This is a genomic window from Streptomyces corallincola, assembly GCF_019104725.1.
Lineage (GTDB): Bacteria > Actinomycetota > Actinomycetes > Streptomycetales > Streptomycetaceae > Streptomyces > Streptomyces corallincola.
In genome coordinates this window covers 1-57368 of the sequence record NZ_JAHRXF010000028.1, presented here as the reverse complement: position 1 = coordinate 57368, position 57368 = coordinate 1, and the positions used below count along the sequence as shown (strand labels likewise).

49 protein-coding genes (1 of these 49 running past the window's edge) are annotated in these 57368 nt (G+C 73.1%); 32 read left to right on the top strand and 17 right to left on the bottom strand.

Annotation, left to right across the window (positions count from 1 at the left end):
- On the top strand, positions 1-644 hold the 3' portion of the coding sequence (locus KUM39_RS18405; protein ID WP_217786785.1) for an RNA polymerase sigma factor SigF. 199 nt of this gene lie to the left of the window's left edge; 644 of the gene's 843 nt are visible here — the last part of the coding sequence; its start codon lies beyond the left edge, outside the window; its stop codon occupies positions 642-644.
- 108 nt (positions 645-752) lie between these two features.
- On the opposite strand, the gene KUM39_RS18400 is transcribed toward KUM39_RS18405, so the two are convergent.
- Together KUM39_RS18400 and KUM39_RS18395 are read right to left on the bottom strand one after the other, a co-directional pair.
- Entirely contained in the window at positions 753-1181 is a 429-nt protein-coding gene (locus KUM39_RS18400) for a response regulator (protein WP_217786784.1), read from the bottom strand.
- 3 nt (positions 1182-1184) lie between these two features.
- Entirely contained in the window at positions 1185-1565 is a 381-nt protein-coding gene (locus KUM39_RS18395; RefSeq protein ID WP_217786783.1) for a hypothetical protein, read from the bottom strand.
- Positions 1566-1685: 120 nt separating this feature from the next.
- Between KUM39_RS18395 and KUM39_RS18390 the strand changes: the two genes are divergently transcribed.
- The 8 genes from KUM39_RS18390 (at position 1686) to KUM39_RS18355 (ending at position 10923) form a co-directional block, all read left to right on the top strand.
- Complete coding sequence (locus tag KUM39_RS18390; protein ID WP_217786782.1) at positions 1686-3356, top strand: sensor histidine kinase; 1671 nt, start codon at positions 1686-1688, stop codon at positions 3354-3356.
- A complete protein-coding gene (locus KUM39_RS18385) occupies positions 3353-4564 on the top strand; it encodes a PP2C family protein-serine/threonine phosphatase (RefSeq protein ID WP_217786781.1) in 1212 nt (403 codons plus the stop codon). The genes KUM39_RS18390 and KUM39_RS18385 overlap by 4 nt, the downstream gene beginning before the upstream one ends.
- A 291-nt stretch (positions 4565-4855) precedes the next feature.
- Positions 4856-5926 carry a glycoside hydrolase family 43 protein gene (locus KUM39_RS18380; RefSeq protein ID WP_217786780.1) on the top strand — a complete coding sequence of 357 codons (1071 nt, stop codon included), beginning with the start codon at positions 4856-4858 and terminating at the stop codon, positions 5924-5926.
- 470 nt (positions 5927-6396) lie between these two features.
- Positions 6397-8175 (top strand): sensor histidine kinase, encoded by a 1779-nt coding sequence (locus KUM39_RS18375; RefSeq protein ID WP_217786779.1) that lies wholly within the window; start codon positions 6397-6399, stop codon positions 8173-8175.
- A gap of 121 nt (positions 8176-8296) precedes the next feature.
- A complete protein-coding gene (locus KUM39_RS18370; protein WP_217786778.1) occupies positions 8297-8716 on the top strand; it encodes a roadblock/LC7 domain-containing protein in 420 nt (139 codons plus the stop codon).
- Positions 8713-9069, top strand: a complete 357-nt coding sequence (locus tag KUM39_RS18365; RefSeq protein ID WP_217786777.1) for a DUF742 domain-containing protein — start codon at positions 8713-8715, stop codon at positions 9067-9069. The genes KUM39_RS18370 and KUM39_RS18365 overlap by 4 nt, the downstream gene beginning before the upstream one ends.
- Positions 9050-9667, top strand: coding sequence for a GTP-binding protein (locus KUM39_RS18360; protein ID WP_217786776.1), 618 nt, complete (start codon positions 9050-9052; stop codon positions 9665-9667). Before KUM39_RS18365 ends, KUM39_RS18360 begins: the two co-directional genes overlap by 20 nt.
- A complete protein-coding gene (locus KUM39_RS18355) occupies positions 9664-10923 on the top strand; it encodes a cytochrome P450 (RefSeq protein ID WP_217786775.1) in 1260 nt (419 codons plus the stop codon). Before KUM39_RS18360 ends, KUM39_RS18355 begins: the two co-directional genes overlap by 4 nt.
- A 102-nt stretch (positions 10924-11025) precedes the next feature.
- Here the strand turns inward: KUM39_RS18355 and KUM39_RS18350 are convergent, their stop codons facing one another.
- Positions 11026-12249, bottom strand: a complete 1224-nt coding sequence (locus KUM39_RS18350; RefSeq protein WP_217786774.1) for a cytochrome P450 — start codon at positions 12247-12249, stop codon at positions 11026-11028.
- Positions 12250-12562: 313 nt separating this feature from the next.
- Between KUM39_RS18350 and KUM39_RS18345 the strand changes: the two genes are divergently transcribed.
- Entirely contained in the window at positions 12563-12805 is a 243-nt protein-coding gene (locus KUM39_RS18345; protein WP_217786773.1) for a hypothetical protein, read from the top strand.
- Between the two features lie 64 nt (positions 12806-12869).
- Here the strand turns inward: KUM39_RS18345 and KUM39_RS18340 are convergent, their stop codons facing one another.
- A complete protein-coding gene (locus KUM39_RS18340) occupies positions 12870-14555 on the bottom strand; it encodes a purine-cytosine permease family protein (protein ID WP_372455781.1) in 1686 nt (561 codons plus the stop codon).
- Between the two features lie 251 nt (positions 14556-14806).
- Here KUM39_RS18340 and panD point away from each other — a divergent pair, with 251 nt between their 5' ends.
- Together panD and KUM39_RS18330 are read left to right on the top strand one after the other, a co-directional pair.
- Positions 14807-15220 carry an aspartate 1-decarboxylase gene (gene panD, locus KUM39_RS18335; protein ID WP_217786799.1) on the top strand — a complete coding sequence of 138 codons (414 nt, stop codon included), beginning with the start codon at positions 14807-14809 and terminating at the stop codon, positions 15218-15220.
- 20 nt (positions 15221-15240) lie between these two features.
- The gene (locus KUM39_RS18330; protein WP_217786771.1) at positions 15241-15585 is read left to right on the top strand and encodes a GNAT family N-acetyltransferase; all 345 of its coding nucleotides are present in this window, start codon (positions 15241-15243) and stop codon (positions 15583-15585) included.
- A gap of 486 nt (positions 15586-16071) precedes the next feature.
- Here KUM39_RS18330 and gnd read toward each other — a convergent pair whose 3' ends face one another.
- Positions 16072-17511, bottom strand: a complete 1440-nt coding sequence (gene gnd / locus KUM39_RS18325; RefSeq protein ID WP_217786770.1) for an NADP-dependent phosphogluconate dehydrogenase — start codon at positions 17509-17511, stop codon at positions 16072-16074.
- 359 nt (positions 17512-17870) lie between these two features.
- On the opposite strand from gnd, the gene KUM39_RS18320 reads away from it, so the two are divergent.
- On the top strand, positions 17871-19205 hold the full coding sequence (locus tag KUM39_RS18320; RefSeq protein ID WP_217786769.1) for a transglycosylase family protein: 1335 nt from the start codon (positions 17871-17873) through the stop codon (positions 19203-19205).
- Between the two features lie 49 nt (positions 19206-19254).
- On the opposite strand, the gene KUM39_RS18315 is transcribed toward KUM39_RS18320, so the two are convergent.
- On the bottom strand, positions 19255-20301 hold the full coding sequence (locus tag KUM39_RS18315; protein WP_217786768.1) for a DMT family transporter: 1047 nt from the start codon (positions 20299-20301) through the stop codon (positions 19255-19257).
- 239 nt (positions 20302-20540) lie between these two features.
- Here KUM39_RS18315 and KUM39_RS18310 point away from each other — a divergent pair, with 239 nt between their 5' ends.
- The 7 genes from KUM39_RS18310 (at position 20541) to KUM39_RS18280 (ending at position 30141) form a co-directional block, all read left to right on the top strand.
- On the top strand, positions 20541-21281 hold the full coding sequence (locus KUM39_RS18310) for a (2Fe-2S)-binding protein (protein WP_217786798.1): 741 nt from the start codon (positions 20541-20543) through the stop codon (positions 21279-21281).
- Positions 21282-21327: 46 nt separating this feature from the next.
- On the top strand, positions 21328-22488 hold the full coding sequence (gene glgA, locus KUM39_RS18305) for a glycogen synthase (RefSeq protein ID WP_217786767.1): 1161 nt from the start codon (positions 21328-21330) through the stop codon (positions 22486-22488).
- 113 nt (positions 22489-22601) lie between these two features.
- Complete coding sequence (glgC, locus tag KUM39_RS18300; RefSeq protein ID WP_217786766.1) at positions 22602-23822, top strand: glucose-1-phosphate adenylyltransferase; 1221 nt, start codon at positions 22602-22604, stop codon at positions 23820-23822.
- 204 nt (positions 23823-24026) lie between these two features.
- Entirely contained in the window at positions 24027-26348 is a 2322-nt protein-coding gene (locus tag KUM39_RS18295) for a GH92 family glycosyl hydrolase (RefSeq protein ID WP_217786765.1), read from the top strand.
- Between the two features lie 153 nt (positions 26349-26501).
- Positions 26502-27833, top strand: a complete 1332-nt coding sequence (locus KUM39_RS18290) for a wax ester/triacylglycerol synthase family O-acyltransferase (RefSeq protein ID WP_217786764.1) — start codon at positions 26502-26504, stop codon at positions 27831-27833.
- 135 nt (positions 27834-27968) lie between these two features.
- Positions 27969-29480, top strand: coding sequence for an SDR family NAD(P)-dependent oxidoreductase (locus tag KUM39_RS18285; protein ID WP_372455780.1), 1512 nt, complete (start codon positions 27969-27971; stop codon positions 29478-29480).
- 487 nt (positions 29481-29967) lie between these two features.
- A complete protein-coding gene (locus tag KUM39_RS18280) occupies positions 29968-30141 on the top strand; it encodes a hypothetical protein (protein ID WP_217786763.1) in 174 nt (57 codons plus the stop codon).
- Between the two features lie 140 nt (positions 30142-30281).
- On the opposite strand, the gene KUM39_RS18275 is transcribed toward KUM39_RS18280, so the two are convergent.
- Positions 30282-31664 (bottom strand): amidase, encoded by a 1383-nt coding sequence (locus tag KUM39_RS18275; protein ID WP_217786762.1) that lies wholly within the window; start codon positions 31662-31664, stop codon positions 30282-30284.
- Positions 31665-31887: 223 nt separating this feature from the next.
- Between KUM39_RS18275 and nadE the strand changes: the two genes are divergently transcribed.
- Positions 31888-32724 carry an NAD(+) synthase gene (nadE, locus tag KUM39_RS18270; RefSeq protein ID WP_217786761.1) on the top strand — a complete coding sequence of 279 codons (837 nt, stop codon included), beginning with the start codon at positions 31888-31890 and terminating at the stop codon, positions 32722-32724.
- A 50-nt stretch (positions 32725-32774) separates the two neighbouring features.
- Here the strand turns inward: nadE and KUM39_RS18265 are convergent, their stop codons facing one another.
- Positions 32775-33785 carry a LacI family DNA-binding transcriptional regulator gene (locus tag KUM39_RS18265; protein WP_372455779.1) on the bottom strand — a complete coding sequence of 337 codons (1011 nt, stop codon included), beginning with the start codon at positions 33783-33785 and terminating at the stop codon, positions 32775-32777.
- Between the two features lie 275 nt (positions 33786-34060).
- Here KUM39_RS18265 and KUM39_RS18260 point away from each other — a divergent pair, with 275 nt between their 5' ends.
- From KUM39_RS18260 to KUM39_RS18235, 6 genes are all read left to right on the top strand, one after another.
- A complete protein-coding gene (locus tag KUM39_RS18260) occupies positions 34061-35356 on the top strand; it encodes an ABC transporter substrate-binding protein (protein WP_217786759.1) in 1296 nt (431 codons plus the stop codon).
- Positions 35357-35362: 6 nt separating this feature from the next.
- Positions 35363-36325 carry a carbohydrate ABC transporter permease gene (locus KUM39_RS18255; RefSeq protein ID WP_217786758.1) on the top strand — a complete coding sequence of 321 codons (963 nt, stop codon included), beginning with the start codon at positions 35363-35365 and terminating at the stop codon, positions 36323-36325.
- Positions 36322-37245 carry a carbohydrate ABC transporter permease gene (locus KUM39_RS18250; RefSeq protein ID WP_217786757.1) on the top strand — a complete coding sequence of 308 codons (924 nt, stop codon included), beginning with the start codon at positions 36322-36324 and terminating at the stop codon, positions 37243-37245. Before KUM39_RS18255 ends, KUM39_RS18250 begins: the two co-directional genes overlap by 4 nt.
- Before the next feature lie 49 nt (positions 37246-37294).
- A complete protein-coding gene (locus KUM39_RS18245) occupies positions 37295-38554 on the top strand; it encodes a glycoside hydrolase 5 family protein (protein WP_217786756.1) in 1260 nt (419 codons plus the stop codon).
- A complete protein-coding gene (locus KUM39_RS18240) occupies positions 38551-40584 on the top strand; it encodes an endo-beta-N-acetylglucosaminidase (protein ID WP_217786755.1) in 2034 nt (677 codons plus the stop codon). Before KUM39_RS18245 ends, KUM39_RS18240 begins: the two co-directional genes overlap by 4 nt.
- An 88-nt stretch (positions 40585-40672) precedes the next feature.
- Complete coding sequence (locus tag KUM39_RS18235) at positions 40673-43699, top strand: alpha-mannosidase (RefSeq protein WP_217786754.1); 3027 nt, start codon at positions 40673-40675, stop codon at positions 43697-43699.
- Between the two features lie 76 nt (positions 43700-43775).
- On the opposite strand, the gene KUM39_RS18230 is transcribed toward KUM39_RS18235, so the two are convergent.
- A complete protein-coding gene (locus KUM39_RS18230) occupies positions 43776-45185 on the bottom strand; it encodes a lipase maturation factor family protein (protein WP_217786753.1) in 1410 nt (469 codons plus the stop codon).
- Between the two features lie 164 nt (positions 45186-45349).
- Here KUM39_RS18230 and KUM39_RS18225 point away from each other — a divergent pair, with 164 nt between their 5' ends.
- Both KUM39_RS18225 and KUM39_RS18220 read left to right on the top strand, forming a co-directional pair.
- Positions 45350-47437, top strand: a complete 2088-nt coding sequence (locus KUM39_RS18225) for a SpoIIE family protein phosphatase (protein ID WP_217786752.1) — start codon at positions 45350-45352, stop codon at positions 47435-47437.
- Positions 47438-47539: 102 nt separating this feature from the next.
- On the top strand, positions 47540-48403 hold the full coding sequence (locus KUM39_RS18220; RefSeq protein WP_217786751.1) for an Fpg/Nei family DNA glycosylase: 864 nt from the start codon (positions 47540-47542) through the stop codon (positions 48401-48403).
- Between the two features lie 25 nt (positions 48404-48428).
- Here the strand turns inward: KUM39_RS18220 and KUM39_RS18215 are convergent, their stop codons facing one another.
- The 3 genes from KUM39_RS18215 to KUM39_RS18205 form a co-directional block, all read right to left on the bottom strand.
- The gene (locus KUM39_RS18215; protein ID WP_217786750.1) at positions 48429-49082 is read right to left on the bottom strand and encodes a zf-HC2 domain-containing protein; all 654 of its coding nucleotides are present in this window, start codon (positions 49080-49082) and stop codon (positions 48429-48431) included.
- Positions 49083-49307: 225 nt separating this feature from the next.
- Positions 49308-49817 carry a hypothetical protein gene (locus KUM39_RS18210; RefSeq protein WP_217786749.1) on the bottom strand — a complete coding sequence of 170 codons (510 nt, stop codon included), beginning with the start codon at positions 49815-49817 and terminating at the stop codon, positions 49308-49310.
- A 148-nt stretch (positions 49818-49965) separates the two neighbouring features.
- Positions 49966-50514, bottom strand: a complete 549-nt coding sequence (locus KUM39_RS18205; RefSeq protein ID WP_217786748.1) for a sigma-70 family RNA polymerase sigma factor — start codon at positions 50512-50514, stop codon at positions 49966-49968.
- A 277-nt stretch (positions 50515-50791) separates the two neighbouring features.
- On the opposite strand from KUM39_RS18205, the gene KUM39_RS18200 reads away from it, so the two are divergent.
- On the top strand, positions 50792-51943 hold the full coding sequence (locus tag KUM39_RS18200) for a CapA family protein (RefSeq protein ID WP_217786747.1): 1152 nt from the start codon (positions 50792-50794) through the stop codon (positions 51941-51943).
- A 106-nt stretch (positions 51944-52049) separates the two neighbouring features.
- Here KUM39_RS18200 and KUM39_RS18195 read toward each other — a convergent pair whose 3' ends face one another.
- Positions 52050-52526, bottom strand: a complete 477-nt coding sequence (locus tag KUM39_RS18195) for a universal stress protein (RefSeq protein ID WP_217786746.1) — start codon at positions 52524-52526, stop codon at positions 52050-52052.
- Positions 52527-52748: 222 nt separating this feature from the next.
- On the opposite strand from KUM39_RS18195, the gene KUM39_RS18190 reads away from it, so the two are divergent.
- Entirely contained in the window at positions 52749-53585 is an 837-nt protein-coding gene (locus tag KUM39_RS18190; RefSeq protein ID WP_217786745.1) for a polysaccharide deacetylase family protein, read from the top strand.
- Between the two features lie 31 nt (positions 53586-53616).
- Here the strand turns inward: KUM39_RS18190 and KUM39_RS18185 are convergent, their stop codons facing one another.
- The gene (locus tag KUM39_RS18185; RefSeq protein WP_217786744.1) at positions 53617-54288 is read right to left on the bottom strand and encodes a class F sortase; all 672 of its coding nucleotides are present in this window, start codon (positions 54286-54288) and stop codon (positions 53617-53619) included.
- A 333-nt stretch (positions 54289-54621) separates the two neighbouring features.
- Between KUM39_RS18185 and KUM39_RS18180 the strand changes: the two genes are divergently transcribed.
- A complete protein-coding gene (locus KUM39_RS18180; RefSeq protein WP_217786743.1) occupies positions 54622-55344 on the top strand; it encodes a hypothetical protein in 723 nt (240 codons plus the stop codon).
- Positions 55345-55452: 108 nt separating this feature from the next.
- Here KUM39_RS18180 and KUM39_RS18175 read toward each other — a convergent pair whose 3' ends face one another.
- The 3 genes from KUM39_RS18175 to KUM39_RS18165 all read right to left on the bottom strand — a co-directional run bounded on the left by KUM39_RS18175 (position 55453) and on the right by KUM39_RS18165 (position 57276).
- Entirely contained in the window at positions 55453-56100 is a 648-nt protein-coding gene (locus KUM39_RS18175) for a hypothetical protein (protein WP_217786742.1), read from the bottom strand.
- Positions 56101-56343: 243 nt separating this feature from the next.
- The gene (locus tag KUM39_RS18170) at positions 56344-57105 is read right to left on the bottom strand and encodes a bestrophin-like domain (protein ID WP_217786741.1); all 762 of its coding nucleotides are present in this window, start codon (positions 57103-57105) and stop codon (positions 56344-56346) included.
- A 30-nt stretch (positions 57106-57135) separates the two neighbouring features.
- A complete protein-coding gene (locus tag KUM39_RS18165; protein WP_217786801.1) occupies positions 57136-57276 on the bottom strand; it encodes a hypothetical protein in 141 nt (46 codons plus the stop codon).
- Positions 57277-57368: the final 92 nt, after the last annotated feature.

Here is a 57368-nt window from a genome sequence, read left to right as displayed (position 1 = left end):
TCGCGGCCGGCCGGTTCCGCAGCCGCGGACCGGAGGAGATGGAGGACATCGTCCAGGTCGGCATGATCGGCCTGATCAAGGCCATCGACCGGTTCGAGCTGTCCCGCGAGGTCGAGTTCACCTCCTTCGCGGTGCCGTACATCGTCGGTGAGATCAAGCGGTTCTTCCGGGACACCTCGTGGGCCGTGCACGTGCCGCGCCGCCTCCAGGAGGCCCGCGTCCAGCTGGCCCGCGCCACCGAGGAACTCCGCAGTCGGCTCGGCCGCACCCCGACCACCCGTGAACTGTCCGAGCTGATGAGCCTCTCCGAGGACGAGATCGTCGAGGCCCGGCTCGCCTCCAACGGCTACAAGTCGGCCTCCCTGGACGCCGCGATCAGCGGCAGTGACGACGGCGAGGCCGCGCTCGCGGACTTCATCGGCGGCGAGGACACCGCCCTCGGCCTGGTCGAGGACTTCCACGCGCTCGCCCCGATGATCGGTGAACTCGACGAGCGGGACCGGAAGATCATCCACTGGCGGTTCGTGGAGGAGCTGACCCAGAAGGAGATCGGCGACAGGCTCGGCGTCTCCCAGATGCACGTCTCCCGGCTGATCACCCGTCTGCTGGCCCGGCTGCGCGCGGGCATGCTCGACGCGGCCTGACGGCCGCGCGGCGGGTTCGGCACGGCCCGAACACCCGCCCCCGTCACAGCACTTCGGCGCGCCTCCCCCCTCACGGGCGGGCGGCGCGCCGAGGCATGTCCGGGCCGGTTACCGCTTCGGCGGCTTCACCGCGATGTCCAGGTAGAACGCGTCGATGCTGCGCACCGCCGCCTCGAACTCCTCCAGGTTCACCGGCTTGGTGACGTACGCGTTGGCGTGGTGCCGGTAGGCGCCGGTCACGTCGTCGGGCGCGGCGGAGGTGGTGAGCACCACGACCGGGATGGTGCGCAGTTCGGGGTCCTCCTTGACCACGGCGAGGAACTCCCGGCCGTTCATGCGCGGCATGTTGAGGTCCAGCACGATCAGGTCGGGCCGCTCGGTGGCCGGGTCGCGGAGATAGTCCAGGGCGGCGATGCCGTCCGAGACCTGGGTGAGATTACGGGTCCCGCGTTCGGCGAGGGCGTCCTGGATGAGCATCGCGTCGGCGACGTCGTCCTCGACCAGCAGCACGTCGTAGGGGCGGGTAGCGGCAGCCATGATTCACGAGCTCCGGGGTGTGGGACGGGCGGGTGCGGGGTGTGCGCCGGTGGTGATGAGTCCCGGCCAGCGGCGTCTGGCCCCCTGGCGGCTGATGCCGACGGCCTCCCCGATCTCGGGGTAACCGGCGCCGCTCACCGCGGCCGCGTGCGCGGCCTGGTCCTCCAGGCTGCGCACCGCCTGCTTGACACGGGCCAGGACGCGCAGCCGTACCAGGGCGTGCCCTCGGGCGTCGCCGCCGTCCGGCCACTCGGCCCACGGCAGCGGACCGGTTCCGCAGTCCCCGGGGTCCTCGGCGAGCCGCCGGGCGAGTTCGTCCACCACCTGGGTGACGAGCGCGTCCGCCGGGCCGTGCGGGCGGGGAAGGTGGGACGGACCGGGCATGCCCTCACCCTAGGCGTTCGATCGCGGCCGGGACAACATGCGTTGTCGGTCCCTGGGTACAGTGTGCTTGCCGCCCGGCCTTCCGTGGCCACCGGTGCCGAAGGGGAGAATCGAACCACGATGAACAGCAAGCCGTCCGACAGCGAGGGCGTGTTCGCCGACTGGACCACCCGCCGCTGGCTGCAGGCGGGGGTGGCGACCACACTCGTCGTGCTCGCGGTCCTCGGATCGCTCGGCGGCTGGGCGACCTGGCGCACCACCGGCATCACCGACGAACTCGTCTACCGGCGCTCACCCGCCCTCATCGACGCGATGCGGCTCGAAGAGGCCCTGGTCAACCAGGAGACGGGGATCAGGGGCTACGGCCTGTCGGGCCGCGCCGACTTCCTCCAGCCCTACCGGGACGGCGTGACCGACGAGCGGACCGCGATCCGCGGCCTGCGCCCCCTGGTACGGCAGGACGACCGGGCCCGTACCGACCTGGCCGACGTGGAGCGGCTGGCCACCGCCTGGCAGCGCGCGTTCGCCGACCCCGTCGCCGCCGCGTCCCCCGGGGACACCGTCCGGGTGGCCGCCCAGCGCGCCGAGGCGGGCAAGACCTCCTTCGACGCGGTACGGCAGGCCCTGGCCCGGCAGCAGGACCACCTCCGCAGCGAGTCCGCCGACGCCATCCGGGACCGGCGCGCGGCCACCACCGTGCGCAACTGGACCTTCGCCGTCGTCGCCCTCGTCATCGTGCTGGTCGCCGCCCTCGTCTTCGAGGGGCTGCGCCGGGGCGTCACCGGCCCGCTGGCCCGGCTCGGCACGGCCGCCCGCGACGTCGCCCGAGGGCGCTTCGAACAGCCGCTGCCCGGCACCGGACCGGCCGACCTGCGCCGACTCGCCGCCGACGTCGATTCCATGCGGCTCCGGCTCCTCGCGGAACTCCAGTCCGCCGAGGACTCCCGCCGGATGCTGGACGAGCAGGCCGACGACCTGAAACGCTCCAACACCGAACTGGAGCAGTTCGCCTACGTCGCCTCGCACGACCTCCAGGAACCGCTGCGCAAGGTCTCCAGCTTCACCCAGCTCCTGCAACGGCGCTACGGCGGACAGCTCGACGAACGCGCCGACCAGTACATCGCGTTCGCGGTGGACGGCGCCAACCGCATGCAGACGCTCATCAACGACCTGCTCGCCTTCTCCCGCGTCGGCCGCGTCCACAACGACCACCAGAGCGTGGACATGGACGCCGTGTTCACCCGCGCCCTGGAGAACGTCAGCGTGGCCGTCGAGGAGACCGGCGCCGAGATCACCCACGACACGCTGCCCCCGGTCGTCGGGGACGCCACCCAGCTCGGCATGCTCTGGCAGAACCTGCTCTCCAACGCGCTCAAGTTCCGCGCCCCCGGCCGCCCGCCGCACATCCACGTCGGACTCACCGCGACCGAGGACGGCGCCTGGGAGTTCGCCGTCAGCGACAACGGCATCGGTATCGCACCGGAGTTCCAGGAGAAGGTCTTCGTCATCTTCCAGCGGCTGCACACCAAGGACGCCTATCCGGGCACCGGGATCGGGCTGGCCATGTGCAAGAAGGTCGTGGAGTTCCACGGCGGGCACATCGGCATCGACCCCGGTTACCGACTGGGCACCCGTGTGCTGTTCACCCTGCCCGCCGTCCCCGCCCTCCCGGCACAGGAGACCCCCGGCTCCCGGGACGCCCGCGACTCCGCCGATGTCCACGCCTCCCAGGACGCCCACGCCGGTCGCCGCGCGGCCCTCGCGGACTCCGCGGAAGGCGGCCGTCCGTGACCGAACAGCTCACGGCCCGCTCGGAGTTGTACCGCATCCTGCTGGTCGAGGACGACGACGGCGACGCCCTGCTGGTCGAGGAACTCCTCCTCGACACCGACCTCACCCACACCCTGGTCCGCTGCCGCACCGCGGCCGAGGCACGCCGCGCGCTCACCGCCGCCCCGGTGGACTGCGTCCTGCTCGACCTGCATCTGCCCGACGCCTCCGGCATGGAGACCGTCCAGGCCGTCCAGCGCGACACCCACGCCGCGATCATCGTCCTCACCGGCCTGGACGAACCCCGCGCGGGTGTGGACGCCCTCGCGGCCGGTGCCCAGGACTATCTGATCAAGGGCAAGGTCGAACCCGACCTGATGCAGCGCGCCGTCCGCTACGCCGCCCAGCGCAAGCAGGCCGAACGCGCCAACGCCGACCTCCAGCTGGGACGGCTGCGCGCCGAGGAGAACGCCCGCCTCGAACGCGGGCTGCTCCCGGAACCCCTGCTGTCCTCCGCCACCGTCACCGCCTCCAGCCGCTACTACCCCGGCCGCGCGCAGGCCCTGCTCGGCGGTGACTTCCTGGACGTCGTCCAGACCGACGACGGCCAGGTGCACGCCATCATCGGGGACGTCAGCGGCCACGGCCCCGACGCGGCGGCGCTCGGCGTCTGCCTGCGCATAGCCTGGCGCGCGCTGACCCTCGGCGGTCACCGCGACCGGCGCCTGCTGCACCTGCTGGAGCAGATACACATCGCGGAACGGACCGGCAGCGACCTCTTCACCACCTGCACGCTCATCACCCTCGACCCGGACGCGGGCACCCTCACCCTCTATCTCGCCGGTCACCACGAGCCGCTGCTCGTCACCCCCGAGGGCGCCCAGGAGGTCGCCGCCGCGCACGGGGTCGCGCTCGGCATCGCCCCCGGCCTCGGCACCTGGCACGCCACCGTCCTGCGCCTGCCCGCGCGCGGCGCCCTCGTCGCCTACACCGACGGGCTCATCGAGGGCTTCGCGGACGGCACCGGCGCCCGGCTCGGCGTGGAGGGGCTGCTGCGGATCATCGACACCATCGACGCTCCGGACCCCGGCACCCATCTCGACCAGCTCATCGCCCGCACCCGCACCCTCAACGCCGACCGCCACACCGACGACCTCGCCGTCCTCCGCCTGGACTGGAACACCGGCCCGGTGGCCCCGGTCCGCAACGCCTGGCTGACCGTGCCGTAGCGCCGCTCCCTGCGTCACCCCACGCCTCCGGAGCCGCGCACCCGCGCCCGGGCCGGGCGGCCCGCGGAACGACATGGCGGTTGACATGTCCATCACCTCCCGAGATGCTGTGAGAGCGCTCTTCCATCGATGTAAAAGCGGCAGCGGAACGTCGGTGGAGGACCGGGAACGACGGCCTGGATCGCCCAGCAGCCCTCCTCCGACGTGATCCCGGCCGGACGTCCGTGCCGCCGTCCCTCGCGCCGGTCCGGCCCGTACGTCGAAGCGGAGGCCGACCACGGAAACGGGACCATGAAGCTTTCCCGCGCACTCACCGGCGCCGCGGCTCTGGCGCTGACCTGTCTCCTCACCCTCGTCACGGGCCTCACGTCCGCCACCCCCGCCCGGGCGGCCCAGACCGGCCTGCGGGCCGCCGACCCCAGCGTGCTGCGGGTCGGCGGCACCTACATCTCCGTCCAGTCCACCGGCGCGGGCATCGCCGTGCGCCAGGCGTCCTCCACCGGCACCCTCGACGCGGCCCCCGCCCGGCAGATCTGGTCGGACACCCGCGACCTGGGAGAGGTCTGGGCCCCGGAGATCGTCCGCGACGGCGGCCGGTACTACGTCTACTTCTCGGCGGGACGCGGCAGTGCCCACCGCATGTACGTCATCAGCTCCGCCAACCCCGACAGCGGGTATACCGGCGAGACCAGGCTCGCCCTGCCGGACGACAAATGGGCCATCGACGGCACGATGTTCACCTTCAACGGGCAGCGCTGGTTCGTCTGGTCGGGCTGGGCCGGTGACACCAACGTCGAGCAGAACCTCTACATCGCCCGCATGAGCAGCCCCACCGCTCCCACCGGTGCGCGCTCGGTCATCTCCCAGCCCCGCGAGAGCTGGGAGCGCGTGGTCGGCAACCCGTTCATCAACGAGGCGCCGGAGGCCATCAAGGACCCGAGCGGCCAACTCCACATCGTCTACTCCGCCAACGGCAGCTGGAGCGACCAGTACTGCCTGGCCGACCTGCGGCTGCGCGCGGGCGGCGACCCCACCTACGTCTGGGACTGGTACAAGTCCAACGGCTGCCTCTTCGGCTCCCACCGCGACACCATGATGTCCGGCTGGGACCCCACCCTCAACGTCAACGGCCCCGGCCACCACACCTTCGTCCTCCTCGACGGCGACATCGCCACCAGCCCCCCGGCCGGTCCCACCTTCCCGCTCATGTTCCACGCCGTCCCCAAGGGCACCCCCTACTCCTGGGCCAACCGCTCCTGGTACACCGGCTCCTTCTGCTGGTGGGGCAACACCACGTACTCCCGCGCCAACGTGCCGGGAGCGAACACCAATACGGGGTGGAGCCTGAAGTTCTTCGAGTGAGCGCACCCGCGCCGGGCGAAGACGCACCCGGCGAGGACGCACCCGCGCCCGGCGAATCCGCCGGGCGCCGTGCCCGGTTCGCCGGATGCACGGTGGTTGGGGGCCGATGGGGTGTCAGCCGGGTCGGCGGACTTGGCCTAAAGTGTTCGACGTCCGTTCGGGGAACGGGCAGTTGGGCGCCGCGATGTGAGGTGCGCGGGCCCGAGACAACGGGTTCCGGCCACGTGTGGAACGGCCGTGAACGCGGGCGCGCGCTGTACCACACGGGCGCACCGCGTTGGCGGTTTCACGACGAAGTCAGCCCGTGCGGATGCCGGACCCACCGCCTGGCCTCCACCATCCCACCGGATGGCTAGCATGAACGGCGGCCATGAACCGGAAGATCGCCCTCCTGCTGGTCGGCTTCCGGACCGCGGCCGATGTTCAGCCGTCCACCCGACCCCTGCTCTCACGGACCGAGGGACCGCGCAATGTCAGTGCCAGCCCGCCCCCGCCAGCGCCGGAGCGCGAAAGGGGCGCGCTCCTCACCGGCCGCGTTCCTCGTCATCCTGCTCGTGACCGCCGCAGGCGCCGCCTCGGCGGCCCTCCTCGCCCCGCGGCCCGCCCGAGGCTGGGTCGCGGGCACGGCCGCCGTCGCCTGGTGCTGCCTCGCCCTCGTCACGGCCGTCGCGCTGCGCCGCGTCGGCAGAGCCCGCAGGCAGGGCGCCGCACAGTACGACGAACTGGAGGCGGGCCGGAGCGACTGGCGTCGGCAGAGCGCCGAGACGGCCCGCCTGGTCACCGTCACCCTGCCCGGTCTCGCCGGCCAGGTCCGCGAGGGAGTCCCCGCCGAGGAGGCCCTCGCCCGCGCCGCCGGTCCCGCCGACCCGCACCTGCGCCAGCTCGCCCAGCTCTTCGCCGGTGAACTCGCCGACGCCGTACGCCGCGCCACCGAGGCCGAGGCCGAACTGCACGCCGTACGCGGCGAACTGATGCGGGAGACCGGACAGCTCACCCGGCTCACCGAGGAGACCCTGCCCGCCGCCATCACCCTGCTGCGCGGCGGCAGTTCCGCCGACACCACGCTCGGCCGCTTCGACTGGCCGCAGAACACCCTGCTCCGGGACACCGCGGAACGCGTGATCCGCGAACTCGCCCACAGCGAACGCCGGTCCGCCGCCGCGCAGGCCGCGTCCGCCAAGGCGCTCAGCCGCGTCCAGGCCAAGATCGTCAGCATGCTCGCGGACCTGCGCGACATGCAGGACCGGCACGGCGAGGAGGTCTTCGGGGATCTGCTCCGCCTGGACCACAGCACCTCCCAGCTCGGCCTGATGACCGACCGGCTCGCCCTGCTGATGGGCGGACGCTCCAGCCGCGTCTGGAACAAGCCGATCGTCATGGAGAGCATCCTGCGCGGCGCCGTCGGCCGCATCGCCGCCTACCGCCGGGTCCGCCTGCACTCCTCCAGCCGCGCCGCGATCTCCGGCTTTGCCGCCGAGGGCGTCATGCACCTGCTGGCCGAACTCATGGACAACGCGGCCAACTTCTCGCCGCCCATCGACGAGGTCCATGTGTACGTCGAGGAGCGCAGCGCCGGTCTCGTCATCACCATCGAGGACAGCGGACTGAAGATGTCCGACGCGGCCATGCGGCGCGCCGAGGAGTCCGTGTCCGGCCGCAGCACCGACCTCGCCACCCTCCAGGGCACCCGCCTCGGCCTCGGCGTCGTGGGACGGCTCGCCGTGAAGTACGGCATCAGCGTCAACTACCGCCCCTCCTCGCGCGGCGGCACCGGCGTCGTCGTCCTGCTGCCCCCGCAGCTCGTCGCCCAGCAGCGCACCCCGCTGGTCACCGAGCACCCCCCGCGCCGTACCCAGGCGGAGCCCGTCGTACCCGCTCCGGCGCCCGCGCCCGCCGCCGAGGCCCCGCGACCGGCCCGTACCCCGGCGCCCGCCCCGGCCGCCGAGGCGTCGCCCCGCTCGGAGGTGCCCGCGCCGCGCGCCTCCGCAACGCCCGGCGGGCTGCCCGTGCGGGCGCCCGGCCGCACGATGGCCGAGGCCGAGCGGGGCCGTCGGCACCCGGCGCCCGAACCGCCCGCCGCCCGGCGCGAACCCGGCCTGGCGCGCGACGCGGGCACCCGGTTCGGCGCCTTCCACCGGAGCCGCCGGGGCGCCGGGTCCGCCCCCGACGGCACGGCTCCGGAGAACCCGGGCGACCCGCGGCACCCGCAGGACAGGACGGGCACCCACCCGGTCCCCACGGACGACTGAGGGCGTGCCCCGGACCCGCCGGGGCGCCGCCCACCACCCCCTCGTACCGAATCCCCGCACGTCGTTTGATTGGAGGAAGGGGCCGGGTGACCCACGCGGTCGTCACCCGCTCCCACCCGGCATGGAGACCACCGACAACAGCCTCACCTGGCTTCTGACGAACCTGCTGGAGCGCACGCCGGGCACCCGCCACGCCCTCGTGCTCTCCCGCGACGGGCTCAAGCTGTGCTGGACCGAGCACATGACCGTCGATCAGGCCGACCAGCTCGCCGCCATCTGCTCCGGCATCCAGGCGCTCTCCCAGGGCGCCTCCGCCGAGTTCGGCGACGGCTCCGGCGGAGTACGGCACTCCATGACCGAGTTCCACGGCGGACTGCTGTTCATCGTGGAGGCCGGTGAGGGCGCGCACCTCGCGGTCATCGCGCAGGAGAGCGCCGATCCGGGCGTGGTCGGCCACCAGATGACCGAACTCGTCGAGCAGATCGGGGACCACCTGCGGGCCGAGCCCCGCGCCCCGATCGGCCGGGGTGCCTCCGCGTGACCCGCGGACCGGTGGACATCGGTGATCCGGACCGGCTCTACATGGTCACGGGCGGACGGACCGACGCCGACGACGCGTTCGATCTGGTGACGCTCATCGTCAGCGAGTGCGAGCCCACCGCCGGTATGCAGTCCGAGCACGTCCGCATCCTGGAGATCTGCCGCCACCCCACGGCGCTGGTCGAGGTCGCGGCCGAGCTGAAGCTGCCCATCACCGTCGTCCGCATCCTGCTGGGCGATCTGCACGACATGGGGCAGATCAGCGCCCGCCACCCCCGCGCGGCCCGCTCGGTCGCCGGGCTCCCCGAAACCGCCCTGCTCCAGGAGGTGCTTCATGGGCTCCGCAACCTCTGAGCTGCCCGCCCGGCGGACGCCGCTGGCCGACGACGCCGAGACCGGCCTCAAGATCGTCGTCGTGGGCGGCTTCGGTGTCGGCAAGACCACCCTGGTCCGGTCGGTCAGCGAGATCCGGCCGCTGAACACCGAAGAGGTGATGACCCAGGCCGGAGCGGGCATCGACGAGACGGCCGGGGTGGAACGCAAGACCACCACCACCGTCGCCTTCGACTTCGGCCGGATCAGCCTCAACGAGCGCATGGTGCTGTACCTGTTCGGCGCGCCCGGCCAGGAGCGGTTCTGGTTCCTGTGGGACCGGCTGTTCTCCGGCACCCTCGGCGCGGTCGTCCTGGTGGACACCCGCCGTATGCAGGACTCCTGGTACGCGATAGACCGGCTCGAACACCACAACACGCCGTTCGTGGTCGCCGTCAACCGCTTCGACGACGACACCGACCGGTTCACGCTGGAGGAGATCCGCCAGGCGCTCGCCCTGGGCGAGCACGTGCCCATGATCGATTGCGACGCGCGCGTCCGGTCGTCGTGCAAGGACGTCCTCGTCTCCCTCGTGGACCACCTCTACACGATGGCGCTGGCCCAGGAGGGGACCCCGTGAGCGACACCACCGACGCCCCGAGCACGCCGCCGCCCGGCTGCCCCGCGCACGCGAACGCCGTCCACCTGGCGGGGCTCGAATACCAGCGGACGCCGTCCCAGCTGTACCGCACGATGCGCCGCGAGCACGGCGCGGTCGCCCCGGTGCTGCTCGACGGCGGCATCCCCGCCTGGCTGGTCCTCGGCTACCCCGAGGTCGGCTACGTCACCACCCACGACGAGCTGTTCGCGCGCGACTCCCGCCGCTGGAACCAGTGGCCGAACATCCCTGCCGACTGGCCCCTCATGCCCTACGTCGGCCACCAGCCCTCGGTGCTGTTCACCGAGGGCGCCGAACACCAGCGCCGCCAGGGCGTGATCACCCAGGCGCTGGAGGGCGTGGACCAGTTCGAGCTGGCCCGCGAGTGCCAGGAGATCGCCCACCAGCTCATCTCGGCGTTCTCCGGCGGCGGCCGGGCCGAGCTGATGAGCATGTACGCGCACGCCCTGCCCGCGCGCGGGGTGCTGTGGATGTGCGGCATGCCCGCGGGCGGCGAGGACACCGAGCACCTGGTGGACGACCTCAGGATCTCCCTGGACGCGGGCGAGGGCGACGACCCGGTGGCCGCCTACGGCAGGGTGGGCGCCCGCATCATGCAGCTGGTGAAGGAGAAGCGGGAGGACCCGGGTTCCGACGTCACCTCCCGCATGCTGCTGGACCCGGCCGGGCTCAGCGACGAGGAGATCGTGCAGGACCTGATCTCCGTCATCGCCGCCGCCCAGCAGCCCACCGCCAACTGGATCGGCAACACGCTGCGGCTGCTCCTCACCGACGAGCGGTTCGCGGTGAACGTCTCCGGCGGCCGGGTCAGCGTCGGGGACGCCCTCAACGAGGTGCTGTGGCTGGACACCCCGACCCAGAACTTCATCGGGCGCTGGGCGGTCCGTGACACCCAGCTCGGCGGACGGCTCATCCGCGAGGGCGACTGCGTCGTCCTCGGGCTGGCGGCGGCCAACACCGACCCGCAGATCTGGCCGGAGTCGTACATCGGCGCGGAGAACTCCGCGCACCTGTCGTTCAGCAACGGCGAGCACCGCTGCCCGTACCCGGCCCCGCTGCTCGCGGACGTGATGGCGCGCACGGCGGTGGAGACGCTCCAGGAGCAACTGCCCGACCTCGTACTCGACGTGGAACCGGAGGAGTTGAGCTGGCGGCCGTCCATCTGGATGCGGGGGCTGAACGGGCTGCCGGTGCGGTTCACCCCGACGATGCGGTAGGCACGACGGCGTGCTGTGTCCTTCCGGGCGCCCGTACGGGGGAGCCGGGCGCCCGGAGAGGGATGCCGGTCGGCCGGAGGGGGATGCCGGTCGGCCGTGCGGTCAGGCGCCGACCGGGGTGAAGACCACCGGCAGGGTCTGCGGGCCGCGGGTGAACACGCCCTGCTCCACCGGGTCGAAGCCGTCCGCGAGCCGCATGTCCGGCATGGCGTCGAGGAGTTGGTTCACACCGGTCTCCACCTCCGCCTTGGCCAGCAGCGCGCCGACGCAGAAGTGCCGGCCGAGCGCGAAGGCCAGGTGGTCGGCGGCGGCGGAGAACGCCGAGGTGGTGGTGAGGTCGGAGCGGAAGATGTCGAACCGGTCCGGCTCGGCGTAGCGGCGCTCGTCACGGTTGGCCGAGCCGATCAGACAGGTGACGGTGGCCCCGGCCGGGACCGTGCCGCCGCTGAACTCCACCTCGTTCGCGGTCTGCCGCATGATCATGTGCACCGGCGGGGTGTGGCGCAGGGTCTCCGCGAAGGCGGCCGGGATCAGGCTCCGGTCGGCGCGGACCGCCGCCAACTGCTCCGGGTTCATGAGGAGGTTGGCGAAGATGCTGGCTATCGCCTTGTCCGTGGTCTCGCCACCGGCCGCGAGCAGCAGGCTGCAGAACGCCTTGATGTCCTCGTCGCTCATCCGGACACCGTCCACCTCGGCGGCGCACAGCGCGGAGAGCAGGTCGTCGCCCGGGTGGTCGCGGCGCTCGCGGATGATCGGGATCATGTACTCCGCGAACTCCACGCGGGTGCGCTCGCCCGCCGCCGTCACCTCGGCGTCCCCGGAGAGGTTGCCGAGGAAGGCGATGACGGCCGTGTACCAGCCGTGGAAACGGGCGTGGTCGGCCTTGTCCAGGCCCAGCATGTCCGCGATCACGTTGACCGGGAACCGGGTGGCGTAGTCCCCGACGATGTCGGCGGAGCCGGACTGCCGGAAGGCGTCGATGAGTTCGCGCGAGTTGTGCTCGATCACCGGGAGGAACTTCTCCTGCAGCTCGCTGCCCCGGAAGGCGGGCGCGACCAGCGCGCGGCGCACCGAGTGCTCACGGCCGCTCATCTGGAGGATGGTCTTGCCGTGGACCGGTTCGAGCTGCCAGTCGTAGTTCTCGGTGGTGAACTCGGACCGCTTGTCCTTGAAGACCCGCTCGACGTCCTCGTAGCGGGAGACGATCCAACTCTGCATGCCTTCATGCCAGATGAGAGGTTCTTCCGCCCTCATCCGGGCGTACACCGGGTACGGGTTCGCCGCGAACTCGGGGGACAGGATGTCGGGAAGCTGGGCAGTGGACACGGAACTCCTTGGTAGATGCCTGCGTCATTGAGCAGATTATTGATCTTTCCATGTCTCAAAAAGGCCAGTCCTGGCCGAAGTTGAACCGTCGCAGGGGTCAATCGGCAATATCCCGCTATAGCCGATCGCGCGGGAGGCGAGGCGATCCGGCCAGGTGCGCGGAGCCGTGAACGGTGTGGCGCGCGTCACCCGCGTACGCGACGCGTGCGCCCCCCCGCGTCGGCCTCGCCGCGGTCCGCGCTTCTCCGGCACCCGCCGTGGGCGACGGCCGCTTCGGAGCGCCCCCGTCCCGCGGGCGCCGTAACATCGAGGAATGTCGGAGATTCCCGAAGAACTGCTCGTACGCGAGCGGCTGGCCGAGGAAGAGCGGGCCCGCCTCGCCGGTCTGACGGGTGCGGCGTACGACGCACAGGCCCGCCGCTGGCGGGAAGCCGTGGGTGCCTACCGGGAGGCGGTCACGGCGTACGCCGAGCGGACCGGCGCCGACGGCCACCACGTGGAGCGGGCGGTGCAGCGGGCGGTGCGCTGTGCGCAGGAGGACCCCTGCGTGGAGTAGGAGAGGCGCACCCGGACGGCACCCGGCCATACGGGTGCCGTCCGGGTGCGCCTGGGGTGCGGGTTCAGCCGGTCGGTGCCTGGGCGGGGAGCACGTGGGCGCCGGTTTTGTCGGTGCTTAGGCACAGGGAGCACACGACGGCGTCGTGGGTCCGGCAGGCGGCGAGGTCGGGGCGCTCGTAGGACTGGTGGCAGACGTGGCAGGTGAGGGTGAGGCCGCTGGGGTTGCCCTCACCGTCGAGCAGCGGCTCGGGGATGCCGTCGTCGGTGCGGCGCAGGTAGTAGCGGCCCTTGGTGACGAGTGCCATCAGCGGGGTCAGGACGAAGGCGATCACGGCGGCGGCCACGGGGGAGTAGGGCTGGAGCCCGTCGCCCAGGGCGTGGAAGTACAGGGCGATGGAGAGCCCGGACGCGGCGACGAAGGAGACGACGCCGACCGGGTTGACGGCGTGCAGCATGCCCCGGCGGAACTCGGGCTGGAGCGGGGAGAGTCCGAGCAGGTACTTGTTGACGCCGATGTCCGTGGCCACGGTGACGACCCAGGCGATGGCGCAGTTCGAGTAGAAGCCGAGGATGCCGTTCAGGAAGCTGAACATGTCGGCCTCCATCAGGGCGAGCGCGAAGCCGAGGTTGACCAGCACGAAGATCATGCGGCCGGGGTAGTGCCGGGTGACACGGGTGAAGGAGTTCGTCCAGGCCAGCGAGCCGGAGTAGGCGTTCGTGACGTTGATCTTGATCTGGCTGATGACGACGAGGACCACCGCCAGCGGGACCACCAGCCAGGACGGCATCATCGCGTCGAAGGCGCCCCGGAACTGCTGGATGGGCTCCGTCGCGGCGGCCGGGCCGACCTCGGCCAGGATGTACACGGCGAGGAAGACGCCGATGGCCTGCTTCAGCGCGCCGAGCACCACCCAGCCGGGACCGGCCATGATGACGGCGGTCCACCAAGTGCGCCGGTTGGCCTCGGTCCTGGGCGGCATGAACCTCAAGTAGTCGATCTGCTCGCCGATCTGCGCGATGAGGGACAGACACACGCCCGCGCCGAGCAGCACGGAAGCGGTGTTGACGCCCCCGTCACCGCCGGTGCCCGCGTAACCGAGGAAGCGGCCGACCGTGCCGGGGTCCTTGGAGATCAGGTACACCAGCGGCGCGACCATCAGCAGCAGCCACACCGGCGTGGTCCACACCTGGAGCTTGCTCAGCGCCTTCATGCCGTAGATCACCAGCGGGATCACCATGAACGTGGACACCAAGTAGCCCAGCCACAGCGGGAGTCCGAGGCCCAGCTTCAGTCCCTGGGCCATGATCGAGCCTTCGAGGGCGAAGAAGATGAAGGTGAAGCTGGCGAAGATCACGCCGGTGAGGACCGAGCCGTAGTACCCGAAGCCGGAGCCGCGGGTGATCAGGTCCAGGTCGATGTTGTACCGGGCGCCGTAGTACGCGAGCGGGATTCCCGTGACGAAGATGACCACGGCGGCGACGGCGATCGCCACGAGCGCGTTGCCCGTGCCGTGCGTCAGGCCGATACCGGCACCGATGGAGAAGTCGGCCATGTACGCGATGCCGCCCAGCGCGGTGGTGGCCACGATCATGGGCTTCCAGCGCCGGTAACCGCGCGGCGCGAAACGGAGGGTGTAGTCCTCCAGGGTTTCCCTGGTCGCCTGTGTGGTGGCCCGCGTTGTCGTCTCTTCGGTCGGCCCGCCGGTGGCGGATTCCGGCGCCGTCGCTGTCTCTGGGGACTCGGAGATGCTCAAGGTCGGCCCTTCGGGTCAGGGGGCCAACACGCTAGGAACCGCTTGTTTCCCCGAGGGCGTCCGCGCGGTGAACGGCCCGTTTCCGGGCGGCGGGCGCGTACGACCGCTCCGTCTCGGACCCCGGACAACGCGTCGGGGCCGCGTCCCCGAGCGCCGTCACCGGGGTCCGGTCGCGCCTGTAAGGTGACGTAAAGCCCTTGACCTGCGAGAACGCGGGCAGGGAGCCGATCTTCGGGAGTTCCTTCGTGCTGCGCACCCTGTTCAAGTCCAAGATTCACCGGGCCACCGTCACCCAGGCCGACCTGCACTACGTGGGGTCGGTGACGATTGATGCCGAACTGCTTGATGCCGCCGACCTGTTGCCGGGGGAGTTGGTGCACATCGTGGATGTGACCAACGGGGCGCGGCTGGAGACGTACGTCATCGAGGGCGAGCGGGGGTCGGGGGTGGTCGGGATCAACGGTGCCGCCGCGCATCTGGTGCATCCCGGAGACCTTGTGATCATCATCAGTTACGCTCAGTTTGAGGACGCCGAGGCCAGGGCGTTCCGGCCGAGCGTGGTGCATGTGGACGGGCGCAACCGGATCGTGGCGCTCGGAAGCGACGCCGCCGAACCGGTGCCCGGCTCGGACCAGGAGCGCAGTCCGCAGGCGCGGTGACGGGCGGGAGTGGGCGGGAGATGAGCGGCGTCGAGATCCGTGACGATCGGCGGGCCGGACTGCTCGAGGCGGTCGAGGACGGTCATGTCGTCGGCCGCATCGCGTACTTCGTGCTCGACGAGCCCGCGCGGGCGCTGGTTCCCGTGCACACCGTGGTCGAGCCCGCCCACGCGGGCAGGGGCATCGCCGGTTCCCTCGCCCGCGAGCTGTACGCCGTCGCCGGGCGCGAGGGTGTCGCCCTCGTGCCGCTCTGCCCGTACGTCGTGCGGTGGGCGGAGCGGCACCCCGGCGTCGCTCCCGCCGCCGAGCCCCGGCTCGTCGCCGCCGCCGAGGAGTGGCTCCGCGCCCATCCCGGTTCCCTCTGACCCCGGCCCGCCACCGGCACACGGCGTCTCCGTGTGCCTCGCCCCCGCGACGTGACTGTCCCGCCCCCGCTCGGGTACGCGGGGAGTGGTCCACGGGTCACCGCCCGCGGTGACCGTCAGCTACTGCCGGAGGACACTCATGACGAACCCGTACCCGGAACCCGCGACACCGGGGTCCCCCGTGCCGGACCCGTACCCCAGTCCGGTGCCGACGCCCGAGCCCGGCCCCGGACCTGAGCCCACACCGCCCGGCCCCGGACCGCAGCCCACTCCGCCCGCACCCGGACCCGACCCCACCCCGGCTCCGGGGCCGCCCGCGCCCGGCCCGCCGGAGCCCTCGCCGTCACCGGTGCCGCCCGGTCCGGAACCCGTACCCAGTCCTGAGCCCGGCCCGCCCCTCACCTGACCCCGAGGACCCCGTGCACGCGTCAGGGGCGCGTGGCCCGGCGTGCCCGCCGTCCCACGCGCCCCTGACCGTGCCCCTGGTTACGCGGTCACCTCACTGCGGTCCCCGCCCCACAGCGTGTGGAACGCGCCGTCGCGGTCCGTGCGGCGGTAGGTGTGGGCGCCGAAGAAGTCGCGCTGGCCCTGGGTGAGGGCGGCGGGCAGGCGCTCGGCGCGCAGGGCGTCGTAGTAGGCGAGGGCGGCGGAGAAGCCGGGGACCGGCACGCCCTGGCGGGTCGCTGCGATCACCACGTCGCGCCAGTCGTCCTGGGCGCCCGCGATCTCCTGGGCGAAGGTCTTGTCCGAGAGCAGACTCGGCAGGTCCGCGCGGGCGTCGTAGGCGGCGCGGATGCGGTCGAGGAAGGCCGCGCGGATGATGCAGCCGCCGCGCCAGATCGCGGAGACGGCGCCGAGGTCGATGTTCCAGTCGTACTCCTCGCTGCCCGCCGCGATCTCGTGGAAGCCCTGGGTGTACGACACGATCTTGGACGCGTACAGCGCCTGCTCGACCTGGTCGGCGAAGGCCGCCGCCTCGGCCTCGCCCAGCGGGGCGGGACGCGGCCCGGACAGGTCGCCGGAGGCCGCGCGGAGCGCCGCGTGCCCGGACAGGGAGCGGGCGAACACCGCCTCCGCGATGCCGGAGACCGGGACGCCCAGGTCCAGGGCGATCTGCACGGTCCAGCGGCCGGTGCCCTTCTGCTCGGCCTGGTCCACCACCACGTCCACGAACGGCTTGCCGGTCGCGGCGTCCACGTGGGACAGCACCTCGGCGGTGATCTCGATCAGGTAGGAGTCCAGGCGCCCGGTGTTCCAGGTGCGGAAGATCTCCGCGATCTGCGCGGGGGAGTAACCGGCGACGTCCCGCAGCAGTTGGTACGCCTCGCCGATGAGCTGCATGTCGGCGTACTCGATGCCGTTGTGCACCATCTTCACGAAGTGACCGGCGCCGTCCGGGCCCACGTGCGTCACACAGGGCGAACCGTCGGCGGCCTTCGCCGAGATCTTCTCCAGCATCGGGCCCAGCGAGTCGTACGACTCACGCGGGCCGCCCGGCATGATGCTCGGGCCGTTGAGCGCGCCCTCCTCGCCGCCGGACACGCCCATGCCGACGAAGTGGATGCCCTTCTCGCGCAGCGCCTTCTCCCGGCGGCGGGTGTCCGCGAAGTGCGCGTTGCCACCGTCGATGATCATGTCGCCGGGCTCCAGCAGCGGCGCGAACTCCTCGATCACCGCGTCCGTCGGCTCGCCCGCCTTCACCATGACGACAAGACGCCGCGGGCGCTCCAGCGCCGCCACGAACTCCTCGGCGGTCTCGGACGCAATGAAGTTCCCCTCGCTCCCGAACTCCTCCACCAACGCCTTGGTCTTGGCGGCCGTCCGGTTGTGCACGGCGACCGTGTAACCGTTGCGCGCGAAGTTGCGGGCGAGGTTCCGTCCCATGACCGCGAGTCCCGTGACGCCGATCTGCGCTGAAGTGCTCATACCGCCTGCTTCCCTAGCTGCATGTCTTCTACGGTTCCGTCAGTACGGGCTCCTGCCCATCCTGACGTGCCCGACCGGGGAGCGCACATCCGTCGCGTCCCTGACCCTGTGTACGGGCGAACCGTGCCCGGCGGCTCAGCATTCCCGGCAGCTCGCGGCCCATTCCCCCGTATTTCCCGTAGGGGACGACCAGGGGGCGGCCGGGGGAGAACTCCGGCCCCGCACACGCGCCGTGTTCGCGCCACGGGGACGTTTCCCGGCCAACAGGTCTCCGCACGCGGCCGAATTCCCGCCTTGTCACTGTGTGTTGGGCGCGCATACTTTTGCCGCTCCTGAAGCACGGCGAGGGGATTTCGGACATGGCCGCACGCGGCCGGCACCGCCGGTACCAGCCGAACAGGATCAACCGCGCCTCACTCACCGTCACGGTGGGCGGCGCGGGGCTGGCGATCCCGCTCGTCGCCGTGGGCACCGCCGACGCGGCGGACGCCTCCACCTGGAACAAGGTCGCCGCCTGCGAGTCCAGCGGCGACTGGCACGTCAACACCGGCAACGGGTACTACGGCGGGCTCCAGTTCACCCGCTCCACCTGGGCCGCGTACGGCGGCACCCGGTACGCGGCGCGCGCCGACCTCGCCACCCGCGACCAGCAGATCTCCGTGGCCGAGAAGGTGCTCGACGGGCAGGGCCCCGGCGCCTGGCCGGTCTGCTCGGTCCGCGCCGGACTGAGCCGGGGCGGCCCCGCCCCGACCGTCCACCCCGGTTCCCCGCGCGCCGGTTCCCCCACGCACACCGGCTCGCCCTCCCGCACGGGTTCCGGTGTCCACACCGACACCGCCGCGACCCGCACCGCCGCGACCCCCGCGTCCGGCACGCCCGCGAAGACACCCCGCCACTCCGTACGGGATGTCGCCCCGCAGCACACCCCGCAGTCCCGCGCCGGGCGCGCGGAGATGTACACCGTCGTGCACGGCGACACCCTCTCCGGCATCGCCGGTGAGCAGCACGTACGCGGCGGCTGGCAGGGGCTGTACGACACCAACCGCGCCGTCGTCGGCGCCGACCCGGACCTCATCCTGCCCGGCCAGCGGCTCAGCCTGCGGCCCGGCGACCCCCGTACCGGAACCACCTCCGGCACGAAGGCCCCGGGAAAGGCGGCCCCGAAGAGGGCGACTCCGAAGAAGGCGGCACCGGAGAAGAGGGCACCGGAGAAGAGAGCCCCGCAGAAGACCGCTCCGAAGAAGAAGGCCCCCGAGAGGCACGCGCCCACCACCCACCACGCGTCCGCCCACGGCCTCATCTCCCCCGTGACCGCCGCCATCGGCACCGGCTACCACGCCTCCGGCTCGCACTGGTCGAAGGGCTACCACACCGGCGTCGATTTCCTCGTACCGACGGGTACGTCCGTGCGGGCGGCCGGTGCCGGGGAGGTCGTCTCGGCGGGCTGGGGCGGCTCGTACGGCTATCAGGTGGTCATCCGGCACGCCGACGGGCGCTACACGCAGTACGCCCACCTCTCCGCCATCGCCGTCCGGGCCGGGCAGGGCGTGGCAGAGGGGCAGCGCATCGGCCGCTCCGGGGCCACCGGCAACGTCACCGGCCCGCATCTGCACTTCGAGGTCCGCACCGGGCCCGCCTTTGGCTCCGACATCGACCCGCTGGCCTACCTGCGGGCCGGGGGCGTCCACCTCTGAGCCCGCGGCCGTGGAGCCCGGCGGCCCCGCGCCCCGCCGTGGGACACCGCTACGATGCCGTCGCCGCGCGTTCCGCCCTGTCCTGCGGCGGAACCGCGCCGACGCCGCCGACCGGACCGGACGAGGCGGGCGCACCCCGCGCGCCGTGCCGGTCGGCGGGGAGCCGGGTCGTCACCGCGGCGTCGGTCCGCCACACGCTCTCCTCCGCCGCCCGCCAGGCAGTCACCGCGTCCTCCACGGTCTCCACCCCGGGCGCCGCCGCCTCCGTGCGGGTCAGCCGTTCCGTCGTCAGCAGGATCAGGCCTCCCGCCGCGACGACCCCGCAGCCCAGCGCGAGCAGGGTGCCCGTGGGGCCGTACCGGAAGGACTCGCCGAACATCAGGATGCCGAGGGCCGCCGCCACCACCGGGTTGACCACGGTCAGGGTCGCCAGCGGGGCGGTGAGGCCCGCGCCCCGGTAGGACGCCTGGGAGAGCAGGACGCCCGCCGCCGAGAACACCACGACGGCCGCCAGCGAGAACACCTCGCCCGCGCCGACACCCCGGTCCCAGTCCACGGCGACGGTCTTGGTGAACACCGACGACATGCCGAACGCCGTACCGGCCGCCGTGGCGAGGAGGACGCCGCGTACGGCGGGGTGGCAGTGCGCGGCGAGTCCCGCGCAGGTCAGCGCGGCGACCGCGCCCCCGGCGACGAGCGCGACGGCGACCCGGCTGCCCGCGTCCATCGCGTGCGTACCGCCCGACCCGACCAGCGCGAGCAGACCCGCGAGGCCCGTCGTGGCCATGATCGCGCCGCGCCAGGCGGTGGCACCGGCCCGGCGGCCGACGAACAGCGCCGCCATCGGCAGCGCGAAGACTATGGTCAGCGCCCCGAGCGGCTGCACCAGACTCAGCGGGCCGCAGGCCAGCGCCACCACGTGCAGCAGCGCGCCGGTCCCGTTGAGGGCCATCGCCGCCCACCAGCCGGGCCGCCGCACCGGCAGGTACGACCCGTCGGGGGAGGACTCCGCGACCCGCTCCTGGACGATCGCACCGCCCGCGTACGCGACGGCGGAGACGAACGACAGCAGGACGGACAGCGCGAGGGCGCTCATCGGCGGTCCCCTCGCGGGCGGACGGACCCCTCGGCCCGGCGCGGCGTACGGTCGGCGTGCATGCCGGACACTCTGCCCGCCCGGCACCCCCCACGTCGTCGTCCCTGAGCACGCATTGCGTCCTACTGCCGATGGAGTACGGCGCCCCGCCGGTCATCCCCTGGGCGGGTGCGTCCGGTCCCCGACCCCGAGTCCCGCCCCCCACCCGGACGCGAGGACCCGTGAGCCTGGTACTAGTGCTGTCCGTGGACCCCGACCTCTCCGTACTCCGGCCCCTGGGCGGCTTCTTCGTCCTGCGCACCGGCACCGCGGCCCCCGACGACGCCGAGGCGCCCACCCTCGCCGACGCCTACCGGCCGGGCGCCGAGGACGACGTGCTCGCCCGCCGCCTCCATGTCGTCGCCACCCGCCTGCGCGTGGGCGAGCCCCGGGTGTGCGCCTCGTTGGCCCAGCAGGGGCTGGCCGCCCGGCTCTGGTCCGTGGCGCTGGGCTGTGCTGCCGTGCACGGCACCGTCCCCGACCTGGACCCCGCACTGCTGCGCTGGGACCCCGAGGCGGGCGCCCCGGACGACCTGCTGCTCACCGAGGTCCGCCCGCACCCGGAACCCGGGGGCGCGGACGCGGTCGCGGACACCGTGCTGCACGCCCACCTCGCGCCCCTGACGGCGACCCTGAGGGCCCGCTACGGGGTGGCTTCGGGGCTGCTGTGGGGAAACGCCGCCTCCGCGCTCGCCGGTGCCGCCCGCGAACTGGACCGCTGGGCCCGCGCACACGGCCGCACCGAGGTCGCGCAGCGGGCCGCCGACCTCACCGGACGTCTCCTCGCGCACCCCCTGCTGCGCGGCACCGGCACCCGGTCCGGCACCGCGTTCCGGCGCCGCAGCTGCTGCCTGTACTACCGGGTGCCCGGCGGCGGAGTCTGCGGCGACTGCTGCTTCGTCCGGCCACCGCGCCCTTCCCCCGGGGCCGCATCCGGGTGACGATGGGGGCGAGCCGCCGCCGAGACCAGGGAGTTGCCGGGTGCGTGTGGGACTGCTGACGCGGGAGTTTCCCCCGGACGTCTACGGAGGTGCGGGCGTCCATGTGGAGTTCCTCGCCCGCGAGTTGGCCTCGCTGGTGGACCTGGAGGTGCACTGCTGGGGCGAGGGCCGCGCCCCCGGTGTGCGGCGCCACCGCCCCTGGCCGGTGCTCGACGGGGCCAACGACGCGCTGCGCACGTTCTCCGTGGACCTCGCCATGACCGCCGCGCTGGAGGGCCGCGACCTCGTGCACTCGCACACCTGGTACGCCAACCTCGCGGGCCACCTCGCCAAGCTGCTGTACGGCGTCCCGCACGTGGTGACCGCCCACTCGCTGGAACCGCTGCGCCCCTGGAAGGCCGAGCAACTGGGCGGCGGATACGCCCTGTCGGGCTGGAGCGAGCGCACGGCGGTGGAGGCCGCCGACGCGGTGGTCGCGGTGTCCGCCGCGATGCGCGAGGACATCCTCGCCTGCTACCCGGCGCTCGACCCGGCCCGCGTCCACGTGGTGCACAACGGCATCGACACCGCCCTCTACCGCCCCGACCCCGGCACCGACGCGGTCGTCCGGCACGGCATCGACCCGAGCCGCCCCTACGTGCTGTTCGTCGGCCGCATCACCCGGCAGAAGGGCGTCCCCCATCTCCTGCGCGCCGTACGGGACATCGACCCCGGCGTCCAGGTCGTGCTGTGCGCGGGCGCCCCCGACACGCCGGAGATCGACCGGGAGTTCCGCGAGCTGTACGAGGAGCTGAGCCGGGTCCGCGCCGGTGTCCTCTGGGTCCCGCAGATGCTGCCGCGCCCCGAGGTCGTCCAACTCCTCACCCATGCCTCGGTGTTCGTGTGCCCGTCGGTGTACGAACCGCTCGGCATCGTCAACCTGGAGGCGATGGCGTGCGGTACTCCCGTCGTCGCCTCCCGCGTCGGTGGCATCCCGGAGGTCGTGGACCACGGCCGTACCGGGCTGCTGGTGGACGTGGACGGCGGTGACGACGCCTTCGAGGCGGGCCTCGCCCGCGCGCTGGACACCGTGCTGGGCGACCCGGCGGCGGCGCGCCGGATGGGTGAGGCCGGACAGCGGCGCGCGGCCGGGGAGTTCGGCTGGGACGCGGTGGCCCGGCGCACGGCCGCGCTCTACGAGGACGTGCTCAAGCAGCACGGCGGCTGAGGTCCGTTCGCGGGCACGGAGATCGGCCGGCGGGGACCCGGGTTCGCACGCGGACAGGATTGGCCGGGCCCGCTCGGGGCATCCAACGTTCAACCAGGGTGAGGGGAGCGGCGATGCGTCGTGGAGGACCTTCGGTACTAGGGATCGTGCTGGCGGGCGGTGAGGGCAAGCGGCTGATGCCGCTCACCACCGACCGGGCCAAACCGGCGGTGACGTTCGGCGGCACCTACCGGCTGGTGGACTTCGTGCTGTCCAACCTCGTCAACGCCGACGTGCTGCGCATCTGTGTGCTCACGCAGTACAAGTCGCACTCGCTGGACCGGCACATCACCACCACCTGGCGGATGTCAAGTCTGCTCGGCAACTACGTCACGCCCGTCCCGGCGCAGCAGCGGCTCGGCCCGCGCTGGTATCTGGGCAGCGCGGACGCGATCCTCCAGTCCCTGAACCTCGTGCACGACGAACAGCCGGACTACGTGGCAGTGTTCGGCGCCGACCACGTGTACCGGATGGACCCCCGGCAGATGCTCGCCCAGCACATGGAGGGCGGCGCCGGGGTCACCGTGGCCGGAATCCGGGTGCCGCGCACCGAGTCGTCCTCGTTCGGCGTGATCACCCCCGGCTCGGACGGCGTCACCGTCGAACGGTTCCTGGAGAAGCCGCAGGACCCGCCCGGCCTCGCCGACGACCCGGACCGGGTGTTCGCCTCGATGGGCAACTACGTCTTCACCACCAAGGCCCTGGTGGAGGCGCTGCACCGGGACGCCGAGGACCCCGAGTCGGTGCACGACATGGGCGGCTCGATCCTGCCCCAGCTCACCGCGCGCGGCGAGGCCCAGCTCTACGACTTCAGCCAGAACCACGTGCCCGGCGAGACCAGCGGCGACAAGGGCTACTGGCGGGACGTGGGCACCCTGGACGCCTACTACGACGCGCACATGGACCTCATCGCCGAGCGGCCCGCGTTCAACCTGTTCAACCGGCAGTGGCCCGTCTACACCCACTCCAACCAGCTCTCCCCGGCCCGGTTCAGCGCGGGCGGCATCGCCGGGGAGTCCATCATCAGCGCAGGCTGCCTGATCCGGGGCCAGGTCACCCGGTCCGTGCTGTCGCCGGGCGTCCGGGTCGATCCGGGCGCCGTGGTGCAGGGCTCGGTGCTGCACGACAACGTGCGGATCGGCCGGGGCGCGGTGGTACGGGGCGCGGTGCTGGACAAGAACGTCGAGGTGCCGCCCGGCGCGACCATCGGCGTGAACCCGGAGCGCGACGCCGAGCTGTACACGGTGTCCCGGGCCGGGGTGATCGCGCTGGGCAAGGGCAGCAGAGTGCCCTGACCGGCCGTCGCACCGCCGTCCCCGCGCGGGGGCGGGACCGTACCGCCCCCGCGCGCGTCCCCGCGTACTCCACCCCCGGCACCGCCACCGCCGGCGCGGCCATCCGCGCGACGCGCCGACACATTCTTCCGGGTATGCCCCGGTTCACGCCGTTCGCCCCGCACGATGCAGGCAACGATGTCGAACCTCCGGAGGTCATCCGAGATGAGAGGGACCCGGCGCACACGGCTGTGCCTGGCCGGGGTGATGGCAGCGTCCGCGCTGATCGCCACCCCCGCAGTGGGCGCCGCCGAGCGGACCGACGGCCACCTCACCGATCTGGTCAACCCCTTCATCGGGAGCCAGAACGAGGGCAACACCTTCCCCGGCGCCGCCGTGCCCTTCGGCATGGTGCAGCTCTCGCCCGACACCGGCCACAGCACCGGCTACGACTGGACCCAGAACCGCGTCCGGGGCTTCTCCCTGGTCCACCTCTCGGGCGTCGGCTGCCGGATCGGCGGAGACCTGCCCGTGCTGCCCACCACCGACGAGGTCACCCGCACCGACTACGCCGCGTACGCCGCCAGGTTCTCGCACGCCGACGAGGAGGCGAGCCCCGGCTACTACCGGGTCCGCCTCGACTCCGGCATCCGCGCCGAGCTGACCGCCACCGAGCGCACCGGGGTGCAGCGCTACACCTTCCCGGCCACCGCCAAGGCCAACGTCCTGCTGAACGCGGCCCAGTCGCTGCACAAGCCGGTGCGCAGCTCGGTCGAGATCCTCGACGACCGCACCGTGCGCACCACCATCACCGGGCACGGCTTCTGCCGGGACTCCGGCCCGTACACCGTGCACACCCTCACCCGGTTCAGCCGCCCCTTCACCGCGTACGGCACCTGGGACGGCGCCGCCGTCGCACCGGGCGCCCGGACCGGGAGCGGCGGCGCCTATCTGCGGTTCGACACCACCCGGAACCGCACCGTCGAGGTCACCACCGCGCTGTCGTACACCGATCCGCGCGGCGCCGCCGTCAACCTCCGTGCGGAGGGCGGGCGTTCGTTCGACGCCGTGCGGGAGCGGGCGCGGGAGCTGTGGGAGCGGCGGCTCGCCACCGTGCGCGTCCAGGGCGGCGACCCGGCGCTGCGCCGTACGTTCTACTCCTCGCTGTACCGGTCCTTCCTCGCGCCGAACATCGGGGACGACGCCGACGGGCGCTACACCGGCTGGGACCAACGGCCGCACCGCGCACGGGGGTTCACGTACTACCAGAACTGGTCGCTGTGGGACACGTACCGCACCCAGGCCCAACTGCTCGCGCTGCTCGCCCCGCGCGAGGCACGGGACATGGCCCTGTCGGTCGTCACGGTGGACGAGGACGGCGGCTGGCTGCCCAAGTGGGGCTACGGGCCGGTCGAGACGAACATCATGAGCGGCGACCCGGTCACGCCGTTCCTCACCACCGCCCACCACATGGGCCTGCTCAAGGGGTTCGAGGAGCGCGCCTACCGTGCGCTGCGCAAGAACGCCGACGGGGTGCCGCCCGCCGCGTACCCGGGGGTGGGGCGCGAGTCCAACGCCGAGTACCTGGCGCACGGCTGGGCGCCGTACGTGGCCGGGAAGCCGTACGCCAAGGTGGGCGACTCCGACTACCACCACGGCGCCTCGGTCACCCTGGAGTACGCGCTCTCCGACGCGATGCTCGGCCAGATGGCCCGCGACCTCGGCCACCGCGAGGACGCCGCCCGCTACGCGGCCCGCTCGCGCAACTACCGCAACGTCTTCGACCCCTCCACCGGCTTCTTCCGCGCCCGCGACACCTCCGGCGCCTTCGTCGGACCGGCCGACCCGGCACGCGGCACCGGCTTCCACGAGGGCACCGCCTGGCAGTACCAGTGGCTGGTCCCGCAAGACATCCCCGGCATGGTGGGGCTGATCGGCGGACCGCGCGCCGCCAACGACCGCCTGGACGCGTTCTTCGCGTACGACCGGCTGCTCGCCGACCCCGCCCGCACGGCCCGCGAGGTGTGGGTGCACGGCGGCGCGTACGACTACTACAACGCGGACAAGTACAACCCGATGAACGAGCCCGACCTGATCGCGCCGTACACCTATCTCTCCACCGGGCAGCCCTGGAAGACCACCGACGTGGTGCACGCGGCGCTCACCCTCTTCACCGACGGGCCCACCGGCATGACCGGCAACGACGACCTGGGCACCATGTCCGCCTGGCACGTGCTGTCCTCGATCGGCCTGTTCCCGGTGCAGCCCGGCCACGACACGTGGGGCCTGTCCACGCCGGTGTTCGACCGGGTGGACCTCGCCCTGGACCGGCGCTGGTGGCCCGGCGGGCGGCTCACCGTCACCGCGCCCGGCACCTCGGCCACCGACCGGTACACCCGGTCCGTCCGCACCGACGGCACCCCGCTGGACCGCACCTATCTGACGACCCGCGCCCTGCGCGCCGCCCGCACAATCGCGTTCACGGTCGGCCCGCGCCCGTCCGGGTGGGGCACCTCGCCCCAGGCGGCACCACCGGTACTGAGGTGACCTCCGGCGTCCCGTGTGTCCCGCCCCTTCCCGAGGGGCGGGACTTTACCTGGCGTTAACTGAGCGTAGCGCGCCCGTACTTGACCGTGATCGCGGGCCGGGGCTTGACTGGTCCGACCGCAGACCCCACCCGTCTCCCACGCGAGGCACACCGTGACTTCCGATCTGCTCGCCCCGCTCGATCTCGCCTTCTGGAACATCGAGTCCGCACGTCACCCCATGCATCTCGGGGCGCTCGGCGTCTTCGCGGCCCACTCGCCCACCGCGGGCGCGCACGCCGCCGACCTGCTCGCCGCGCGTGCCGCCGCCGTCCCCGGTCTGCGGATGCGCATCCGCGACCTGTGGCAGCCACTCGCCTTCGGCGGCGCGGCGCGCGAGCCAGACCCGGACTTCGACCCGCTGAACCACGTCCGCCTGCACGCGCCCACCGACGACTTCCACGCCGTCGCCGGACACCTGATGCGCCGCCCGCTGGAGCGCGGACGGCCGCCGTGGGAGGCGCATGTGCTGCCCGGCGCGGACGGGGTCTCCTTCGCGGTGCTGTTCACCTTCCACCACGCCCTCGCCGACGGGCTGCGCGCGCTGCGGCTCGCCGCCGGGCTGCTCGACCCCGTGGACCTGCCCGAACGCGGCCCGCGCCCCGCCGATCCGCCCCGCGACCTGCTCACCGAGGTCCGCGCGCTGCCCGGCCGGCTCCCCGGACTGCTGCGCGGCGCCGTCTCCGACGCGGGCCGCGCGCTGGACATCGGCAGCGCGCTGGCCCGCTCCACCCTCGGGATGCGCCCCTCGTCCGCGCTGACCTCCGAGCCCAGCGGCACCCGCCGGACCGCCGGTGCCGTCCTGGACATCGACGACGTGCACCGGGTCCGCAAGACCACCGGCGGCACCGTCAACGACGTGCTGATCGCGGTGGTCGCCGGTGCGCTGCGGCGCTGGCTGGACGAGCGCGGCGACGGCAGCGACGGGGTCGCGCCGCGTGCCCTGGTGCCGGTCTCCCGGCGCCGTCCGCGCGGTGCGCAGCCGCCCGGCAACCGGCTCTCCGGCTATCTGACCCCGCTGCCGGTGGGGGAGGCGGACCCGCTGCGCCGGATCGACACCGTGCGCACCGCGATGGCCCGCAACAAGGACGCCGGACCCGACCGGGGCGCGGGCGCGGTGGCGCTGCTCGCCGACCATGTGCCGACCCTCGCGCACCGGCTCGGCGGACCGCTGGTCGGCCAGGCGGCCCGGCTCTGGTTCGACATCCTCGTCACCAGCGTGCCCATGCCCGCGATCGGCCTCGACCTCGGCGGCCACCGGCTCACCGAGGTCTACCCGTTCGCCCCGCTCGCGCCGGGCCAGTCCCTGGCCGTCGCCATCTCCACCTATCAGGGGCGCGTCCACTACGGGCTGGTCGCCGACGCGCGGGCCGTCCCCGACCTCGACGTGTTCGCGCGGGCCCTGCGCGAGGAGGCGGCCGAGCTGGTCGAGATCTGCGCGAAGTGACCCCGCGCACCCCGCGCACGGCGGCCCGGAACCGTCCGGGTTTGGCCGTTCGGCCCGGCGCTCCGTAAAATCCCCCGTTCGACGGCGGACGCGACTTGGAGCGCCGCACGGGTGACCAGGGAAAGCGGCAGCGCGATGACGGTGACAGAGGACGGTTCCGCGTCCACGGAGATCATGGAGGGTGTCCCCGCGGACACCGCCGTGGACGACATCGTCCACGGCCCCGGCATCGACCCCGAACGCCTCGCGGTCTGCCTGAGCGTCCTGCGGGAGCTGGACGAGATCGACGTGGACCACCCCGACGCGATCCAGGTCCGCCGGGCCACCTCGCACATCTACCGCACGGTCAAGCAGCGCCGCCGCCAGGATCGCCGGGCCGCCAAGACCGCGCACGACCGCGCCGTCACCGAGGCCACCGCCACCGGCTCCGCCGAGCGCATCGACGACGAGACCGAGGGCATCCTGCCCTCCTCCAAGATCGAGGAGGGCAGGCTCGCCGGGATACTCCAGCGCCCGCGCTCCTGCTACACCTGCAAGACCCGCTACGTCGAGGTGGACTACTTCTACCACCAGCTCTGTCCCGGCTGCGCGGCCGAGAACCGGGCCAAGCGGGACGTGCGCGCCGACCTCAGCGGCAAGCGCGCCCTGCTCACCGGCGGCCGGGCCAAGATCGGCATGTACATCGCGCTGCGGCTGCTGCGGGACGGCGCGCACACCACCATCACTACGCGCTTCCCCAACGACGCGATCCGCCGTTTCAAGGCCATGCCCGACAGCGACGAGTGGATTCACCGGCTGAAGATTGTCGGCCTCGATCTGCGCGACCCGGCGCAGGTCGTCGCCCTCGCCGACTCGGTCGCCGCCGAGGGCCGCCTCGACATCCTGATCAACAACGCGGCGCAGACCGTACGGCGTTCCCCGCAGGCGTACAGCGAGCTGGTCGGCGCCGAGTCCGGGCCGCTGCCCGCCGGTGAGCTGCCCGCCGCCGAGGTGATCGGCGGGTTCGGCTCGGGCGCCGTCGCACAGCTGCCCGTCGCCGGGTCCGGCGCGCTCACCGCGCAGGACGTCACCGGTCTCGCCCTGGTCTCCGGCTCCGCCTCGCTGGAGCGGATCGCCGCCGGTACGGCGATCGACGCGGGCGGCCTGGTGCCCGACCTGCACGACACCAACAGCTGGGTGCAGACGGTGGACGAGGTCACGCCCGTGGAGCTGCTGGAGGTGCAGCTCTGCAACTCGACCGCGCCGTTCATCCTGATCAGCCGGTTGCGTCCGCTGATGGCGGCCTCCCCGGCCCGCCGCACCTACGTCGTGAACGTCTCCGCGATGGAGGGCGTCTTCGACCGCGGCTACAAGGGCGCCGGGCACCCGCACACCAACATGGCCAAGGCCGCCCTGAACATGCTCACCCGCACCAGCGCCCAGGAGATGTTCGAGAAGGACGGCATCCTGATGACCGCCGTGGACACCGGCTGGATCACCGACGAGCGCCCGCACCCCGACAAGGTGCGGCTCGCCGACGCCGGGTTCCACGCCCCGCTGGACCTGGTGGACGGCGCCGCCCGGGTGTACGACCCGATCGTGCGCGGGGAGACCGGCGAGGACCTGTACGGCGTCTTCATGAAGGACTACGCACCGGGCAAGTGGTAGCCCCACCAGGGCTGATACGGCACTGAGTGCCGCTGTCGTCCCCCGGTGAGCAGCGGCTCCGGCAACACGCCGGAGCCGCTTTTCGCGTGCCCGGAGCCGTGTTCTCGTTCGCACGGATGTTCTGCGAAGTGCGCCGAGTGGGTGAATTCACTCGCGTCTCCGTAATGTGCGTTTTGCTCCGCCAAGCGGCATATTGGGGGCTCTCGCGGGCCTCCGCGACGCACGATGGTGACAGCTTGTTTACGCTCCCTATCGAGCGCGTGTCCGCTCATCTGGTTAACCTGAGGGCGACGGACCACAGTACGGGACCTCACCCACACCCACTGTCCGTACCGGGGCGAGCGGCACGACCATGTCCGCTCCGCCGCGAGGAACCGGCGCCACCGCGTCCGAACTGGCCTTTCATCCAGACCCGACCGGGCGACGAGTGCCGGGACCGAGAGTGTCCGGCACAGCCCGAGGGTGACCGACACATAAGGAGTGCGCGGTGACACCAGAAAAGACGACGCGAGATCAGATCTCCCCGGAGCGTTCCGAGCGATCCCGCCGCAGGCCCGGAGAGCTGGGCAGCCTCGACGTCTGGGCCCGGTCCGCCCCGATCCGCCTCGCGGGCTACGAGGACGACCTCGCCGAGCCGCACATCCTGCCCAGCGTGGACTGACCCTCCGGTCCGCGTCCGGGCCGTCGAGAAGAAGCCGTGGCCGGTACTCCGGCCACGGCTCTCCTTCGGTCAGGGCTCGCCCTCAGCCACGGCTCGCCCTGCGCCGGTCACGCCGCGCGCGGCGTGACCGGCGCAAGGAATCAGCCGTTCCGCGGCCCGACCCCCGGTCGGCCGTCCTCGTCCGCGACCGGAGCCGTCCGGCGCCACGGAACCCCCGCCTCCAACTGCTCCGCCACCTCCAGCAGCAGACTCTCCGAACCGGGCGGACCCACGAGCTGGACGGCACCCGGTGCCCCGGAGGGCAGCGATCCGCAGGGCACCGCCATCGCCGGCCACCCGGTCAGGTTCCAGGGCGGGGTGAACGGCGTGTACGCCGAGTTCACGGCGACGTTGCGCAGCCAGCCCCGCTCGTGCCAGGGACCGGCCACCGGGGACCGGCGAGCGAGCGCCGGGGTCAGCAGCACATCGTGCTCCGCGAAGAACGGCGCCAGCCGGTCGCGCAGCCGCTCACGGGCGTCGCCGTGGCGCACCCCGGCCACGAAACGCCGGCCCACCGCCGCGTGCACCCGGGTCCGCCGGGTCAGCAGCGCCGGATCGAGATCCTCCGCGTCCATCGCCGTACCCGCCATCCAGTGCCGCATCGCCGTCACGGTGAGCGACGCCGGGTACGGCGGATCGGCGCGCCGGACCCGGTGTCCGGCGGTGGCCAGCGCCAGCGCCGCGCGCCGGACGGTGACCTGGTAGGGGCGGCTCACCGGAATCCCGGCCAGCGGACTGCGGGCGGAGACCGCCACCCGCAGCGGCGCGGGCGCCGTACGGGCCGGGAAGTCCGCACCCGCGAGTACCCCGAGCATCAGCCGCAGATCCGCCACCGTGGTGGCCAGCGGGCCGTTCTCCGACATGCCGAACCAGTCGCACGCGCCGATCCCCGCCGGTACCACCCCGTGCCCCGGCTTCAGCGTGACCAGCCCGCAGTTGGCCGCCGGGATGCGCAGCGAACCCATGCCGTCGTTGCCGACCGCGAGCGGGACGAAACCCGCCGCGACCGCCGCCGCGCTGCCACCGGACGAACCGCCCGCCGTACGCCGGAAGTCCCAGGGGTTCCGGGTGATGCCGTACGGCCCCTCGGTGGTGCCGAACACGCACAGCTCGGGAACGTTCGTCAGGCCCACGACCACCGCGCCCGCCGCGCGCAGCCGGGCCACCGTCTCGTGGTCGGCCGACGACGGGGCGTCCGAGGTGGCTGCCGAGCCGTCCCGGAGCGCCTCACCGCGCACGGCGAGATTGTCCTTCACCGCCACCGGCACCCCGGCCAGCGGCAGTTCCCCCAGGTCCGCGCGGGCCCCGACCTCGTCCGCCTCGGCCAGCGCCGCCGCCTCCCGCACCGTACGGAACGCCTCCACCCGGCCGTCGAGCCGCGCCACGCGCTCCAGGTGCGCGGCCACGACCTCGCGCGGTGTCACCTCCTTCGCGCGTACGGCGGCGGCGATCTCCCCGGCACTGCGCCCGGCCCACCCGCTCACGGCAACTCCCCTCATCGGTACGTCGGTTGTTCCGTCCGGCCGTCCACCGGCACGGACCCCGAACTCTGCCTCCTCACGGGCGACCCGTCGAGGGGTCCTCGCACGCCGGACCGGGGGAGACCGGGGTGCGGGCCCGCCACGTAGGGTGCGTGCATCGGGTCTCCCGCCGCCGTCGCCGGGGCCCGCACCGCAGTCCCGCAGTCCCCGTAGCAAGGAGCGCCCCATGACCGACGCGGTCTCCCCGTCCCTGGCCCAGCAGCGGAAGATCGCCGCCGAACTCCAGGTGGCCGAGTCGTTCGACGCGCGGGAGGAGATCGAGCGCCGTACCGCGTTCCTCGCCGAGCGGCTGACCGGCTCCGGGACGCGCGCGCTGGTGCTCGGCATCAGCGGCGGTGTGGACTCCACCACCACCGGCCGCCTCTGCCAGCTCGCCGTCGAACGGGTCCGCGCCGCGGGCCAGGACGCGACCTTCTACGCGATGCGGCTGCCCTACGGAGTCCAGGCCGACGAGCACGATGCCCGGCTCGCCCTGGACTTCATCCGCGCCGACCAGGTGCTGACCGTGGACGTGCGCCCCGCCGGGGACGCCGTGCTCCAGTCGCTGCTGGAGGCCGGGGCCGTCTTCCGCGACCCCTTCCACCAGGACTTCGTGCACGGCAACATCAAGGCACGGCAGCGGATGATCGCCCAGTACGCGGTGGCCGGTGCCCACCAGGGCCTGGTCGTCGGCACCGACCACGCGGCCGAGGCGGTCTCCGGGTTCTTCACCAAGTTCGGCGACGGCGCCGCCGACGTGGTGCCGCTGACCGGGCTGACCAAGCGTCGGGTGCGCGCCCTGGCCCGGGAACTCGGCGCCCCCGAGGCCCTGGTCGGCAAGACGCCCACCGCCGACCTGGAGACGCTGAACCCCGGCAAAGCCGACGAGGACGCGCTCGGCGTCACCTACGACGACATCGACGACTTCCTGGAGGGCCGCCCGGTCACCCCGGAGACCTTCGACATCATCCTGCGCCGCTACCACCTCACCGAGCACAAGCGGCAGCTCCCGATCGCCCCCTGAGCCCGGCACGCCCACCCGCCGGACGCGACACCCCGCACCACGCCCGCGGTTCACTCCGGGCGTGCCACCCCCGTGCTGCCCCGGCCGGTGAGCCGGGGCACCGGTACGCCCACCGCGCGGGCCGGGGCGCCGTCCAGCAGCGCCAGCAGCTCACGGGCCGCCGTCCGCCCGAACCCGGCGCTGTCCCGCGACAGCGCCGACAGCCGGGGACTGACCAGACGGCACAGCGCCGAGTCCTCCCAGGACACCAGCGACACGTCCTGCGGCACCCGGAAACCGAGGTCGGCCGCCGCCGCGAGACCGGCCAGCGCCATCACGTCGTTGTCGTAGATCAGCGCGGTCGGCGGCGGGGAACCGCCCAGCACCCGCCGGGTCACCGCCGCGCCCTCGGCGTCGGAGTAGTCCGTCGGCACCGACCGCACCCCGGTCAGCCCGCGCCGCTCCGCCTCCGCGCGCAGCGTGCTGATCCGCCGCCGGGTGTGCGCCAGCCCCGGCAGCCCCGCGATGTGCACGATCCGCCGGTGCCCCAGCGCCGTCAGCTCGTCCACCACCGACGCCATAGCGCCCGCGTCGTCCGCCCACACCGTGGACAGCCCCGGATGCCGCACGTCCGGCGCGCCGCCGATCACCACGGCGGGCAGGCCCAGTTCGTCCAGCAGACCGGGGCGCGGATCGTCCGCGCGCGGGTCCACCACCAGCACGCCGTCCACCCGGTGCTCCGCCCACCACCGGCGGTAGACCGCGCACTCGTCGGCCACGTCCGGGGCCACCTGGAACAGCAGCCCGAGATGGCGTTCGGCCAGCACCTCCTGGATGCCGGAGACGAGTTGCAGGAAGAACGACTCGACGCCGAGCGTGTCGGCGGGCCGGGCCAGCACGAAACCGACCGTCGCCGCGCCCTCGCCGGACAGCGCGCGGGCCGCCGTACTGGGCCGCCAGCCGAGCTGCTCCGCGACCCGGCGCACCCGCGCGCGGGTCGCCTCGGAGACACCGGGACGCCCGTTCAGCGCGAACGACACCGCGCTCTCCGAGACCCCGGCCCGGCGCGCGATGTCCTTCATCGTCGCCCGGCGCGCGGGCGAACGCCGCTCCGGCAACCCGGCCCCCCGCTTTCCGCGTGCACGATCACTAATGCGCTTCAGCGCTCGCACCCTAAAGCGCATTAGCGACCGGCCACAAGAGGCCGGACTCACCTTTCCCACCTGCGAGTTCGGGGCGTGATCCGGTCACTAATGACTTTAGCCGCGCCGTATCCATTGACGGCCCCGAAAAGCGTTGCGAAAGTCTGCCGCGGCACCTTCGGTCACATCCCCCCGCCCCAGAGGAGCCCGTCGCCGTGCGTATCTCCCGCGCCATCCTCACCACCGCAGCCGTCGCCCTCCTCCTGCCGCTGAGCGCCTGCGGCTCGGGCGGTGACGGCGGCGGCGCCGGTGGTTCCGACGCCTCCGGCAAGCCCGAGGGCGAGATCACCTTCCAGACCTGGAACCTGCGCGCCAACTTCACGCCGTATTTCGAGAAGGTCGTCGCCGACTTCGAGAAGAAGTACCCCGGCACGCACGTGAAATGGATCGACCAGCCCGCCGAGGGATACGCCGACAAGATCAGCGCCGACGCGGCCGGAGGCACCCTGCCCGACGTCGTCAACGTCTCCCCGGACCTCGTCGCCCCGCTCGCGGGGGCGGGACTCGCCCTCGATCTCGACAAGGCCGCCGGACAGTACAGGTCCGAGTATCTGGCCGGTGCCTGGGCGAGCCACGAGGTCCCCGGACGGCACGGCACGTACGCCTTCCCCTGGTACCTGAACACCGGCCCGCTGTTCTACAACAAGTCCCTGTTCAAGAAGGCCGGGCTCGACCCCGACGCACCCCCGAAGACCTACGACGACCTGTTCTCCGACGCGCTGCGCATGGCCGAGCGCAGCGGCGGCAAGGTCGCCACCCTCGCCAACGTCCCCACCGTCGAGGACTTCGGCCGCTACGGCGTCCCCCTGATGAACAAGGCGGGCGACGGCTTCGCCTTCAACGACCCCAAGGGCGTCGAACTCCTCACCAAGTACAAGCAGTTGTACGACGCGAAGGCGCTCGACCCGCAGGCGCTCACCGCCACCCCCGAGTCCACCGGCAAGAAGTTCCTCACCGGAGCCGTCGCCATGAACCCCGGCAGCGCCCTGGACCTCGGCAACTTCAAGAAGCAGGCGCCGAGCCTCTACCGGAACATCGGCATCACCGACCAGATCACCAGCACCGGGCACGCCAACATGTACGTCATGGGCGTCATGGTCAACTCCCGGACCCGGCACACCCCGGCGGCCGTCGCCTTCGCCCACTTCGTCACCGACGCGAGCAACCAGATGGCGTTCGCCAAGCAGGTCGCCATCTTCCCCAGCACCGCCGGTTCCCTGGACGACCCGTACTTCACCGAGGATGACGGCAGCGACGAGACACGGGTGCGTGTCGCCGCCGCCAAGTCCCTGAAGACAGCGGTCAATTACACCCCCGTGCTGTTCAGCGAGCAGATGAAGACCGCACTGCGCAACCAGGTCGCCAAGGCGCTCCAGGGCAAGGAGAGTCCCGAGGCCGCGCTCGACAACGCCGTCCGGGAGTGCGACACGCTGCTGAAGCAGCAGGGCTGACCCCGGATGACCGCCCCCGCCCCGGTCCCCGCACCGCCGCCCGCCCCACGCGTCCCGCCCACCCCGCGCGTCGTACCCGCCGCCCGGCGCGCCCCCGGCATCCGGCGTCAACTGCCCACCAGTCCCTGGCTGTTCGCCGCACCCGGACTGCTGATCGCGGGCGGGTTCGCGCTCTACCCGTTCGTCTCGACCCTGGTGAACTCCCTTACCGACCGGCGGGTCCTGCTCCCCGGCCGGTTCGTCGGACTCGCCAACTACCGCGAGCTGCTGCACGACGACATGTTCTGGACCGGCCTGCGCAACAGCGTCCTCTACGTCGTCGGGGTCGTCCCCGCGCTGGTCGTGCTGCCCCTGCTGCTCGCCCTGCTGGTGCGGCGGCACATCCCCGGCGTCGCCTTCTTCCGGTCCGCGTTCTACACCCCGGTCGTCGCCTCGGTCGTGGTCGTCGGGCTGATCTGGGTGTGGCTGCTGGACGAACGGGGCCTGGTCAACTCGCTGCTGGAGGCGGCCGGGGCGGGCCGGGTCGGGTTCCTCAGCGACCCGTGGCTGCTGCTGCTCAGCGCGATGGCGGTGACCGTGTGGAAGGGCCTCGGCTACTACATGATCATCTATCTCGCCGCGCTGGCGAACGTGCCCCGCGAACTACACGAGGCCGCCGCCGTGGACGGCGCCGGACCCGTGCGCCGGTTTCTCTCCGTCACCGTGCCCGCCGTGCGGTCCACGATGGTGCTGGTCGCCGCGCTCTCCTCGGTCGCCGCGTTCAAGGTGTTCTCCGAGGTGTATCTGATGGCCGGGCCGAGCGGCGGACCGGCGGGCGAGGACACCACCCTCGTCATGCTGGTCCAGCGCACCGGCACCGGGCTGACCGGCCGCGTCGGCTACGCCTCCGCCCTCTCCGTCGTCGTGTTCGCCGTCACCGTCGCGCTGATGCTGCTCGTGCTGCGCGCCGACCGCCGGGAGGAGACATGAGCGTCCTCGACCGGCCGTCCCACCGCCCCGGCACCCGGCCCCCCGCCGAACCGCCCGCCGCCCGGCGGCGCCGAATCACCGACACCGGGGGCCGCCGCGTCCGCCCCGCCGAACTCGTCCTGCGCTACCTGCTGTTGCTGATCGTGCTCGCCCTGACCGTCGGCCCGTTCCTCTGGCAGCTCTCCACCTCGCTCAAGAGCCCCACCGAGGACATCTACGGCTCCCCGCCGTCCTTCCTGCCCCGCCACCCCACCCTGCGCAACTACGAACGGGTCGCGGACACCGTGCCCGTCTGGGACTACGCCCTCAACTCCCTGAAGGTGGCGGGCGCGAGCGTCGTCACCAACTGCGTCGGCTCCGCCCTCGCCGGATACGCGCTGGCCCGGCTGCGCTACCCCGGCCGCCGCGCCGCCACCCTCGTGTTCGTGCTGGCGATGCTCGTACCGGTGGAGGGCATCTTCATCGCCCAGTTCACCACCATGCGCGAACTCGGCCTGAACAACACCCTGGTGGGCGTGGTGCTGCCCGGCTCGGTCGGCGCGATGAACGTCCTGCTGATGCGCAACGCGTTCCGCAACCTCCCCTACGAGATCGAGGAAGCAGCCCGGGTGGACGGCGCCAACGCCTGGCAGCGCTTCACCCGGATCGCGCTGCCCGCCGTCAGAGGCACTCTCGCGGTGGTGGCGATCTTCTCCTTCATGGGTGCCTGGGACGACTTCCTGTGGCCGCTGATCGTGCTCAGCGACCCCTCCCGGTTCACCCTCACCATCGGCCTCAACTACCTGCACGGCACCTTCGCCAACGACGAACGCCTGGTCGCCGCCGGGACCGTCGTCGCCGTCGCCCCGCTCATCGCCCTGTTCGCCTGCCTCCAGCGGTACTTCTTCCGCGGGGTCGGCGAGGGCGCCGTCAAGGGGTGACCCGCCGCGGCGGCACGCCCTCCCACCCCCATGAGCAGCAAGGACACCCATGCCCCCTGCCGTGCGCCTCGGCGTCAACTACACCCCGAGCGAAGGGTGGTTCCACCACTGGCTGGACTTCGACCTGGACGCCGTCCGCGCCGACCTCGACTCCATCGCAGCCCTCGGCCTCGACCATGTCCGCGTCTTCCCGCTCTGGCCGTACTTCCAGCCCAACCGCACCCTGATCCGCCCCCGCGCCGTGGAACAGCTCGTCGCGCTCGCGGACGCCGCCGCCGAACGCGGCCTGGACGTCAACGTGGACGGTCTCCAGGGGCACCTGAGCAGCTTCGACTTCCTGCCCGCCTGGACCCGCACCTGGCACCGGCGCAACCTCTTCACCGACCCCGGCGTGCTGGACGGCCAGGCCGCCTACCTGCGCACACTGGCCGCCGCGCTCGCGGACCGCCCGCACTTCATCGGCATGACCGTCGGCAACGAGGTCAACCAGTTCGCCTCCGCCCCGCACCCCGACCCCGACCCGGTGAGCCCCGAGGACGCCGGGCGCTGGCTCACCCGGATGCTCGACGCCTGCGCCGAGGGCGCCCCCGGCAAGCTGCGTCTGCACGCCTCGTACGACGCCGCCTGGTACCAGGACGACCAGCCGTTCACCCCCGCGCACTCCGCACGGCTCGGGGACGTCACCGCCGTGCACTCCTGGGTGTTCAACGGCACCGCCCAGCGCCACGGCCGGACCTCCGTGCCCGTCGAGCACCACGCCGCGTATCTGGTCGAGCTGAGCAAGGCGTGGGCGGACGCACCGCACCGGCCGGTCTGGCTCCAGGAGGTCGGCGCCCCCGCGCCGTTCGTCCCGCCCGAGCACGCCGCCGCCTTCACCGAGGCCACCGTCCGCCATGTCCTGGACTGCCCCGACCTGTGGGGCATCACCTGGTGGTGCTCCCACGACGTGTCGCGCGGCCTCGCCGACTTCCCCGAACTCGAATACGGGCTCGGCCTGTTCACCAGTGACCGGCGGCCCAAGGACACCGCCCGCGTCCTCGCCGAGGCCGCCGCCGCCCGCGGCACCCGCCCCGCGCCCGCCCCGCGCACCACCGCGCTCACCGTCCCCGCCGACCCGGCGCACCGCTCCCGCTGCGCGCCCGGCGGGCCCGTCTTCGACGCCTTCTTCCGGCTCACCGCGGACGGCGCCCGCCCCACCGCCGTCCTCGACACCCGCGCCGACGACAAGGAACACCTCGCCGCGCGCGGCATCACCGAGGTCGTCACCCCCGCCCAGGTACTCACCCCACTCGGAGGAACGTACCCGTGAACCCCACCCGACGCGCCGTCCTCGCCACCGGCGCGGCCACCGGCGCCGCCGCGCTCCTGCCCACCGGCCCCGCCTCCGCCGCTCCGGCCACCCCCACCCGCCGCCGCCCGCTCGCCCCCGCCACCGCGCCGTACGCCGCCTACTGGTACCCCGACACCCTGCCCGCCGGAACACCGGGGGCCGGCATCACCTGGCGGAGCCTGAAGACCTGGAGCGCCGCCGACGACCCGGACCTCGCCTTCAACACCGCGTCCGTCCCGCTCGCCGCCCGCTTCACCCCGGTCCCCGCCAACGGCACCGCCCGCGCCGGGCAGGCCCGCGTCCAGGCCCTGGTCTCCTTCGGGCCCACCTCGTCCAACCCCTCCCAGGGGGCGGCCACCGCCGACTACTACGCCCTCACGCACTGGGGCCACCTGGACGAACTCGTCTTCTGGGGCGGCTCCTCCGGCGAGGGACTGATCCTCGCCCCCAACGCCCCGGTCGTGGACGCCGCCCACCGGCACGGCGTCCCCGTCCTCGGCAACGTCTTCCTGCCGCCCACCGCGTTCGGCGGCCAGCTCCAGTGGACCCGCGACCTCGTGCAGCAGGACGACGCCGGGCACTACCCGCTCGCCGCCCAACTCGTCGCGGTCGCCGCCGCGTACGGCTTCGACGGCTGGTTCGTCAACGCCGAGACCGGTGGCGGCAACACCGCTCTGGGCACCGCGATGCTCGGCTTCCTCACCGAGCTGAAGACCCTCGCCGCCGGGCGGGGCCAGCGCGTCACCTGGTACGACGCTATGACCACGAACGGCGCGGTGAGCTGGCAGGGCGCGCTGAACGACCGCAACGAGCCGTTCTTCCGCACCGCCGACGGCATGTTCCTGGACTTCCGCTGGAGCACTGGCACCCTCGCCGCCTCCGCGGCCCGCGCCGACGCGCTCGGCCGCGGCCGCTACGACCTGTGGGCGGGCGTGGACGTGGAGTCGAGGGGCTCGGACTCCTCCGTCAACTGGGACGCCGTCGTCCCCACCGGAAGCCCGCACACCGCCTCCGTCGGCTTCTACCGGCCCGAATGGACCCGCAACCACCTCCCCGCCGACCGGCGCACCCCCGCCGACTTCCACGCCGCCGACGACCGCTTCTGGACCGGCCGCTCCCTCGACCCGGCCCGCCCCGACCCCGCCGACCCGTGGCGCGCCCCGGCCGTCTGGTCCGCCGACCGCTCCACCGTCACCGCGCTGCCGTTCGCCACCGTCTTCAACACCGGCCACGGACTGCGCTGGTACGACAGGGGAACCGTCACCTCCGACACCCCGTGGAACCACCTCGGCCTCCAGGACCGGCTGCCCGCCCGCCGCTGGACCGTCCGCACCGAGGGCGCCCGGCCCGCCGTCACCCTCGACTTCGCCGACGCCTGGCGCGGCGGCAGCAGCGTCCTCGTGGACGGCAGCCCCGACCGGCCCGCCGTCCTCGACCTGTACGCCACCCGGCTGCCGCTCACCCGGAACACCGTGGTCGAGCTGACCCACCGCACCGACAGCGGCACGGTGAACGTCGAAATCGCCGTCGCCACCGGCGAACCCGCCGCGCCGGGCGCCGCACCGCCGTACACCTTCCTGCCCGTCGCCTCCTCCGGCACCTGGCGGACCACGACCGTACGGCTCACCGGGCTGTCCGGCACCGTCCGCGCCCTCGGCGTCCGGCTGACCGCGCCCGACGGCGGGCCGGTGCGCTGGCGGCTCGGCGGACTCGCCGTGCACGACAATGGCGCCGTCCCCGCCGCGCCCCGGGCACCGCGGATCACCGCGGCCTCGGGCGGCGACCTGCGGTTCGCCTGGGACGCCGGATGCGCCTCGGTACGCCACTACGAGCTGCACCGCGTACTGCCCGACGGCACCCGGCGGTTCCTCGGCGGCACCGGCCAGCGGGCGTTCTACGTCGCCGGGCTGCTTCCGGCGGACGGGGAGCGTGCCGCACGGTTCGAACTGCGCGCGGTGGGGGAGCTGTACAACGCCTCCGCTCCCGTCACCGTCACCCACACCTGGTAGCCCGCGCCCACCGGGCCGCCCCCGAGACCCCAGCCCCCCCAGACCCCCGATCCCCGAGACTCCGAGACTCCGAGAGGGAGCACTCCGTATGCATGACGACCGCGATCTGGTCGAAGCCCGTCTCCGGCGCGTCCTGGACGAGCGCATCCGTCCGGCCGTGTACCCCGAGTCCGTGCCGCTCGCGGTCGCGGTGTGGAACGCGCCCGGTGAACCCGTGCCGGTCGAGGAGGGGCTCGCCGCGCGGCCCGAGCCGATCGAGGTGGGCGCCCGCTGGGGCGCCCCCTGGGGGACGAGCTGGTTCCGGGTGACCGGGACCGTCCCCGAGGCGTGGGCGGGCCGTACCGTCGAGGCCCTGCTCGACCTCGGCTTCGACGAGAACATGCCCGGCTTCCAGTGCGAGGGCCTGGTCTACCGGCCCGACGGGAGCCCGGTGAAGGGGCTCAACCCGCGCAACCAGTGGGTGCGGATCGGCGCGCCCGTCGCGGGCGGCGAGGAGGTGCGCCTGCACGTCGAGGCCGCCTCCAACCCGGTCATCCTCGACTACCACCCCTTCCGTCCCACCCGGTTGGGCGACCGGGAGACCGCCGGGAGCGAGCCGCAGTACACGCTCACCCGCATGGATCTCGCCGTGTTCGACGAGAACGTGTGGAACCTGGTGCTCGACCTGGAGGTGCTCGGCGAGCTGATGGCCGAGCTGCCCGCGGACTCCGCCCGCCGCCACGACATCCTGCGCGCGGTCGGCCGGGCGCTGGACGTGGTCGATCTCCAGGACGTGGGCGGCACGGCGGAGCGCGCCCGCGCACAGCTGGCCGAGGTGCTGGCGGCGCCGGCCGTGCCGTCCGCGCACCGGATCAGCGCGGTCGGGCACGCGCACATCGACTCCGCCTGGCTGTGGCCGCTGCGCGAGACCGTGCGGAAGGTCGCCCGTACGACGTCCAACATGACCGCGCTCATCGAGGACGAACCCGACTTCGTGTTCGCCATGTCCCAGGCACAGCAGTGGGCCTGGGTGAAGGAACACCGGCCCGAGGTGTGGGCGCGGGTCAAGAAGGCCGTCGCGGACGGGCGGTTCGTACCGGCGGGCGGCATGTGGGTCGAGTCCGACACCAACATGCCCGGCTCGGAGGCGATGGCCCGGCAGTTCGTGCACGGAAAGCGGTTCTTCCTCGACGAGTTCGGCATCGAGAACGAGGAGGCGTGGCTGCCCGACACGTTCGGCTTCGCCGCCGGGCTGCCGCAGATCATCAAGGCGGCCGGGTCCAAGTGGCTGCTCACGCAGAAGATCTCCTGGTCGCAGACGAACAGCTTCCCCCACCACACCTTCCAGTGGGAGGGCATCGACGGCACCCGGATCTTCACCCACTTCCCGCCCGTGGACACCTACAACTGCTCCATGCGCGGCTCCGAACTCGCCCACGCCGCACGGAACTTCAAGGACAAGGGGCGCGCCCGGCACTCCCTCGCGCCCACTGGCTGGGGCGACGGCGGCGGCGGCACCACGCGCGAGATGGTCGCCAAGGCGGCCCGGCTGAGCGACCTGGAGGGCTCGGCCACCGTCACCTGGGAGACCCCGCGCGCCTTCTTCGAGAAGGCCGAGGCCGAGTACCCCGCCCCGCCCGTCTGGGTCGGCGAGCTGTACCTCGAACTCCACCGGGCCACCCTCACCAGCCAGGCCCGCACCAAGCAGGGCAACCGGCGCAGCGAACACCTGCTCCGGGAGGCCGAGCTGTGGGCGGCCACCGCCGCCGTACGGACCGGATTCCCCTACCCCTACGAGGAGTTGGACCGCCTGTGGAAGACGGTGCTGCTCCACCAGTTCCACGACATCCTGCCCGGCTCCTCCATCGCCTGGGTGCACCGGGAGGCCCGCGCCACCTACGCGCGCGTCGCCCGCGAACTGGAGGCCGTCATCGACGCCGCCCAGCGCGCGCTCGCCGGTGACGGGAGCGTCCCGCTCGTCTTCAACGCCGCCCCGCACGCGCGGGCCGGTGTCCCGGCCGGTGGCGCGGGCGCCCCGGCCGACCCCGGCTCCGCCACCGTCGCCCCGCGCCCCGAGGGCGGGTACCTCCTCGACAACGGGCTGCTGCGCGTCGTGATCGACGCGCGCGGACTCGTCGTGTCCGCCTACGACGTGGCCGCCGACCGGGAGACCGTCGCCCCCGGCACGGCCGCCAACCTGCTCCAACTGCACGCCGACTTCCCCAACAAGTGGGACGCCTGGGACGTGGACGAGTTCTACCGGAACACCGTCACCGATCTCACCGACGCCGAGTCCGTCACGGCCGGTGCGGACGGGTTCTCCGTGCGGGTCGGCCGCGTCTTCGGGGACTCCCGTGTCACCCAGGTGCTCTCGCTGGCGCCCGGCGAGAAGCGGCTCGTCGTGGACACGGAGGTGGACTGGCACGAGACCGAGAAGTTCCTCAAGCTCGCCTTCCCGCTCGACGTGCACGCCGAACGGTACGCCTCCGAGACGCAGTTCGGGCACTTCCACCGGCCCACCCACACCAACACGTCCTGGGAGGCGGCCAAGTTCGAGGCGTGCAACCACCGGTTCGTGCGGGTCGGCGAGCCGGGGTGGGGAGTCGCCGTCGTCAACGACTCCACGTACGGCCACGACGTGACGCGGGCCGTGCGCGGTACCGAGTCCGGGGGCGACGGGGGGACGACGACCACGGTCCGGGTCTCCCTGCTGCGGGCACCCCGGTTCCCCGACCCCGAGACCGATCAGGGCGTTCACCGGTTCCGGCACGCGCTGGTGCCGGGGGCTTCCGTGGGGGACGCCGTCCGGGAGGGGTGGCGGATCAACGTCCCCGAGCGGCGGGTCCTGGGGGCGGGGGAGGTCGCGCCCCTGGTCTCCGTGGAGGGGGACGCCGTCGTCGTCACCGCGGTGAAGCTCGCGGACGACGGCAGCGGGGACGTCGTCGTGCGGTTCCACGAGGCTCACGGGGGGCGGGTTCGGGGGGCGCTCCGGGTCGCGTTCCCGCTGCGGGACGTCGTGGCCACCGATCTGCTGGAACGTCCGCTGGAGGGCGGGGGTGCGGACTTCGACGGGGACCTGATTCCGGTCGTCCTCCGCCCCTTCGAGCTGCGCACCCTTCGCCTGCGGCGCGCCTGAGGCACCCTTCGGGGTGCGGGGTTCCGTGCGTGCGGGCCGCCGCGCGGTTCCCCGCACCCCGTGAGGTGGGGGGCCGCTACCGGCCGAGCCGGGTGGGCGGCAGGTACTCGCGCACGTACGTCCGCTCCCAGTACGCCCCGGACACGCGCCGTTCCTCCCGCGTCGTGAAGCGGTAGCGGTACAGGCGGGCGCGGACGTGACGGGGCGGGGTGCCGGGCGGGAAGGGGGAGGAGCGGAGCAGGCGCAGGGTGTCGCGGTCGTTCGCCAGCAGGCGTTCGACGAGGCCGCCGAACCACTCGTCGGCGTACCCGGGGGAGAGGGCGGCGAACCACATCAGCCAGTCCAGCCGGAGATGGTAGGGCGCGAACTGCCGCGGGCGGCGCCGTACATCACCCGGTTTGCCCTTGAACTCGTAGGCGAGCCAGGCGGATTCGGCGCGCGGCACCTCGTCCAGGGTGCCTTCGACGATCACCTCGTGCCGGACCCGGACCACGCTGCCGAACGCGCCGTAGGTGTTGACCAGGTGCAGCGGGTCGTAGGAGCGGTTCATGACCTGGTGCCGGGAGATCATGTTCGCCACCGGGCGGCCGCCGAGGGCGAGCAGGACCACCGCGACCCCGAGCACCAGGACCTCGTACCAGAGGGGCGCCGGGGCGGTCGCGGGCGGGGGGCCGCCGGGGAGCCGGAGGGCGGAGAGGGCCAGCACGACGGTGACCCAGTTCAGCCAGGCGAAGTTGCCGGAGAGGATCAGCCACAGCTGGGTGGCGATCATCAGCGCGGCGGCGGCCGAGGCGACCGGCTGCGGGGTGAACAGCAGGAAGGGCACGACGAGTTGGGTGACGTGGTTGGCGGCGGCCTCCACCTTGTGCAGCGGGCGGGGCAGGTGGTGGAAGAAGCGGCTGAGCGGGCCCGGCATCGGCTGGGTCTCGTGGTGGTGGTACAGGCAGGTCAGGTTCCGCCAGCAGGCGTCGCCGCGCAGCTTGATCAGCCCGGCGCCGAACTCCACCCGGAACAGCACCCAGCGCAGCAGGAACAGCACCAGGACCGGCGGCGCCACCTCCCCGTTGCCGAGGAACGCCGCCAGGAACCCCGTCTCCAGCAGCAAAGACTCCCAGCCGAAGGCGTACCAGGTCCGCCCGACGTTCACGATGGACAGATACAGCGCCCACGGCACCAGCCACAGCAGGATGCCGCCCCACAGCGGCAGCAGCCCGTCCGCGCCCGCGAGCAGCGCCGCCGACACCGCGCACCCGGTCCAGGCGCAGCCCGCGAAGAAGCGGTCCGAGTAGTACCACTGGAACACGCTCGGCGCCCGCCGGAACGGCGTCCGCGCGGTGAAGCGCGGCACCGGCAGCATGCCCCGCTCCCCGAGCAGAGCCCGGAACTGCCGGACGGCGGTCAGGAACGCCGCCAGATACACGGCCGCCAAGGCCCGCTGGAGCACCAGCCGTGCCGTCCAGTCCTCGGGTGCGGTGAACCAGTGCACGGGCGCGCTCCTGCCTGCCGTGGGCGTCGCACGCGCCGGGCGCGCGACGGAACCCGTCACTCCGTGTACCGCGCCGCCCCGCTGCCGTAACCCCGCCGGTCCCCGTACCCTGTCCTGCGGTCGTACCAGTCGAAGAATCCGTCGAATCCTGGCAAGGTGGCGTCATGGCTGATCGGGGAGCGAACGCCGCCCTGTCACTCCCGGAGGACTGGCCCGCCCACCCGGTTCCGATCCTCGCGCTCAACCACATGGGCACGTTCGACTGGGATCTGGACACCGGTCTGTTCAGCATGGACGAGCAGGCACGGGAGATCTTCGACGCGCGCCCCGACGAGTACGACGGCTACGCCAAGAGCCTCGCCCCGCGCCTGCCGCCCGGCGAGGGGCACCGCCTGGACCGCGTGGTCACGCAGGCCATCAAGGAGAGCCGGGAGAACTACGGCACCTACTTCCGGGTCCGCCGCCGCGACGGCAGTCTGCGCTGGACGCACACCCAGGGCTACATCCGCCGCGACGACACCGGCCGCCCGCGCCGGATCATCGGCATCCTCCGGGACGCCACCGACGAACTCCGCGAGGCGACCGCACGCGGCGAGGAGGAGACCGCGCGGCGCGCCCAGACCAACGTGGTGCAGACCGCGACCGCCGCGCTCGCCCACGCGCGCACCGTGCAGGACGTCATCGACGTGGTCACCGACACCCACGGCCTGACCCTGCTCGGCTCCACCAGCCTGGTCCTCGGCCTGGTCGAGTCCGACCGCATCCGGCTGGTCGCGGAGGGCCCGGCGGGCAGTTTCGTCCCCGGCACCCGGATCACCGGCATCGACGAGCAGTACCCGATGAGCGAGGCCGTCCGCACCCTCACCCCCTGCTTCATCGAGTCCCCGGAGGAGTTCGCCGAGCGCTTCCCCGGCCTCTGGCCGCACATCACCGGCCTGCGCATCACCTCCGCCGCCTATCTGCCGCTCATCGCCCAGGCCCGGCCGATCGGCGCGATGGGCCTGCTCTACGGCGACCGGCGCGGCTTCTCCGCCGAGGACCGCAACGTCCTGATCGCCCTCGGCAGCAGCATCGCGCAGAGCCTCCAGCGCGCCATGCTCTACGAGCAGGAGAAGGACCTCGCGCAGAGCCTCCAGCAGGCCATGCTGCCGCGCACCATCCCCAGCGTCCGGGGCGCCGACGTCGCCGTGCGCTACCGGGCCGCCGCCGGCGCCCCGGGCCGGGACATCGGCGGCGACTGGTACGACCTGATCCCGCTGCCCGGCGGCCGGGTCGGCGCGGTCATCGGCGACGTACAGGGCCACGACACGCACGCGGCGGCCGTCATGGGCCAGCTCCGCATCGTGCTGCGCGCCTACGCCGCCGAGGGCCACCCGCCCGCCACCGTGATGGCCCGCGCCTCGGTTTTCCTGCACGAACTCGACACCGACCGCTTCGCCACCTGCCTCTACGCCGAGGCCGACCTGACCACCGGCGTGGTCCAGGTGGTGCGCGCCGGGCACATCGACCCGCTGGTCCGGCACGCCGACGGCACCTGCCGCCGGGTCCCCGTCGCGGGCGGGCTGCCGCTCGGCCTCTCCGCCGAGTTCGGCACCCTGGACTACCCCGTCGCCACCCTCGAACTCGACCCCGGCCACACCCTGCTGCTCTGCACCGACGGCCTGGTCGAGCAGCCCGGCGCCGACCTGGACGACGGGATGCGCGCCCTGCTGCGGGAGATCGAAGCGGGCCCCGAGGAGGTCCGCGACCTGGCCACCCGGCTCATCGAGACCGCCGACGAACGCGGCGGGGACGACGACGTGGCGCTGCTCCTGCTGCGCCGCCGCACCCCCGAGACCCCGCGCCCCGGCGGACGGCTCCAGCAGCACGTGGCGCCGGGCGACCCCGAGGCGCTCACCCAGGCCCGGCACATGATCCGTACCGCCGTCCGCGCCTGGGGTGCCCGTGACCGCGCCGACGAGATCGAACTCGCCGCCGACGAACTCGTCACCAACGCGCTGCTGCACACCGAGGGCGCCGCCGTCGTCACCCTGCGCGTCCTGGACGGCGAGGGGCGGCGGCTGCGCGTCGAGGTCGAGGACTCCTCCAGCGCCCTGCCGCGCCGCCGCGAACCCAGCGACGACCGGGTCTCCGGGCGCGGCCTGATCCTGGTGGACCGGCTCGCCGACGAGTGGGGCGTCGAGGCGCGCGGCGGCGGCAAGGCCGTGTGGTGCGAGTTCCGCGTCTCCGCACGCGAGCTGGAACCCGCCTGAGACCGCCGGGCCGTACGCCCGGGCCGGACGCCCGTCCCGCACGCCCGCACCGGACGCCGCCGCCCGGCGTGCGTCCCCGGAGCCGGATGGCACCCTGGACGTATGCCGGAACTGCCCGAGGTCGAAGCACTCACCGACTTCCTCGCCGAGCACCTGACCGGACGCCGGGTGGTACGCGTGCTGCCGGTCGCCGTCAGCGTCCTGAAGACCTACGACCCGCCGGTCACCGCCGTCGAGGGCCACGAGGTGGCGGCCGTCCGCCGGTACGGCAAGTTCCTGGCCATCGGCACCGACGGCGGCCCGCACCTGGTGACCCACCTGGCCCGCGCGGGCTGGCTCCAGTGGAAGGACCGGCTCCCCGACGGCCCGCCACGCCCCGGCAGGGGCCCGCTCGCGCTCCGGGTCGCGCTGGAGACCGGCGAGGGCTTCGACCTCACCGAGGCCGGTACGCAGAAACGCCTCGCGGTGTACGTCGTACGGGACCCGCGGGACGTGCCCGGCATCGCCCGGCTCGGCCCCGACCCGCTCGCGGACGGCTTCGACCTGGCCCGGTTCGCCGCGCTGCTGAAGGACGAGCGGCGCCGGCTGAAGGGCGCGCTGCGCGACCAGAGCCTGATCGCGGGCGTCGGCAACGCCTACAGCGACGAGATCCTGCACGCGGCCCGCATGTCCCCGTTCAAAGTGGCCGCCTCCCTCACCGGCGAGGAGACCGAGCGGCTGTACACCGCGCTGCGCACCACGCTCACCGAGGCGGTGGACCGCTCGCGCGGGGTCGCCGCCGGGCGGCTGAAGGCGGAGAAGAAGAGCGGGATGCGGGTGCACGGCCGCGCGGGCGAGCCGTGCCCGGTCTGCGGCGACACCGTCCGCGAGGTCTCCTTCAGCGACTCCGCGCTCCAGTACTGCCCCACCTGCCAGACCGGCGGCAAGCCGCTCGCGGACCGCCGGATATCCCGCCTGCTGAAGTAGCGGGCGCGCGGCTCGGAGGTGCCTCTCAGGCGCCCGGCACCGCCACCAGCCGCTGGCCGTCCGTGGTGCGGACCTCGTAGCGGGCGATCTCTTCCGGGCGCATCGTGGTGCCCGCCATCGTGGAGGTCGCCGCGTGCTCCCCGCCGCCCACCCGCCACCCGCCCACGACCTGCTCGGAGCCGTCCCGCCCGACGACGACCAGTCGGCAGGTGTGCGGCCCGGAGGCGTCCCGCACCGTCAGCTCGACACGGCTGCCCTGCCCGGTGTCCTCGCTGGTCACCCGCGCCGACACCCCGGTACCCGGATCGGTCGCCGCACTGGTCACCGACCCCTGCCCCGGATGCCCCGCGAACGCGGTCAGGGCGGGACCGGCCACCGCCAGGACCACCGAGGCGGCCAGGCCGTACAGCAGGCGTCGGCGGCCCGCCCGGCGGCGCCGGGCCTGCTCGCGCAGCAGCCGCTCCAGCAGCCGGGGGCCGGGCTCGGCCAGGGGCGCGACGAAAGGCGGGGTGGACTTGCGGTACAGCATCAACTGCCGTGCGGTGGGACCGAATTCGGTCACCTGCGCGGTGCACCGAGGGCACGTCACGAGGTGGTCCTCGAAGCGGAAGGCCGCCGCTTCGTCCAGCACGCCGAGCGCGTACGCGCCGACATCACGATGCCTCTCCAGGGACCACATGCCGAATCCTCGTGCCGATGAGTGCGGGTGGGGTTACTCCTTGCTCCCATCCGTACGCGGCGCAGAGCCGAATCGCTCAAGGGCCGTACCGAATCGTGACCTGACGCCCGGCCACCTGTCGTCCGGCGCAGCGGGACTCGCGGACGGGATCGAATTCCGGCCGTTCGTACGACAGTTGATCACCCCGCCCCCCTGCCCCGGTCCGCACCCGGCTCCTGCCCCTGCTCAGAACAGGTGGATCGCCAGGTGCCCCAGCGGCAGCCCCAGCCGCCACGCCGGAGTCCAGACCTGCGGCCCGTCGTCCTCGCCGGGCAGCACGCCCCCGCCGGGCACCGCGTCCAGGTCGGGCGCCAGCAGCTCGGTCTCCTCCAGCCAGCGCCACGCCTCGGCGGCGAGCGCCAGATCCGGCGACGGATCGCCCTCCTCCGCCTCCCGGCGGGCGAGTTCGGCCATCCGGCCGCGCACCCACTCCTGCCACGGCTGGTCGTACGCCGTCAGCGACAGCCAGTTCTCCAGCTGGGTGACGACCCGGATGCCGGACAGCTCCCCGTCGGTGTCGGACAGGAAGACGGTGAGTGCCAGCGCCTCCCGCCCGGCCCGGAACTCGAACGACGTCGGCGGCATCAGATCGCCGGTGCGCAGCACTTCGTCCGCGATGTACTCGGCGTAGAACCACGCCATCGGAACGGCCCACGTACCGCTGCCGTCCGTGCTCTCGTGCCCTGTGTGCGGCATCCCTTCCTGCCTTCCTCCGGTGCGTGCGCGTCGCCCGGCAGCCCGGGGCACACGACCCGCCCCGTCCGGAACACGGATGAGGCAAGCTCATGGCCCAGGCAGGGGTCACGGCAAGGCGCTTTGCCGAAACTTGACGGTGCCTTCGGTTTCACCGCAGGTCGGCCGCGTATCCCGGAAGGCCCTTGCGTAGAGCCCGCAGTGCGTAGTAAGCGCGCGACTTCACGGTACCGGGCGGGATGCCCAGAGTCCGCGCCGCCTCCGCCACACTGGCCCCGCGCACATACACCAGCAGCAGGACGTCACGGTGCTCCGGCGTGAGAGTCTTCACAGCCTCCCGTACGTCGATGGCGGCGGCGGCCCGCTCGGCCGGGTCGGCGGTCGTCCGCGCGTTCTCCGGGACCTCCTCGCCGGACTCGAACGGGCGTGCCTCGCGGGCCCGCCGGGCGTCGATGGCGAGCCGCCGGGCCACCGTCACCAGCCAGGGCCGTACCGACTCGAAGGCGTCCGCGCGCAGCGCCTCGGGATGCTGCCAGGCCCGCACCAGGGTCTCCTGGAGCAGATCCTCGGCGCGCTGCCGGTCTCCGTCACTGAGCCGCAGCAGCAGCGCGAACAGCGGGCCGCCGTGCTCGCGCTGGAGCGCGGCGAGTTCGTGCTCGGCGGTGGTCGTCCGGGGGGTGAGCGATGTTCCGGGCGTCATGGCCGTATGGCAGCGCAGACCCGCGCCCGGCGGCAGGGGGCGTGCGCGGACGGTGCGCCGGACGGTCGCCCGGAGGCGGTGAACGGTCGGCCGGACCCCGCGCGGGGGCGCCGAACGGTCGCACGCGCCGGGCGTGTCCGCCGCCCGGAGAGCGCCGGACGGGCTAATTGCGCCGTCCGGACCGTTTGCCGGAGCGTCCCGCTTCATACCCATAGGCCCGTCAAGGCTTTGTCGGTAAATACGACGTCCGTAGATACGACGATCCTGGGGTGACGTGATGATCGGACGCAGGCATCAGGTGGCGCTGGCGCTGACGGCGCTGCTCGCCGTCGGCGCCGCCTGCCAGAACGAGGGGCACGGGGTCGCGGCGGCCCCGCTGTCCGCACCGCCCGCCGCGCGCGAATTCACCCTCGCCGCCTCCGGCGACGTGGTGCCGCACGCCTCGGTGGTCGAGCGGGCCCGCTTCGACGCGCGCGGCGGGGGCTACGACTTCCGCCCGATGTTCGCGGGCGCCGAACCCGCGCTGCGCGGCGCCGATCTGGCGCTGTGCCACCTGGAGACCGCGGTGACGGCCGACGGCACGGGCGGCACGGGAACCGGCGGGGTGCTGGCCCCGCCGCAGCTCGCCGACGGCCTCGCCGGTACCGGCTACGACGGCTGCGCCACCGCCTCCGAGCACACCCTGGACGACGGCACCGACGGCGTCCGCCGCACCCTCGCCGCGATGGACCGGGTCGGCCTGCGCCACGCGGGCACCGCCCGCACCGAGGGCGAGGGCCGCTCGGTGACGATGTACCAGGCCGGACCGGCGCGGGTCGCGCATCTGTCGTACACCTACGGCACCGGGGCGAACGGGCTGCCGCCGGGCGAGCCGTGGGCGGTGAACGTGGTGGACGCGGGCCGGATGATCTCCGACGCCCGCGCCGCCCGGCTGGCCGGTGCGGACGTGGTCGTGGTCTCGGTGCACTGGGGCACCGCCTGGCAGGACGCCCCGGACGGCTTCCAGACCGCGCTGGCCGAGCGGCTCACCGCGTCGCGGACCAACGGCCGCCCGGACGTGGACCTGATCCTCGGCACCCACACCCACGTCCCGCAGGCGTACCAGAAGGTCAACGGCACCTGGGTCGTCTACGGGCTCGGCGACCAGGTCGCGGGGGAGATGTACAACGACCGGGGCGTGCAGGACTCGCGTGGCAACGACTCCACCCTCGCCCGCTTCACCTTCGCCCCGCCGTCCCGGCCGGGCACCCGCTGGCGCGTCACCAGGGCCGAGTACGTCCCGCAGATGTACGACCTCGACGCGGGCCGCGTGGTCGGTCTCAACCAGGCCATCGCGGACGGCGCCGAACTCCAGGGCGTCCGCGACCGCATCCGGGACGTGGTGCTCAGCCGGGGCGCCGCCGCCGACGGGCTGGTCATGGGCGACTGAGAGCAGGACGGCGTCCAGTGCGGGGACCGGGCACGGGGGCGGGGTGCGGACATCCGGCCCCCGACCCCGGCCACCCGCCGGGCAGGCGGGAGTTGTCGGGCGGGCTCTAGGGAACCACCGTCACCGGCCAGCGTCCCGCCTTCACCAGCCGTACCGCCACCGAGCCGACGATCCGGTGCCCCGCCTGCTCCGAGGCGCCGACCACCACCGCGTCCGCCTTCAGTTCGTCGGCGGCCGTCACCAGGCCGTTGTAGGCGTCGCCGCGGAAGGTGTGGAACTCCCAGCGCACCTCGAATATCCCCTTGACCCGCTCGGTGGCCTCGCGGATGTGCGCGATCAGGCCCTCCGCGATCTCGTCGGTCGTCTCCGCGACCGGCGCGCCGAGCGCCGCCCCGGCGGCCAGCACCGGCTGCACGTACACCACCGCCAGCAGCGCGTTCTGCCGCCGCGCCAGACCGCCCGCGTAGGCGGCGGCGCGCAGCGACGACTCGGAGCCGTCCACTCCGGCCAGGATCACCTTGGGGCCGTCGGTACCCCGCTCGAAGCGGTTCGCGTGCTCTGCGTGCTCGTGCTGTTCCGTCACGGCGGCGAGGCTATCGGAAGAAGGCCCTCCGCCCCGAGCCCGGTCCGTACGGCCCCTCTGTACGGCGCCCTCGGGCTGTCGTCCTGCTGAGAGCCGGCTGTGCGAGGGCTGGGCCGTCAGGGGGAGCGCGCACCGGGCCGCCGTACTCCGAACGGGCGTATTCGCGCCGCCGCACCGGTGCCGGTGTGGTGCGGCGGCGCCCCGCCGGGCGACTGATGGTTCATGCAGAAGGATCAGTTCTTCACCCGGCGCAGGCTCCTGCTGGCATCGGCCGCCGCCGTGGGGGCCGCGGGCACCACCGCGGGCGTCCTCATGGCGGGCGGCGAGGAAACGGCCCGTACCGTCAGCGTCCCGGTCGCCGGGCCGCAGGCACGCCAGGCGCCCAAGTCGTCCGCCTTCCGGCTCCGCCCCCTCACCGGCTACGGTCCGCCCCGTTCCGCGCCGAAGAAGCTGAAGGTCCGCCACGAGCCCATCCTGCGGATCTCCACCAAGGGCCGCCGGATGATGCTCACCTTCGACGACGGACCCCATCCCGACTACACCCCGCACATCCTCGACACCCTCGCCAAGTACGACGTGCGCGCCATGTTCTTCGTGTGCGGGGAGATGGCCGTGGACAACAAGGAACTCATCGCCAGGATGGCCGAGGACGGGCACGTCGTCGGCAACCACACCTGGACCCACCCGCTGCTGACCCAGCTCGACCGCGGCGACATCAAGTCCGAGATGGAACGCACCAGCGATGTCATCGAGGACGCCTACGGCGAGCGCCCCCAGTGGTTCCGCGCCCCCTACGGCGCCTGGAACAAGGCGGCCTTCCAACTGGGCGCGAAGATGGGCATGGAGCCGATGGCGTGGACCGTGGACACCACGGACTGGGAGGTCCCCGGCACCTCCACCATCATCGACCGGGTCGAGAGCGGCGCCGCCCCCGGTGTCGTGGTGCTCTCCCACGACGCCGGGGGCGACCGCTCGCAGAGTGTCCGCGCGATCCGCGAATACCTGCCGTACCTCCTGGACTCCGGCTACCACCTCACCGTGCCCCCGCGCCGTATCTGACGGCGCCCGCCGCCCGCCCGGTGCCGGTCCCTCAGCGGACCGACGCCAGGCGGGCGAAGACGACCACGTTGCCGTCGTAGCCGTTCTGCTTGGTGAAGCCGCCGCCGCAGGTGATCACGCGCAGTTCCGGCGTGCCCTTGGAGCCGTAGACCCGGTCGCTCGGGAAGTCGGCCTTGGCGAAGACCTCCACCCCGTAGATGTCGAACACGGCGGTCTTCCCGTCTTCGCGGCGCACCTCGATCCGGTTGCCCTTCTGCAGCGAACCGAGCCCGTAGAACACCGCGGGGCCCTGCTTGTTGTCCACGTGCCCGACGACGACCGCCGTGCCCTTCTCGCCCGGCGAGACCGCCCCGGTGAACCAGCCCGCCAGGTTGGGGTCGTCGGGCGGCGGGGCGCCCACGAAGCCCTGAGCGTCCAGCCCGACCGGCACCACCGGCGCGTCCACGCCGATGGCCGGGATGCGCACCCGGTCCGCCGCCGAGTACGCCAGCGCGGACGAGGTGCCCACCACCGGCTCCGGGGTGCTCCGGGCGTCCGCCGCCGCGGCCGACGCGGGCTGCGGCGGTCCGCTGTCGAACTCGCCCGAGCCGTTGCGGATGAGCGCCAGCCCGGTCAGCAGCACCAGCGCTATCACGCCCCAGGGCGCCCGTTTCCGCCGCCGCTCCTCCTCTTCGGCCACCTCGGCCGGATCGGAACCAGACATTCGCCTTCCCCTCTCGACGGCCGGCGCCAGGTGCCTCGCGCTCGGTAGAAAGCTAAGTCCCGGCCGGGCGGGCTGCGACGGGGCGGCGGGCGAACGGGTGGCCCGTCACCCCGTGGGTGCGCCATCCGAGTTGCAGCCGAAAGGATTTTTCTGACGGTCCGTGACCTGCGGGAATATCGGATTGTGTGCTTTTTCGAGGGTGGGTGCGCTCACCAGGACGGACCATTCTCGACATGCGGGCGTGTTCCGGGCGTCCGAGGGTGCAGGCGGGAGGTGCTTTCTCGCCGATTGACCCGGAGGACGGACTCCGGGGTGCCTCCCGCGGAGGATCAGATGCGGAACCAACGTGCCCTGGCGGCCGCGTGCGCAGCGGTCGCCGCGCTCGGGCTCGCCACTCCCGTGGCCGTCGCCGACGGCATGGGCAACGGGAACGGCCAGTCCGGCAACGGTGTCGTCACCGTGCCGGGAGGCGGCAACGTCGGGCCCGGCGGCGGCGCCGTCGTCATTCCCGGCAACGGCTACCCGAACGGCAACTTCCCCGGCAACGGCTTCCCCAACGGAGGGAACGGCCTCGGGAACAACAACGGCAACAACTTCGGTCCCGGAGGCGGCAACAACTTCGGCCCCGGGGGCGGCAACGGCTTCGGGCGGGGTGGCGGCAACGGCCCGCGCGACATCATCGCCACCCCGAACGTCGTCGCGGCGGGGGGCCGGCTCTCGGTCACCGTCGAGGGCTGCCGGGGCGGTACGGCCACCTCGACCGCGTTCGGCACCATCCGGCTCGCCCCGGTCCGCGACGACACCTCGCGCGGGGTCGCCCGGATCAGCCGGGACACCGCTCCGGGCCGGTACGACATCGCCGTGGACTGCGACAACCGCCGGCTCATCCGCCCCGGTGCCTTCACGGTGCTCGGTGCCGTGGCGGGCGGCCTCGGCGGCAGCACCACCAGCGGGGCCACGCCCGCCGACCTGGCCATCGGCGGCACCCTGGTGGGCAGTGCGCTGATCGGTGGCGGCGCGTACTGGCTGCGCCGCCGTCAGGAGAACCGGGTCTGAGGGGTCCCGGCTCTCCGACGGGCTCGTGCGGGGCGGCGTACCGGGTGACCGGGCGCCGCCCCCGCCCGTTGTCGCTCCCGGCTCCCGGCCCGGGCGTCCGTCGCCCTCTCAGCCGCCGTCCGGGGTGCCGCGGCGGCGGGCGACGCGGTGGGCCGCGCCGATGGACCCCGCCACCAGCAGGGCGCCGAACCCGATCTCCTGGAGATCGAGGCCCCTGCTGCCGCCGCCGACGCCCGCGTCCACCCCGCCGGTCACCGGCAGCGGCACCGGCTGCGGGCCCGTGCCGTCCGGGCCGACCTCGCCGATCGCGTTGCCGACGCCGCCGATCGTGCTGCCGACCCCGCCCACCGCGTTGCCGACCCCGCCGATGGCGTTGCCGATACCGCCGCCGATTCCTCCGCCGCCCGACGCGATGGTCAGTTCCCTGGAGCGGCTCGTCCCGTCGCAGTCCACCGTGATCCGGTACGCGGCACCCGGCCGGGCTCCGCTGTTGACGGTGACCGAGGCGGTGTCCCGCTCCTTGGGGATCTTCACGGTGTCGAAGATCCCCGAGGCTATGGTGGCCAGCCCCTGGCACTGGCTGCGGTCCAGATGGAGGTCCATCCGGCCGCCCGGCGCGATGCTGGACGGCAGATCGAGACCGAACGGCGCGGCGTCGTTCTCCACACCGCCCGCGAGGACCGAGGGGCCCCCGAAGGCGTAGGCCGCCGTGCCCAGGAGCGCGACCCAGGCGAGGCTCATCAGACGCATGCTCATCCTCCGGTCCCGAGGCGTGGCACGGCGGACCGCTTCCGCTCGGGCCGGCAACGCACCTCGTCGTCGGGAACGCTAGGAAGCCGGAAGCCCCCGCGCGAACGGAGTAGCGCGAACGGGGTACGCGCCTCGGCCGGGCGGGCGAAAAGCACCGCCGGGCGGGGACGGACCGGTCCGTGCGGGGAACGGACGCCGACCGGAAGGACGCGGGGCGCCCGGAGCCCTGCCCCGGCGCCCCGCACCCGGTCACCTGGCGTTGGGGAACAGGCTCTCGAACGGTTCCGCCGTGGCCGCGATGCCCCGGCTGTACGGCACGTCGAAGTCCCAGATCAGGAACAGCATGAACGCGATGGTCACCGAGAACAGCCCGGCCAGGATCAGTTCCCGCGGGGTGCGCCGGATCTGGAGCGCGAAGACCATGCCGACGGTGATGACCGCCCCGGCCAGCAGACCCCACCACACCACGGGCGGCATCGTCGGCCCGGTGGAGTCGGCGCGCGCGTTGCGCGCCTGGTCGGCGGCGGCGATCTGGTCCAGCAGCGGCTGGTACGCCTGCGCCTCGAAGTCGTTCGCGGGCTGGTAGTCCGTCACGTCGTTGCGCACCCGCGACAGCAGCTCGGCTCCGCGCGCGGTCACCTCGTCGTGGTCGATCATCGACTTCCACTCGGTGTGCACGACGTACGTCACGTACGTGTCGATGTCGCCGCGGATGCGGTCCCGCACGTCCGCCGGGTAGACCCGGACCCGCTCGGACACCTCGTGCAGCGCCTGAGCCTCGGCCTGCACATGGTCCTGGGCCGCACTGCGCGCCTCCCACACGCCCGCGATGGCGAGACCGAGCACGATCGCGTAGACGACACCGATCCACATCGTCATGTACTCGATGACGTCCGGCGTCTCACTGGGGTCCTCGTCCTCCGGTGCCCTCCTGCTGCGCACAAGGACGATCACGACGACCACGGCGCAGGCCGCCAGCATCGAGAGGACGAGAACAAGCCAATCCGACAACAGGTTCCTCCTGGAATGGGGCCCGGCGCGTCAGCGCGGGCGCAGCGCCGCGACGGCGACGATCGCGGGGACGGTGATGAGCAGGACGTAGGTGACCGGCGAACGGTGCTTGGTCACCACGTGACCGGTGGCCTTCGGGCGGTACGCCGGGTAGCTCACCGGGGCGGGCACGGGGCGCGGCCTCGGCGGCGGTGTGGGCGACGCGGTCGGCGGCGCGGGCCTCGGCGGGGGCGGGGGTGCCGGGGGGGTGGGGGGCGGCGGGG

What these genes read in the sequence shown, in the direction of transcription:
- KUM39_RS18315 (WP_217786768.1), bottom strand. Translation starts at nt 20,301, where the DNA reads ATGAGCGCCCTCGCGCTGTCCGTCCTGCTGTCGTTCGTCTCCGCCGTC.
- KUM39_RS18400 (WP_217786784.1), bottom strand. Translation starts at nt 1,181, where the DNA reads ATGGCTGCCGCTACCCGCCCCTACGACGTGCTGCTGGTCGAGGACGAC.
- KUM39_RS18360 (WP_217786776.1), top strand. Translation starts at nt 9,050, where the DNA reads ATGGGCTCCGCAACCTCTGAGCTGCCCGCCCGGCGGACGCCGCTGGCC.
- KUM39_RS18180 (WP_217786743.1), top strand. Translation starts at nt 54,622, where the DNA reads ATGCGGAACCAACGTGCCCTGGCGGCCGCGTGCGCAGCGGTCGCCGCG.
- KUM39_RS18390 (WP_217786782.1), top strand. Translation starts at nt 1,686, where the DNA reads ATGAACAGCAAGCCGTCCGACAGCGAGGGCGTGTTCGCCGACTGGACC.
- KUM39_RS18215 (WP_217786750.1), bottom strand. Translation starts at nt 49,082, where the DNA reads ATGTGGTCCCTGGAGAGGCATCGTGATGTCGGCGCGTACGCGCTCGGC.
- nadE (WP_217786761.1), top strand. Translation starts at nt 31,888, where the DNA reads ATGACCGACGCGGTCTCCCCGTCCCTGGCCCAGCAGCGGAAGATCGCC.
- KUM39_RS18265 (WP_372455779.1), bottom strand. Translation starts at nt 33,785, where the DNA reads ATGAAGGACATCGCGCGCCGGGCCGGGGTCTCGGAGAGCGCGGTGTCG.
- KUM39_RS18235 (WP_217786754.1), top strand. Translation starts at nt 40,673, where the DNA reads ATGCATGACGACCGCGATCTGGTCGAAGCCCGTCTCCGGCGCGTCCTG.
- KUM39_RS18225 (WP_217786752.1), top strand. Translation starts at nt 45,350, where the DNA reads ATGGCTGATCGGGGAGCGAACGCCGCCCTGTCACTCCCGGAGGACTGG.
- gnd (WP_217786770.1), bottom strand. Translation starts at nt 17,511, where the DNA reads ATGAGCACTTCAGCGCAGATCGGCGTCACGGGACTCGCGGTCATGGGA.
- KUM39_RS18255 (WP_217786758.1), top strand. Translation starts at nt 35,363, where the DNA reads ATGACCGCCCCCGCCCCGGTCCCCGCACCGCCGCCCGCCCCACGCGTC.
- KUM39_RS18185 (WP_217786744.1), bottom strand. Translation starts at nt 54,288, where the DNA reads ATGTCTGGTTCCGATCCGGCCGAGGTGGCCGAAGAGGAGGAGCGGCGG.
- KUM39_RS18295 (WP_217786765.1), top strand. Translation starts at nt 24,027, where the DNA reads ATGAGAGGGACCCGGCGCACACGGCTGTGCCTGGCCGGGGTGATGGCA.
- KUM39_RS18345 (WP_217786773.1), top strand. Translation starts at nt 12,563, where the DNA reads ATGTCGGAGATTCCCGAAGAACTGCTCGTACGCGAGCGGCTGGCCGAG.
- glgC (WP_217786766.1), top strand. Translation starts at nt 22,602, where the DNA reads ATGCGTCGTGGAGGACCTTCGGTACTAGGGATCGTGCTGGCGGGCGGT.
- KUM39_RS18175 (WP_217786742.1), bottom strand. Translation starts at nt 56,100, where the DNA reads ATGAGCATGCGTCTGATGAGCCTCGCCTGGGTCGCGCTCCTGGGCACG.
- KUM39_RS18205 (WP_217786748.1), bottom strand. Translation starts at nt 50,514, where the DNA reads ATGACGCCCGGAACATCGCTCACCCCCCGGACGACCACCGCCGAGCAC.
- KUM39_RS18245 (WP_217786756.1), top strand. Translation starts at nt 37,295, where the DNA reads ATGCCCCCTGCCGTGCGCCTCGGCGTCAACTACACCCCGAGCGAAGGG.
- KUM39_RS18395 (WP_217786783.1), bottom strand. Translation starts at nt 1,565, where the DNA reads ATGCCCGGTCCGTCCCACCTTCCCCGCCCGCACGGCCCGGCGGACGCG.
- KUM39_RS18320 (WP_217786769.1), top strand. Translation starts at nt 17,871, where the DNA reads ATGGCCGCACGCGGCCGGCACCGCCGGTACCAGCCGAACAGGATCAAC.
- KUM39_RS18375 (WP_217786779.1), top strand. Translation starts at nt 6,397, where the DNA reads ATGTCAGTGCCAGCCCGCCCCCGCCAGCGCCGGAGCGCGAAAGGGGCG.
- KUM39_RS18220 (WP_217786751.1), top strand. Translation starts at nt 47,540, where the DNA reads ATGCCGGAACTGCCCGAGGTCGAAGCACTCACCGACTTCCTCGCCGAG.
- KUM39_RS18200 (WP_217786747.1), top strand. Translation starts at nt 50,792, where the DNA reads ATGATCGGACGCAGGCATCAGGTGGCGCTGGCGCTGACGGCGCTGCTC.
- KUM39_RS18380 (WP_217786780.1), top strand. Translation starts at nt 4,856, where the DNA reads ATGAAGCTTTCCCGCGCACTCACCGGCGCCGCGGCTCTGGCGCTGACC.
- KUM39_RS18210 (WP_217786749.1), bottom strand. Translation starts at nt 49,817, where the DNA reads ATGCCGCACACAGGGCACGAGAGCACGGACGGCAGCGGTACGTGGGCC.
- KUM39_RS18370 (WP_217786778.1), top strand. Translation starts at nt 8,297, where the DNA reads ATGGAGACCACCGACAACAGCCTCACCTGGCTTCTGACGAACCTGCTG.
- KUM39_RS18250 (WP_217786757.1), top strand. Translation starts at nt 36,322, where the DNA reads ATGAGCGTCCTCGACCGGCCGTCCCACCGCCCCGGCACCCGGCCCCCC.
- KUM39_RS18190 (WP_217786745.1), top strand. Translation starts at nt 52,749, where the DNA reads ATGCAGAAGGATCAGTTCTTCACCCGGCGCAGGCTCCTGCTGGCATCG.
- KUM39_RS18330 (WP_217786771.1), top strand. Translation starts at nt 15,241, where the DNA reads ATGAGCGGCGTCGAGATCCGTGACGATCGGCGGGCCGGACTGCTCGAG.
- KUM39_RS18285 (WP_372455780.1), top strand. Translation starts at nt 27,969, where the DNA reads ATGACGGTGACAGAGGACGGTTCCGCGTCCACGGAGATCATGGAGGGT.